The following is a 57198-nucleotide window of genomic DNA, read 5'->3' as shown; positions in this document are numbered from 1 at the left end:
CAATCCAATAGGAATCCAATCCAGTTTCACCAATCGCCACGCAGCGTGGGTGAAAGGCCATCTCCCGCAAACGCTCGCGCACCTTTTTTGTCACCGTCTGTGCCTTTGTGGGATGCACAGCACAAGCTGCCCACACACGATCATGAAACTCCGCGGCCTGCAGAGCCTTCTCTGTTTCCTCAATACCATCGCCTACCGTGCATACCCCGCGCACGCCAACTGCATAGGCGCGATCCATAAACTCCCCCACCAAGCGCTGGTGATCGTCCTCGCCGAACTCGCGAGCATCCGCATCCTCCCTGCGCTGGTTCTTCAATACCGTGGACCAGAGGTGAGTGTGCGCATCGAAAAGGGGCACAATCGGCTCGGGCGGAACAGGGGTGGGTCGCTTCTTTTTAGCCATACGCACCACCTTAGTACCCTGTGGCGGCTGGCTTTCCGCAACCGACTTCGGCTGTCAGCGATCGTCGACGAATACCCTCCGGCTAGCCACCAATCCCGCGCCCAGCAGGACGACATTGAATCCCACGAGAACACTCAGTCCGGTGGTCCAGGACGCAGTGGCGTCATAAAGAGCACCAAAACCAAAAGGCCCAATGCAGGCGACGGTGTACCCGATGCCCTGCGCGCCCGACGAGAGCACCGCGGCGGCCTTCGGCTCGCGAGTGCGAGTGGCGATCAGCATCAACCCGAGTGGGAAGGTCGAGCATCCCAGCGACACCAACGAAATCCACACCACCGGCAGGCGCATGGGGTCAGTAATCACCATCAGCAGCGCAACGAACATGCAGCTACAAGAGAGGATCGTCACCGCCGCCGCACCGCGTTCGAAGCGCGAGGTCATCCACGGCACCAAGAAGGATGACGCCGTGCCGACGATGGCGAACACTCCGCCGATAACCCCACCGAGCTGTGCCGAGCCACCGGACTCCACAATGATCTTTGGCGCCCAGGTGATAAAGCAGTAGGAAATCGAGGAGGTCATGGCGAACATGACCACAATCCCCCAGCTCACGGGGTTTTTCCAGATATGACTATAGGCGCCGCGGGACTCGTTGTTTTTGTTGTTTATGACGCCCATCAGCTTCCGTGGGTGCGCTTGTCGCAACATCTCGCCACCGCGTTGGCTGGCGGTTCCCGGAGTCACAGCGAACACAAGCACACCCCAGCACAGCAGCGCCAAAAGCGGCGGGATGGCCCACACTCCGATCGCCACACGCCAGCCCCCGAGTTCGGCGAGCGGCACGGCAGCAACAGAAGCAGTGGCCATGCTGACCTGCCCGACTGCCATGTAGGCAATGGACATGACCGTGAGCTTGAAAGGAAAATAGTCCTTAATCACGGCGGGTAAGAGGGTGTTGGTTATACCAACCCCAACCAGCCCGATCATGGTGCCGGCAAGGAACGGCAGCTCGTTGGATGCGATAGTTCTTAGTCCAAATCCGGCGGTAGCGAGCACCATTGCCGTGCTAATGACGGCCCGAAAAGACAACGCCTTGGCCATGGGACCAGAAAGGATCGCGGCAACGGCAAACATTGCGGTAGGGGCCATTCCCACTAAGCCGATGAATAGCCCGGAAGCCTCCAGCCCATCGGCGACCTGGTCCGCGATGGGCGGAAAAGTGCTCACAGGGCTGCGCAAGTTGGAGCTAGTCAGCAATACCGCCAGTGCCGCAATGAAAGCGACGGCGGAAGGGATGCGACGCGCTCCTTGTCGCACAGTCGGCATTTTGTTCACCCCCGGTTCGTTTTAGCTTCGCGTTGGCGCCACCTTCTGGCCATGCAGGCGAGGCACACTAGCTTTAAACCTACTAGTTCCCACCAGCTACTTCCCACACCACTGCAACTGCAAAGGAAAGCACTCTGACCATGGAACACTTCATCGTCTTCGACTTGGGTGGCGTACTGGTTCAGCGCCGCCACACTCTGCGCGAGCTCACCACTGTGATGATCCGCCACGCCAGCATCCAGTCCCGCGACAATACCGGCAGTCAGACTAGCGTTCCGACCATCATCACTGATCCGTTCAGCTTCGAGGCCGCCTATGGCCGCTACCGCGAAAGCTATAGTCTTTCGATGGGACCGAACGACTATTTCACCACGCTCTGCCGCGCAGCTGGGGTAAGCCCTACCCCGGAACTCCTCGCCGAGTTGCAGGAGACGGACACCCGACTGTGCTCCACCGTTAACACGTCTGTGCTCAACCTGCTGAACCACCTCAACGCTATTGATCAGCCATGGGGCATTTTCAGCAACGCGCCGCGACCGGTGATGGAGGCGGTGCTGAGCCAGGATTGGACCGATGGTGCAGCCGTCACCTGTTTCTCCCCCGACCTGCGGTTCACTAAGCCCCACCAGGGCGCGTTCCGTCGCTTCGAGCAGGCCGCGGCCGCAGCCGGCTACGAGGACGCTTCCCTGGTTTACTTTGACGATCGCCAGGCCAACTTGGATGCTGCTGAGCGCCGTGGCTGGGATGCGTACCCATGGCGCGGCGTGGAATCCGTCCACGAGGTGCTGATGCCGATTACGGGTTTACGCCGCGCGGACTAGCTCCGCGTTACTTCTGGACAGGAGCCCACTCGGGTCCGGTCTCTGCCAGCTCTGGGTCCAGCTTGGGGAACAGTGGTTTTGGCTTGTGCAGTACCGTTCCGGGCTGAATCTCTTGGCGTGCCCATGTCGCCTTTTGCTTTGTGTAGTCGCCCATGATGACGGGGTACGTACGTCCCTTTTCCGGTAGGCCGACGCCCATTGGCTCCCGCGGAGACTCATCAGTCACCTCAATAACCTCTGGCTGAGCTGCCCAAGTCCCTTCCCCGCCGAGAGTTTCATAAATCTTCTGCGCGGAGAACGGCAGGTAGGGGGTGAGCAAGGTGTTGACGTCCGAGACGACCTGCAGTGCGGTGTACAGAACCGTGGCGAGACGCTCGCGCTGCGATTCGTCCTTCGCCAGCTTCCATGGCTCCATTGCGGCGATGTACTGGTTGGCACGACCCGCAATGCGCATGGCTTCGGTAATGCCGGCCTTAAAGCGAGAGCGGCTGAGGTTGTCGCCGACCACGTCGAAAGCCTTGGCGGATTCGGCCAACAGTGCTTCGTCTTCTGCAGTGAGCGGTCCTGGGGTAGGCACTTCGCCAAAGTTCTTGTAGGCCATAGAGACCGTGCGGTTAACCAGGTTTCCCCACTCATTTGCGAGTTCGGAGTTAATGCGGCGCACAAACTCATCCCAGGTGAAATCGGTGTCAGTGGTCTCCGGGCCGGCGGTGGCGATGAAGTAACGCAGTGCGTCGGGACCGAACTCCTTGAGGAAGTCGCGGACGTAGATCACAACTCCCTTGGAAGAGGAGAACTTGGAACCCGACATTGTCAGGAACTCGGAGGACACAACCTCGGTCGGGAGGTTCAGCTCAGGCTCGGCCAACTCGCCGGCCTCTCCGCCCTTGGCTCCCTTGCCGCTGTATCCCAGCAGTTCGGCAGGCCAAATCTGGGAGTGGAAGGTGATGTTGTCCTTACCCATGAAGTAGTAGGACAGCGCTTCCGGTTCGTTCCACCACTTGCGCCATGCCTCAGGGTCACCGATGCGCCAGGCCCATTCGATGGACGCGGAGAGATAGCCCACGACGGCGTCGAACCACACGTAGAGCTTCTTCGCGTTGTTGTCCTGCCATCCCTCGACGGGGATCGGCACACCCCAGTCGATATCGCGGGACATAGCGCGCGGGCGAATATCCTCTAGCAAGTTGAGGGAGAACTTCAGGACGTTCGGTCGCCAATCGGTGCGGCCTTTGAGCCAGGTGCTCAGCGCGTCGGCTAGAGCGGGAAGGTCCAGCATGAAGTGCTCGGTATCGACGAATTCCGGGGTTTCGCCGTTGATTTTGGAGCGCGGGTCGATGAGATCCTCAGGATCCAGCTGGTTACCGCAGTTGTCACATTGGTCGCCACGGGCGTCCTTAGCGCCACAGATCGGACAGGTGCCTTCGATATAGCGATCCGGAAGGGTACGCCCCGTTGACGGGCTGATGGCTCCGCGAGTGGTTTGGGTGACCATGTAGCCGTTGTTGTAAAGGCCGGTGAAGAGCTCTTGCACTACGGCGTAGTGGTTGCGCGTGGTGGTGCGGGTGAATAAATCATAGGAAAGTCCGAGTCCCGCCAAATCTTCGACGATGATGCGGTTGTAACGATCCGCAAGTTCCTGAACGGTCGTGCCTTCTTTTTCCGCTTGCACCAGCAGCGGTGTGCCGTGCTCGTCGGTGCCCGAGATCATGAGCACCTCGTTGCCGACCATTCGCTGATAGCGTGCGAAAACATCCGAGGGCACACCGAACCCGGCGACGTGGCCGATGTGACGGGGGCCGTTGGCATAAGGCCATGCAACTGAGGTGAGAACTCGTTTAGACATAACCTTAAGATTAGGTGATCCGCTTATACGATGCGAAAGCAGCCCAGGTTACCTGGGCTGCTTTTCTATAGCGTCAGTTTATGCGTCTTGAGTTCCCTTGGCAGCTTCCTTGGCAGCTCCCTCGACGCGCCGGGATTTCTTTGCATTCGCAGCTTCTCGCTGCTTGTTGATGCGACGCTCGCGTGCCATGCGCAAAGCGTATTCTCGCTGCGCCTTCTGATCCAGGTAGAGAGGATCGTTGGACAAGGCCTTGAAGATGGCAAACATCAACGCAATGATCACCAGCAGGAAGGGGCTTGCCGCAATGATCGTGACGTTCTGCAAGTTGGTTAGTGCCTCGTCACCACCGGTGAGCAGCAGCATGAGAGCAATCACTGCAGTCAGGGCACCCCACAGAACCGTGACACCACGGTTAGCGACAAGCTTGCCGCGCTGCGACATTGAGCCCATGACCGTGGACGCAGAATCGGCGGACGTGATGAAGAAGGTCGCCAGCAGAATCATCGCAACGATACTTGCGACCTTGCCCATAGGCAGAGTGTGCAACAGGTTAAATAGCTGGCTGGTGGCCTCACCATCGCCCCAGATGGAGTTGCCCGTGTCCTCTGCGTGAACGGCAGAGCCACCGAAGATCGAAAACCAGATGATGGTGACCACAGTAGGCACCATGAGCACAACGGATACGAACTCGCGGATGGTACGACCGCGGGAGATACGTGCGACAAACATCCCGACGAATGGGGACCAGGAGACCCACCATGCCCAGTAGAAGATGGTCCAAGAGCCCAGCCACTCGCCCGCGCCCTCGCCCGAGTCGGCGGTACGGGCTGCCATGCTGAAGAACTGGGAAAAATAGTTGCCCAGCGAAGTCGGGATCAGATTCAAAATCACCACAGTTGGCCCGGCAATCAGGACAAATAGTGCAATAAGACCGGCCAGGATCATATTCGCATTAGAGAGGTACTGAATTCCCTTGCCTACGCCGGACGCAGCGGAAACCAGGAAACACAGACCCAGGATCACAATCGTGCCGACGATCACGGAAGTACCCGGGTTGGAAATAAGATCCGTTGCTTTCAGGCCAGACTGAATCTGCACAGCGCCCAAACCCAGAGACGCGGCGGTGCCAAAGACGGTGGCGAAAATAGCGGCGACATCAATGATCTTGCCGAGTGCTCCCTCGGCGCGTTTCTCTCCGATCAGTGGGATGAAGGCTGCGGAGAGGAGTTGCTTGCGCCCCAAGCGAAAGGTGCTGTAGGCGATAGCAAGCGCCACGATGGCATACAGAGACCACGGGTGCAGGCCCCAGTGGAAAAGTGTAGAAGCAAAGGAACTTGCCACGTCGTGATCCTTCGATCCTGGCACGCCGTTGCGGTAATAGGTCAGTGGCTCAGTGACGCCATAGAACATCAAGCCAATACCCATGCCCGCAGCGAACATCATCGCCACCCAGGACACACTGTTGAACTCTGGGGATTCGTTATCTTTCCCCAATCGGATGTGCCCGAACTTGCTGAACGCAATGAACAGAATGAAAACGACGAACACGGTTCCGGCCAGCACGTACAGCCAGCCCCAGTCGCCCACCACGTAACTCAGGGCAGTAGAAGCGAATGCGGCGAAGCTATCGCCACCGAACACGCCCCACAGTACGACTGCCAAAATCAAAGCCGCAGCACTGCCGGTTACCACCCAATCGATCGGTTGATCCTGCTCAGACTCATCCATGAGCTGGCCAGCATCCACCTCTTCAGTCTCTTTCGCTAACACTTCTTCTCTTGACACTGTCATTCTTTACATAGTGGGGGTTACGCTGGAACTTTTCAACCGCTTCATTCCCCGCGACCGCGCAGGACGGCCTCATAAAGCTCGCGCTTGCTCACTCCCTTGGCTTTCGCCACCTCTCCGGCTGCTGTCTTTAACCGGTCGCCCTGTGCAACCTTCTGCTCCACCAGTTCGACCAGAGAATCAACATCTGGTTCCTCTGTTTCTGCAGCGGCATCCACCACAACGCATATTTCCCCCTTCACACCTTCAGCCGCCCACTGAGCCAGCTCCCCCAATCCGCCAACCTTTACTTCTTCGAAAGTTTTTGTCAGTTCACGGCACACCGCTGCCTGGCGGTACTCCCCCAATTCGTCTGCTGCCACCTGCAGAGTCTTGGCCAGCCGGTGCGGAGATTCAAAGAAACAGACCGCGTAGGTGGCGTCACTAAAAGCTTGAAAGAATGACCTCCGGGCGCCGTCCTTGCGCGGCGCGAACCCCAGAAATGCAAAATGCCCCATGCCCAAGCCCGAGAGCGCCAGGGCAGTCGGCACGGCAGAAGGACCCGGCAGGCAGGTCACAGGAACCCCGGCGCGCCGAGCAGCAACGACCAACGGAAAACCGGGGTCGGAAACGGATGGCATGCCTGCATCAGTGACCACCAGCACACGACGCCCCTGCTCAGCCTGCTCGACAAAGAACTCGGCCCGCTCGGATTCGTTGTGGTCAAAGTTTGAATAGAGCCTGCCTGCGATCTCCACTCCCAGTGTGTCCGCGAGTGTGCGAGTACGCCGGGTATCCTCCGCGGCCACGATATCGGCACTCGCCAGGGCGTCGATAAGGCGTATAGACGCATCCAGTGGATTGCCCAAGGGCGTGGCCGCCAGGATAATCCCGCCCCGTGGCAAGGGACGGTTCTCGACTGCGCGGGCGACGAGCGCATTGGCATCAACGGTAGCTACGGCATCAACAGCATCATTCATAACCGCCAGTATGCCCGCCATTGCTCCCGCTTGTCCGGTGCTTCTACTAAGGTTGTCTTTCGTGCCGACCTCGTCAACGACCCCACCCACGCCGCCGACGACGCCTGTGAAAGCAGCTACCCCGAAAACCCCCGAAAGGGCACGGAAAAGCGCACGTCGGGCAACTATCGCTGCGCGGGCACGGTCATTCACACTGACCCGTTGGACTGGCATCATGCTCGCCCTCGGCGTGCTGGGCGCCCTGAGTCGCCTCATGATGCTGCAGCGGCCAACGGATGCGAGCACTCCCGTGTTCGACGAAAAACACTATGTGCCGCAGGCCTGGCAAATTTTTCAGAGCTGGTCTAATCCGCTGATTGGCGGCATCGAGGATAACCCGGGTTATGGATTGGTCGTCCACCCACCGCTCGGTAAACAAATCGAAGCTTTAGGCATGGCCCTTTTTGGCTATACGCCGTGGGGCTGGCGCATTATGTCCGCTCTGCTGGCTGTCGTTGTGATTCTGCTGATCGCCTCCATTGCTCGGCGCATTTCTAAGTCGGATTTGGTGGGTATGTTCGCCGGCACCATCGCCATTTGCGATGGCATTCTTTTCGTCACCGGGCGCTCGGCAATGTTGGACCATTTCCAGGTATTTCTTTTGTGCCTGGCCGCTTATTGCGCCGTCCGCGATGCTGAGCAGATGGAGGATCGCTTCCAGCGCGTCTGGGCTTCGGATCGCATCCAGGACTCGGTTTTTGGTCCCCGCATGGGTTATCGCTGGTGGCGCTTTACCGCCGGCGTCGCGCTGGGCCTGTCGCTGGCGGTCAAGTGGAATGGCCTCTACTACATGGCCTTTTTCGGCGTGACGATCGTTGCGGTTGATTATTTTCGACGCCGCCGTTTCGGCGTAGCCCGTCCCCTTCTCGGAACCGCCTTCTTCGACGCTGTACCCTCCTTCTTCTCCATCGTGATCGTGCCCGTAATCCTGTACGTCGTCAGTTGGCGCGCGTGGTTCGCCTCCGAAGCGGGAGTGTTCCGTCACGCAGTGGAATCCGGTGAGTTCGCTAGTACTACGGAGGGTTGGTTCTGGTCTTTCCTGCCAGACACCGTGCAGAATTTTATCTACTACCACGTGTCTGTCCTGCGTTTTCATACTGAGCTGACCAATTCCAATGGCCACCACCACAACTGGGAATCAAAGCCCTGGTCGTGGCTCGTTTCCAGCCGTTCGCTAATGTATTACAGTCCCTCCAACGATGAAGGTATCCATAAGGTGATCCTGCTGGTCGGCACTCCCGCTGTGTGGTGGGTATGCGTTCCAGTGATGTTGTGGGGTCTGTGGGGCCTCATCGTGCACAAGGATCGCCGTTGGGTGGTGCCGGTTCTTGGCTTCGCAGCTGGATTTGTTCCTTGGCTGTTTAACCTCGATCGCCAGATGTACTTGTTCTACGCTGCAAACCTGGTTCCATTCCTTGCCATCGCATTGGCTATGGCTCTGGGTCAGTTGGTGCGCTGGCAGCGCCCGGGCGTAGCCCAGCCGTATTCCTCCCCTCGAACATTCGTCAAGGCTCGCCCTGGACAGCTGCTGGTCGTCGTCTACTTGATGCTGGTGGTCTGGAATTTCCTGTATTTCTTGCCGATTTACACAGCCGCACCCCTCAGTGACGCTGCTTTCGATATGCGCATGTGGTTGCCTTCTTGGCGTTAGAAGTAGGCGACGGTATGGGTTATTCCCATCCGCGCGGGCGAGGTTGACCTACCTCGTACGTAGAGTGACGGCGCGCATCGCTGGGGCTAAAAGTGACAGGCTGAGCCATGAGCGCGCGCAAGGATTGCTTCAGAGGCATGAACACGTTTCGTCGCCCAGCCCACACGACAATCAAAGCCACTACTGCGAAAAGATGCACAAACAACAGCCATAGGGCGTTGAGGTTGCCGCTTTCCCCTATTAGCCCCAGCACGATTTCCCTGGTGGCAAAACCCAGGCCGAAAGCCCACATGGCCAAGTAGATCGGCAAGACTGCAGAGGCAACTTTGGGGCGCCAGGCCGCCCATAGCAATCCGCTAGCTAGGGCAAAGCGCATCGTCGCAGCGTCGGAAACGAGGTGGAGTTGGGACGAGTCGGCGTCGTCCCCAATCGGCCCTCCGAACAACAGCGACAGTCCCCATACGAGATAGACCAGGGCGACCCCTACCAGGGCAAAACGACCGAACGCGAAAGGCAGCTGGCGACGGCGGAGTCCCACACTGATCTGCGGATCGCTATCGGCTTGGGCAAGAACCTGCTCTAGCAGTGCGGCCTTTCGGTCGTCATGTTCAGCACCGGGGTTCGATTCCTCTTCAGCGGGCGCTGTGGTGAGATTCATGCGACGGCCCAGCGCGGTGATGGTGGCGTACCAGCGTTGGCAGTCCTCGCAGCCTGCGAGGTGCGCATCAATGAGCTCGTCGGACAGCTCCGCAGTCTCTCCGTCCAAGCGGGCCGACATGGAGGTTCTGACTTCCTGACAGTCCATGCGCTCATCCCGTCTCTTGCGTGTTTATTAACCTCAGCCGAAGCGCGACAGTGCCTTGTCCAAGCTCGCGCGTCCCGCACCGAAAACAACAATCATCATAAGGGAGACGACCAAGAGCAACATAAACTCCATGCCACCTTCGGTAACGAAGAAACCATTTGACCAGTGCACAAAGTAGAGCACCAGTGCGCTGTAGATCACGAACAGTCCGGCTACGGCTGTGGTCAGCAAGCCTGCGATGAGCATCGCTCCGCCCATCATCTCGCAAATGGCGGCCGCCCAGGCGCTTATTTTCGGCTGCGGAATATGCAATCTTTCGAAGGTGGCAATAGTTCCAGTTTTGCCATCCATGCCGTCGATAAAGACTTTCTGCCAGCCGTGGGCGATGAAAATCACTCCAATAACGAGGCGTACCAACAGCAGAGCCGCGTCACGCGTGGCGGGGTGGTTCAGCATGCGCGCGGATCGCTCCTATACCGCGCGGATGCCGGAGCGCGGGTCGAGGTATTCTTCGTCGCGATCGGCAATGCGGGGGTTAGTGAAGTTGGTGTTGGAGTTCGCCCCAGGATCCACGTGCGTTTCGGTGCCTGGCATGTCGAAGAAGTCGGCGCCGTCGGCGTATTCCAGATTGCTCAAGGCCGGATCGTTGTCATCCGTTTCCAAGATCACTGCACCCGGTCGCATGAGGCGATCCGGGACACCCAGCTCGTCGTCCTCAGTGTTGCGCACGCCCAGGCGAGCGCGGCGCATGCGCGCCAGGCGACGGTGCCGCAGTTCACGTTCTTCAACGGCCTGTCGGCGCAGCATAACTAGATAGAACGCAGTGAATGCAACCATTGCGATAAAGGTCAGCCACACTGCGCCGCCCAGCGCGAGGCTCGTACCGAAAGTTAGTGCGCACAGCGCGAGCAGAACCAGCAGAACCCTCTTGCGACGATTCTGCCGCTGGCGAGCCAGCTCCGCGGAAGCCACGGGGTCATATACGCCGCGGCCACGGCGAGCAGCGAGGTACTTCAGGTCGGCCTCGCTCAGCTCGTCGGAATCCTCGAGGATATCCACAGCCTTACCTGCCGGAGCTGCGTCGACTTCATCGACCAAGCCCGGTGACGCCTTCACGTCCCCGCCGCGCACGTACTGGGTAGGAACTGTGGCGTACGCAGCTTGGCGAGCGGTGTTTTCTTCAGTGTTTTCTTGGGTGTCTTCTTCAGCGTTTTCTTCGGCAACTTCGGCACCACCGGTGCTGTCGGAACTCGCGGCAAAGGCGGCGCTATCAGCACCTTCCGCGTCTGCCTCACCGTTCATCTCTGCCTTCTTCACCGGGGAAAACTCTCCAGTGTCCATCTCATCCTGAGCGGTGTAGCGCACAGCAGCACCCGACACATTGGCGGTCGCCGAGGGAGCCTTCACGTCAGAAGAAACGACCTTTTCGGCAACGTCGCCGGTGTCTTCTACGTCGTCATCGATGGTCTCCACAACCTCACCATCAATCACCTCGGCGGCCCTCTCGGCTTCCTCATCCGCAGAGCTCTTAGAAGTCATCAGATCTCGCAGCCCACGCGACGCGCCCTTCTTCTTGTTCGCGTTGGAATCCTCGTCTTCCAGCAAGACGTACTCCGGCTCCGCGTCTACCAGCTCCAGCTCCTCGTCATCGGAGATCATGTACAGCCCCTTTGCGGGCTTGAGCTTGCGCTTTGCATTAAGCTCGCTTCCCCCTCGGTGCAGCACCCTCGTTTCACTCAGTGCCTGAGCAGTCCGTCGCACGGGTTTTTGGTTGCGCAGCAAAAGTGGCGCCAACAGCACCAGCCATACGGCGGCGATGAGCAAAAGGGAGCCGGACACGAGTATCAGTTCTCCTCGGGTTCTTTATGCGGGCAGCGTGAGTGGTCAAGTGCTTGCCACGCTACCCGTGCAGTGGGCTAATCTGCGGTGCCACGCCGAGGCTATTGGCGGTTCACAGCCAGCCCCAAGAGTCCTCGATTCACCAACCTGCGAACCAGCCCCTCAGGCAGCACTTCTTCCTGCGTCTGTGCCACCAGATAGTGATCCCGCCATTGGCCGTTAATGTGCAGGTTTCGACGCAGGTGCCCCTCGGTACGGAAGCCGGTTTTCTCAAGGACTCTTCGTGACGCCACGTTCTCCGCCATGACCGTTGCCTCTATCCTGTGCAGCCCCACCTCTTGCATCCCCAGATCCACGCCCAAAGCGACAGCGGCGGTGGCCACTCCCCTACCTTGGAATCGCGAGTGAACCCAATAACCAATCCAGGCACTTGAGATAGTTCCGTATTGAATGTTTCCAATCGTCAATTGGCCGGCGAACTCCCCGTCGACGTCGATGACCATTGGCACGATAAGGCGATCAGCAGCTAGAACTTGCAGATTGTGGAAGTTCTTGCGCCACGCCTCCGGGCTGTGTGCGTCGTCCCACCCCACGGCTGTGGTTGGTTCAAATGGCTGCAGCAAGTGTTGATCTTCGATGCGCGCAGCTCTCCACTGAGAGCCATCGCTTGCGCGAATGGGACGCAGAGAGACTGGCAGGCCGGGAGTGAAGGCGTCATCAGTGTCTTCGGCAGTCCCATAAAGATGACCGCGGCTGAGGACGGTACGCGTTCGCAGTTCCGACGCACGGGTTTCGAGCGCTGCGGAGGAAAGAGCAGCGCGGAGGCGGTGCAACACGAGCGGACTATTCCTTGTTGCTGAGGAATAGCACGTCAACGACCTGCCCCGGCGCCACGTCGGTGACGTCGGAAGGAACTACGATCAGGCAGTTTGCCTGTCCGTGGCTGCCTAACAGGTGGGTCGGCTCGCCGCCGTTGACCGCACCGAGTGGATCCACCAGGAACTCCCGGGTTTCGCGGTCACGCATCAGCTGACCGCGGATAAATCCACGCCGACCAGGGGCAGAGGCGATGGCTGCAATCGTGCGGGCGGACACCACCCGGCGAGTGGCCTGACGACGTCCGCGAATCAGCTGCACTAGTGGACGCACCATAACCTCGAAAGCCACTAACGCCGCCGAGGGGTTAGAGGGCAGCAGGAACGTTGGCACCTTGTCTTGTCCCAGGGTGCCGAATCCCATTACGGAGCCAGGGTGCATAGCGATGCGCTGAATATCCATCTCTCCCATTTCAGAGAGAATCTCGCGCAGCTCATCGCTGGCGGCTCCGCCTATCGCACCAGAGATGACGACTACCTCGGAGCGGAGTAGCTGGCTTTCGATAACCTCTCGCATCTTGCGCGGTTCACCGCTCAAGATGCCGACGCGGTGGACGTCCGCGCCTGCTTCCCGTGCAGCAGCAGCCAGCGCATAGGAGTTCACATCATAAACCTGTCCCACGGCCGGGTCACGGTCGATATCCAATAGTTCGCGTCCGAAGGAGAGCACCGACAGGCGCGGGCGCGGGTACACCAGCACTTTGGAGCGTCCCACTGCCGCCAAAAGTCCTACTTGAGCTGCCCCAATGACGGCACCTTCTTCGACGACCACGTCTCCGGGCTGAACATCAGAGCCTTTGCGGTGGACGAACTCGCCGGACGCGATGGCTTCCAGCGGGCGGATTTTACGGCCTTCCTTTTCCACCCAGTCCAGCGGCAGCACAGAATCGGCAAGGGTCGGCAGCGGAGCTCCCATTTCAACGCGCACAGCTTGGCGCGGTTGTAGGCGAATTGGCCTTAGAGAACCAGCCGTAACATCGCCAACGATCGGCAGGGTTTCCTTCACTCCGCTGAGGTTCTCAGCCGCTTTACCGCCCTCTGACGTATCACCGTGATCCCCGCCTCGCGCGAGGGTAAGTGCCTGGCGGATGTCGACGCTTCTCACGGCATAACCGTCAATCGCTGCCTGATCGAAGCCCGGCAAAGGTTCGGAACCTTCGACCCTTTCTGCACAGCGCAGGCCCAGGGTCTCGGTGATGGCGATGCGCACTGGCTCAGGCGTCACCGCCGCAGAGGTGATGATTGCCAGCTGTTCTTCAACCGATCGCATGAGAGGTTCCCTTCAGCTTAAAAAGCTTGTTAGTTCTCTATGATCCCAAGTTCTCTTGTGCCAGGCGCTCTTGCAGCCAAGTCTTCAAGCTGGGGCCATAAGTCTCATTCTGCAACGCGAAATCGACGCAAGCTCGAATGTACCCACCGGGGTTACCTAGATCATGGCGCAGACCATGGTGGACAATAATGTGTACTGGGTGACCTTCGGTGATCATCAACTCGATGGCATCGGTGATCTGAATTTCGCCGCCCTTACCAGGCTTGGTGCGACGCAGCGCGTCAAATACCTGACGGTCCAGCAGATAGCGACCCGTTGCAACGAAGTTCGACGGAGCATCCTCCACCGCCGGCTTCTCAACCATGCCCTTGACGACTTTGACATCGGCGTGGTCAGCCTCGTCGATCTCAAAAACGCCGTAGTTACTTACTTCCTCACGTGGCACCTCGAAGGCACACAAGACCGACCCACCATACTGCTTACGTACGGCCAGCATCTTCTCCATCACGCCCATCGGCAGCACCAGGTCATCCGGCAGCATGACGGCGAAGCAATCCTCGTCATCATCCAGCGTCTCCTCGGCCAGCCCAATAGCGTGCCCCAGCCCCAAAGGCTTTTCCTGCTCCACAGCGACCACATCGATCAATCCATCGGTGGCTCGAACCTTTGCCAATTGTTCGGTCTTGTTTCGCTGTTCCAGCGTGCTTTCCAGCTCAGCGTCGGTATCGAAGTGACCGAGCACACCTCCCTTTTTCGGGGCTGTCACAATAGCGAGGCGACCAGCCCCCGCGTCAGCAGCTTCCTTGGCGATTAGCTCGATACCGGGAGTGTCTACAACTGGAAGCAGCTCCTTCGGAACAGTCTTAGTAGCAGGCAAGAAACGGGTTCCAAGTCCGGCAGCTGGCACCACAACGGTATGCAGGTTAGCTTGCTCGGACGTGGAGATCGTAGGGCTAGAAGTCATGCCGGAATAGTAGCGCTTCTATGAACCGATTTGTGCTCTACACACCGCCTATGCACAGTTTTCTTTCCCAGATCAAGCATTTTGCCCTCTGCAGTAGGCTCGAAGGCGATGAAAGATCTTTCTACCAGCAAAAAACTTGCCCGCGCCGCAGTCCGTGCCGCTCGCACCGCCCGAACTGATCAGCGCCCAGCGCGCGACCGCGCAATCCAGTCCCATCTTCTTAAAGCCCTCACGAAATTGCCTGCAGCACCCTCAACTCTCACTATCGCCAGCTATGTCCCCTTACCTGGCGAGCCCGGAGGCGCTGATCTCCCTGACGTTATTGCTAGTACTGGCGCGCGAGTTCTTCTCCCAAGGGTGTCCCGAAACAATGCCTCAGCTTCAAACGGCTCCCCCAGCGACGGCACCGTTGAAGGATCTACTCACGTCCCTGTCCTCGAATGGGTCGAGTTTCACCCCGAAAACCCGAACCTGGTTGCTGGAACTTGGGGGATTCTTGAGCCGGAAGGTAATGCGATTCACACTTTTCCAACATGCGCGGATGTAATTATTACACCTGCGCTGGCGATTGATTATCATGGGATACGGCTCGGGCAAGGTGGTGGCTTCTACGACCGGGCACTGGCCGACCGCCCCTCACACATCAATGTGTGGGCAGTGGTGGACCACGAAGAGTTCACACGCATCGTCCCTAGCCGGGAGCACGACTTGGTCGTCGACGCTGTGATCAACGACCTCGGTTTCTTTCCCGTCATGTAGTTGCTTGTACTGACCGCGCATGCGTCGCGGACAAGAAAGGTCTTTCAGCACAATGCTCGAAGGTTTTAAGAAGTTCATCATGCGCGGCAACGTTATTGAGCTTGCCGTTGCCGTTATCATCGGCGGTGCGTTTACCGCAATCGTTACTGCTTTCACCAGTGGCATCATCGAACCGCTGCTCGCAGCCGTTGGTGGATCCCCTGAGTTTGGCCTTGGCTTCCACCTGCGTGAGGGTAACCCCGCCACTTTCGTCAATATCGGTGGCATCCTGACCGCAATCTTCAACTTCTTGATCATCGCTGGCGTTATCTACTTCCTGATGATCATGCCGATGAACAAGCTGGCAGAGATCAACGCTCGCCGTAAGGGCATTGAGCCGGAGGAGGCTACTGCAACCGAGACTGAGCTGCTAGCCGAGATCCGAGACCTGCTCATCGAGCAACGCGGTGGCGAGGCTGAGCCGACCGGCAAGCACGCCAACTAAAGTCCACCGGACTAACCCCAATGCGGTGGACGCTGCTCCTCTAGGTAGCGGCGTTCCAATTCCGCAGAAGGCAGCTCATCACCCCACTCATCCTGAACAAGGTCTGAGTGGGGTTTCGTCGTTTTGGAGGCGATGGCGTCAAGAAAAGAAGTCCCCGGGTTCTGCGCCTGGCCGACCTTGCCGAAGAACCTGCGGCGACGACCAGAAACGGGTTGTGGAACCTCTAGGTCATAGCGATTGCGGTAACCGGGTTGGTTCGAACCCGAGTGCCGTCGGGCCATGCTAAGCCCGGTTATTCATATCGTCGACAACGTGACGAACCAGCGGCCCCAAAGTGGCCATACCGTCGCGAATCGCTCCGCGAGAACCGGCGATGTTCACCACCACGGTGGAACCGGAGATGCCCGCAACACCGCGGGAAAGGCCCGCATCCAAAGAGTTCGCCGCCAAGCCCGAGGATCGAAGCGCTTCAGCAATGCCCGGAATCTTGCGATCCAACTCCGCGCGTGTAGCCTCCGGCGTCTTATCCCGCGGACCGGTTCCGGTTCCGCCGATGGTGACAACAAGATCCGCGCCTCCGACAACGGCGGTTTGAATAGCCTTGCGGATCGCCCCCTTTCGGGACTCAACGCTGAGAACGGCGTCGACCAAGAAACCTTCCTCGACCAGCAGCTCTGCAACCAGTTCCCCGTTCTTCGCTTTTTCCTCAGGGAAATCGGTTACGAGAACAACCATGGCGTGCAGGGGCGGATCATCGAGAAGCTGCTCGCGGGTTCGCTCCTTGGCGTCCAAGGAGTGAAACAGTGCGTCATCCGGCTCGGGGATCTCCTCTGCCAGTCGCTCCACCTGTGCGTGATCCACGGACTTCATGACCGCGACTTCATTAATGTCCGCAGACTCTGGGTTAGCCTTCCGAACGGCCACTGCGATCCTCCTGAATAAATAAACGAACGTAACTAATAAAATATCCCGTCCGCCTACTGCTGTACAGGCGAACGGGGATGCCGGACTACTCGGCGGTAGTTAGAGTGAGCTCAACCTCACGTTCTTCTCCATCGCGACCTTCTTTAACCTTGAGCTTTACAGTGTCTCCCACTGCGTGCGATCGGATAGCCGCAATCAAAGCAACGCCGGAATCCACACGTCGCTCGTCGACGTGAGTAACCAGGTCGCCCTTCTTCAAACCAGCCTTATCCGCAGGACTGTCTTTGTTGACGTCGACGACGACGGCGCCCACTTCATTGGATCGAGTATTGACCTTCGCGCCGATAATCGGGTGCTCCGCTTTACCCTTATCGATCAGCTGCTTTGAGATGCGTTCGGCCTGGTTAATCGGAATGGCAAAGCCCAAGCCAATAGAGCCCGCTGACTCACCACCAGTGGAGGCGATAACAGAGGGGATGCCAATGAGCTTGCCTTGCATATCCACCAGTGCACCACCGGAGTTGCCGGGGTTAATGGAAGCATCCGTCTGGATCGCATCAATCAGAGAAGCTTCGCCACCATCTTCGCCAGATGCCTGTACAGGACGATTCTTAGCAGAAACAATGCCCGTCGTCACCGTGGCCGATAGCCCAAGGGGGGAACCAATCGCCATCACGTCTTCGCCCACGTTCACAGCATTCGAATCACCGAACTCAATGGGCTTAAGGTCCGTGACGTTCTTTGCCTTAATCACCGCGATATCCGTCTGCGGATCGGTGGCTACGACCTCCGCCTCGAGAGTACGACCGTCGTTGAGAGCCACTTCCATTTTCGCCTTTCCGCCTTCAGCGGCAGAGACAACGTGGTTATTCGTCAAAATGAGACCATCAGAGGAAATGATCGAGCCAGATCCCTCGTCACCGCCTTGAGACGTGGTGACGCGAATTGACACGACTGAAGGTAGAACCTTGTTAGCCACATCGGAGGTGCTTCCCGGCTCTACCGGGTTAGAAGCCTCTTTTTCCTTTGCGGACTTATTGGTGGTGTTAGAGCTGTCGAAAGACGTTGTGGCATTGTTGCTGGACTTGTTCTCATTCAAGGCATCCATGCCCACGTAAGTCACCGCGGAGGCCACCACGGCACCGGTCAGCAACAACGCAGCAACCGCTGGTGTCGACCAACGCTTCTTCTCCCGTGGCTGCGGCGCCATCGGATCCTGTGGCACTAGCGGATCCTGGAACGGTTGGCTCTGCGCCTGCTGGGGCTGCATCTGCTGGGGTTGAATGTGCTGAGCCTGGATCTGTTGAGTCTGATTATCCTCCAGACCCGTTGGCCACGCTCCCGGTTGCACCGGCGAGCCAGCGTGCGTTGCCGGATACTGTGGCGTACCTTGCTCGCCATTCCAATGAATATGCTCGCGCCCTATCTTGCGAGCCTCTGTGCCACCACCGACGTTACCGTTTGCATTAGCGTCCGCGTTGGCGCCGCTAGCGCCTGCACTAGCTCCAGGATTCTGAGCTGCTTCCCGTCCCCCATCGGAAAAGTCCGGTTCGCCCGGCATTCGCTGCCCATTCCCCGAAGTGTTCTCACCCATATCGTGTTCCCTTTCGTTCATGGACACCAGTATGTCTGTCATATATGTAGGTCAGCGCTACGAACGCTGTAACTTTTCTGCCAGTTTAAGAAAAATCAGCGGACAAATGTTCCCGACCCACGTCACTCCTGCGATTCCCCAGGCAGTCCAGGAAGAACGGCACGCATGAGAGCACCGCCGTCATCGGACTCGTCAACCACGATCACACCGTGGTGGCGCTCAATAACTTGCTTCACGATCGCCAACCCCAAACCGGATCCTGGCATTGATCGAGCCTTTATTGACCGATAGAAGCGGTCGAATACAAGTTCTCGATCCTCCTGCGGAATGCCCGGCCCCGAATCTGCCACACGAATCTCCACCTCTTGCAATGCTGAATCTTCTAGATGGGAAGCTGCGGCGTCACATCCCTCACCAGCGATTGGCTGCATCCAGACCCGCACCACACCGCCTTCGGGCGACCATTTGGCCGCATTATCCAGCAAATTAAGCAGCGCACGCGACAGGGCGAAAGAATCTCCCTGCAGGTTCCACTCAATGAGGTGGGTATCGAAGGTCACGTCGGGACGACGCCTTTGCACGCGTGTAATGCCTTGCGCGATGAGCTCGGAAATCTCGACAGTGCTCAAGACCTCTGGGTCGGAGTCCTCACGGGCTAGGTCAACAAGATCGCCGATCAGACCGCTCATTTCGTCGATCTGCGCAATGACGTCTCGCTCTATGTCTTTGCGGTCTTCATCACTTATGCCGGGACCGTCACCGTCTTTTCTTTGCGACGCCAACATCAGCAGCTCCACGTTTGTACGCAGCGACGTCAGAGGTGTCTTCAGCTCGTGTGAGGCATCCGCAACCAGATTCTTCTGTTTCGTCTGGGCCTCTTGCAGCGCATTCATCATGTTGTTGAACGACACGGTCAGCGCCCCTAGCTCGTCCTGAGAGTAGACGGGGATCTGCCGCAGCTCACCGGTACGGGAGACTTCATCAGCAGCCCGGCGCAGCCGGGTGATCGGCTGAGCACCGGAGTTCGCCACCGCTATGCCCACGATAATCGAGGCAATAAAACCTGTCGTGGCAATGAGAATCAACACTAGCCACAGAGATTCCAGGGTTTGATTGGTAAAGGAAATATCCAGACGCAGCACGATGACACGACCGTCTAGCGCAGCAATGGCGAAACTGCGGGTATCGCCGTTGCTTTCGAAAACGTATGGGTCATCGCCCACCAACACACCGACTTCGTCGGCGCTGAGAATACCCTCGAACTTCGATAAATCTGCCTGCCGTCCCGCCTGCTCAGCGGGGACGACGAGCACACTCATGTTGTTGTCGGAGTCAAAGAAGCGAGGGCGGTAATTCTCCCCTTCGCCGGTTTCACTGGTTGGAAACTCGAATCCAGAATCGATATAAGCCTGTGCCTGAGTCTGCAGCGTCTTATCCATCTCTTGCGATAGCACCTGCTTGACAGTGGCATAGGAAGCTACGGTGATAATCGCGATACACAGCATCACTACGATGGCTGTGAGCCCAGCCAAGCGGACACGCAGAGATAATCCGCGCAGAGAAAAACGCACCGACTTTACTAGTCGGCCGCTTCTGCTTTCGCTAGAGCCACCGTCTTTCTCGGCCTGGGTGTAATCCGTTCCGGGCTCGACCGCAAGATTCTCCTCCGGGAGCCTACGCAGGATCACGGTGCAGTCTCACGCAGCGCGTAGCCCACTCCCCGCACAGTGTGAATCAAACGGCTTTCGCCATTGGCCTCGGTCTTGCGTCGGAGGTAACCGATGTACACCTCCAGAGCATTGCCGGAGGTTGGGAAGTCGTACCCCCAAACCTCTTCCAGGATCGTGTTGCGAGAAAGAACCTTTCGCGGGTTGCTCATCAGCAGCTCCAGGAGGGCGAACTCCGTGCGGGTCAGGCTGATCTGGCGGTCGCCGCGGTACACGTCGCGAGTCTCCGGGTTGAGGGTTAGATCCTCGAAACGCAGCGGTTCGTGGGACTCACCCTCCTGAATCGCCGGGCGGGCAGCGCGACGGAACAGTGAGCGGGTACGCGCCAGCAGCTCCTCCAACGCAAAGGGCTTCGGCAAGTAGTCGTCTGCACCAGCATCGAGACCGGCAACGCGCTCTTCCACGGAGTCGCGGGCAGTGAGTAGAAGGATAGGCAGATCATCGCCATGGCTGCGCAGTTCGCGGCAGACATCCAGCCCATCCTTTTTCGGCATCATCACGTCAAGGATGGCAAGGTCTGGTCGCTCATTGGTGATGGATTCCAGAGCTTCTTCACCATCCGTCGCCAGTACGACAGTGTAGCCGTTAAAGATCAGGGAACGGCGTAGGGATTCACGCACTGCCTGGTCGTCATCTACAACAAGAATCTTCATACGAACCATTGTGCCTTCGAATCTGTGGCCATGCTCGTGCGCAACAACTTTTTTAATGAACACACAGCTTTTCTTATATGTCTTAACAAGGCAAAATCCCCACCACACTGTGTGTGCGGTGGGGATCGATACGCTACGAACGTAGCTTTAAAATCGCTATGGAATCAGACCTAGTCCAGATCGATGAGACCCAGCTGAGCGGCCTTTACCAGACGGCGAGGAATCTGAACTTCCTGGCCCTGGACCTTAACGTTCTGCAGAGCAACGTTGTCGGCCTTCCACTGGGAACGGCGGGAGTGCGTGTTTGCACGAGACATACGGCGCTTCGGTACTGCCATTGTCTTCTACCTCCTTATTAAAGGTGTGAAATAGATTTCTTGGGATCTGTTTAGTGAGAAGAGTTCTTACTTCTTCTTGCGGCGGGTCATGTTGCCGTAGCGACGCTGGAACTTCTCCACGCGGCCGGCGGTGTCCATAACGCGCTGAGCGCCGGTCCAGAAGGGGTGGGACTCACTGGTCACGTCAACGACGATGAGCGGGTACTCGTTGCCGTCTTCCCATTCAACGGTGCGGTCGGAGGTAGCGGTGGAGCGAGTGATGAACTGGTGTCCGGTGCTCGCATCCTTGAAGACTACGGGGTGGTAGTCGGGGTGGATATCCTTCTTCATGGTTTCCTCTTATTCCCTTAGGTGTGTGTACATCAGGTCGGTCCTGCGAATCTGTTACGCAGGTCGTGCCTGAGTCGGGTCATAAAAAGCAGCGCGCCTTCTCTGCCTTCTTTATTGACGCCCTTCAGGCCACTCGGTTACCGAGGGGCTATTAAGGCGCGACAAAGTTAGTCGCACAACGAGGGACTATGATAGCGAACAAACACCTCATTAATAAAATCGCGTTTGCCGTGCTGGGACGGTGTCACAGCAGGGCGCGATGAGAGCATAGGGCGTCACAAAGAGCGATTAGGTTATAGCGCACCCGTGGGGTAAAGTTAGCTCCCGCTGTTGTCTATGTAAACGTCATCGCCGGACGGATTTAAGGCTAAAAACAGCGCCCCACCACGTAAAACTCAAGGCCCGTCTAACCATGGGTTTTAGATGTGCGCGGCGCTGGCACCTTTGATCTCCGGCGGAAGGAGAAAACCCATGTCGGCATATTGCCAGGTCACGGGACGCAAGCCGAGCTTCGGCAAGTCTGTGTCCCACTCGCACCGCCGCACGAACCGTCGCTGGAACCCGAACATCCAGCGTCGTACGTTCTACTTGCCCTCTGAGGGCCGTTCCATCACGCTGAACGTGTCCACTAAGGGTCTGAAGACCATTGACCGTGACGGCATCGAGTCTGTCGTTGCCAAGATCCGCGCCCGTGGGGAGAAGATCTAACTATGGCACGTAACGATATCCGCCCAATCATCAAGCTGAAGTCTACGGCTGGCACCGGTTACACCTACGTCACCCGTAAGAACAAGCGCAACAACCCGGATCGCATCACCCTGAAGAAGTTCGATCCGATCGCCCGCAAGCACGTCGAATTCCGCGAGGAGCGATAATTTATGGCTAAGAAGTCCATGATCGCGAAGAACGAGCAGCGCAAGGAAATCGTCGCCCGCTACGCGGAGCGTCGCGCTGAGCTCAAGAAGATCATCAAGAACCCGAACAGCACCGACGAGGAGCGCCTGGATGCACAGTGGGAGCTGAACCGTCAGCCCCGCGACGCTTCCCCGGTTCGCGTCCGTAACCGCGACGCAGCCGATGGCCGCCCGCGCGGCTACCTGCGTAAGTTCGGCCTGTCCCGTGTACGTGTCCGCAACATGGCTCACCGCGGTGAGCTGCCGGGCGTACGCAAGTCCAGCTGGTAAGGGGGAGCTTTAACAATGAAGCGCACCAACATGAAGAAGGCGCGGATGGAACAGTCCCGCCGCCCGAAGAAGAACCCGCTCAAGGCCGAGGGCATTGAGACGGTTGACTACAAGAACTACGACCTGCTGCGTAAGTTCATCTCCGAGCGTGGCAAGATTCGCTCTCGTCGCGTAACGGGCCTGACCCCGCAGCAGCAGCGCCAGGTTGCCACCGCCGTGAAGAACGCGCGCGAGATGGCACTCCTGCCCTTCCACAGCCGCTAAATAGCCGTCTCCTTTGCAAAAAGGGGATGCGCAGTGGCTGCGCAGCAGGGCTGCGCGCTTAAAGCGTCGCTGCCCGCAGACGTTTAACAGACACGATTAAAGACCCAACGCCCTTGTGCTCTAAAGCACGAGCCCGGCGGTGGGTCTTTTTCGTACCCTCCGCCAGCAAAGAAAAATGTCGGCTATGCTGGCACAGTAAACCAATTCGAGCACACTCGTGCACGTACTGAGAAACAGTGAGGATGTCTGCCGTTGAGCAACAACTACCCCAATAACTCCAACCCGAATGGCGATCTGCCGAACTTCAACGATTACCCCGGAGGCAATGCCGGCGAGTCGAATCCCTTCAATCAGGGAAATCCCTACGAGCAAGCCGGCTCCTATGATCAGAGTGTTGGCAACGGCTACGGCGGAAATTATTACGGCGCAGTAAATAACAATCAATACGGTGCCCCTGCCTTCCCTAACGCTCCGGCCTTCAACGATGCTCCGGGGAACGCCCCGCTTCTTGGCAATGGTCGTCCCGGCGCTTGGAAGCGTTTCCTGGGGCTATTCCTCGACAGCTTGCTGATTCTGATCCCTGCTATCATCTTGGTGCTTGTCATTGGCGGCCAGGACTTTATGGATTGGGTCGAGGCGAGTTCCTCAGCTAACCCCGGTGAAACGCCAAGCGTCCCCTACCCCACTGCGAAGATGGCAATCGCTAATGTGCTCACGGCAATCCTTTGGTTTGTTTACCGTGTCTTCATGGAGTCCAAGAAGGGTGGCACTCTCGGCAAGATGGCTATCGGAGCCCGCGTGGTCTCTGCCAATGGTCAGAACATCACCCCAATTGACTCGATGAAGCGGAACTCCTGGTACTTCCTCACCGTGATTTTCAACTTCATTCCTACTGTTGGCTCCTTCCTATTGCTCGCCGTCTACATCGCCGTCGGCGTCAGCATCGGTACCAATTCTCAGAAGCAGTCGTTCACCGACAAACTTGCTAATGCCTACGTAGTGAACAAGTAGCTTCTAGCCAGTCCACTCCCGTATCTAAAACGAATGCTCAACGTCCTCTCCGGCTTTGCCGTCGTCATCTTCGTCATCGCGATCGGCTTCGGAGTAGGGCGTCTTCGTCTTTTAGGCCCCAATGCGGTCTACACCCTCAACATGTTCGTGTTCTGGATCGCGCTGCCCTGCACGCTGATCACGTTCATGTCCAAAACGGACATCGCCCAGCTTTTCGGGCCGAATTTGTTGGTTGTGGCGCTGTCCACCCTCACCACGGGCTTTATGGCCTTCTTGGGCTATCGTTGGCTCACTAGGCGTTCCACCGAGGATTCCATCATCGCGATGCTCGCCTGCACCTACTGCAACGGCTCAAACCTCGGCATCCCCCTGGCTGCCCACTTGATGGACGATCCCACCCTTACCCTCCCCGTCATCCTCTTCCAGGTCGGATTCTACGGCCCGCTGAGCGTGCTTGCGCTGGACATGCGCACGGGCAAGCAGACCACCAGCTTCGTCCGCTCCACTGTGCTGACGATCCTGAAGAACCCACTCATCATCGGCGCCGTAATCGGAATCGTCATCTCGCTGCTGCAGCACAACACGGGCTTCATTCTGCCCGGCATCATCGCCGACCCAATGGGAATCATTGCAGACGCGACTGTCGGCTGTGCCCTCATTGCCTTTGGCATGTCGATGGCGGAGGTTCGCGTACTCCAACCTGGTCTATCGCCCCGTTGTTCTGTGTGGGCGGCGTCGCTGGTCAAAACTGTCGTGCACCCCGCCATCGCCACGTTCTACGGCGTTTTTCTTTGTGACGCCTCGTCTCAGTTGCTTCTGGCCATGGTGCTCCTGGCCGCCCTCCCGACCGGACAGAACGTCTTTACCTATGCGCAGCGCTTCGGCGTCAATAAAGTACTAGCGCGAGACACCGCGGTGGTTTCCACGGGTCTCGCGCTACCGGTGATGGCGCTCATAATGATGTTGCTAAGAGTCTAGATGTCGCTAAGGCTGAGTCCTAGAAAACCCGCAAAGATAACGAAGTAGACGATGAAACCCACGGCGAAGACGCATGCTGATGCGAGAGCCAGGTTTCTCGCAGTGTCGGAGGCACTTTGTGCGCCTGCATAGTCCCCACGGAGCCAGCGGCTTTCCACTTGGGAGGAAAAGTAGATTCCAACTGCCCCCAACGGTAGGCAGCAAATGATAGTGGCCAAAATCGTTGCCCACATCCAGTTATCGGGTGGAGTTCGTCCCACTCCCGGCTGGTATGCCTGCCCCAGTTGCGCTCCATAACCAGCTGACTGGTTCTGGTAGCCGCTGTACCCGCCATTCTGGTAACCACTGTTCTGGTAACCGCCATAGCTGGAAGATTGGTCAGGGGAGGGAGTCTGGTTATACCCACTGTTGTACGGATAAACCTGCTTGTCCTCTAGTCCAAACGGGTCTTCATTGGAAGGCCCCTGGTCATAGGGATTGGTCATTGGTGTCCTTAGTTTTTCGCACTTTGGGTTCTCAAGTGACGCTATCTTCCTAGCACACCCATACTACGAGCAAAGCCTAAAGGCTGTAGGAACCTACACTCGAAGTTCCAAAAATGGCGAAAACGGCAGTATGCGAGCTATAAACCACAGCCCTATCACCACCCCTACGACCAGAGGTGCGTGTCGATAGTGTTCCCAATTGGGTATGTGCTTCCCCCAGGCTCGCCCGATCCAGACTAACCAGCTCCACACGAGGAGGAATAGTCCGAGTACCCCAACGGCGTTATAGCGCAGCGCCGCGCCGAAGTCTCCCTGTACCAGCGCCTGGATCATGCGCATCGAGCCGCAGCCCGGGCAGTTGAATCCGAAAAGCGCTTTCGTGGGGCATTCCGGGATGAACCCGCCCGGGGTCTGCGGGTCAGCTGAGGCAATGGCGCAGCACGCGCAGACGGCTGCCGCACCAACTGCTAGGGGCAGCAGCTTGGAGAAAGCCCCGCCGCTCTTAAGCCGACTTAGCGCCACAGCAGCAGAGCGTCACCTTGGCCGCCACCGCCACACAGAGAAACGGCGGCCTTGCCGGAGCCGCGGCGCTTCAGCTCGTGCGCTGCGTGTACCACCAGGCGTGCGCCGGAGGCACCGATGGGGTGCCCCAGGGAAATGCCGCCGCCGTGGATGTTGGTCTTGTCCAGCGGGTAGTCCAGGTCCTTGATGGACTGTGCAACCACGGAGGCGAATGCCTCATTGATCTCCAGGAAGTCCAGGTCGCCAGCCTCCCAGCCGGCCTTCTGCAGCGCTGCAGCGGTGGCCTGCGACGGTTGGGAGTGCAGCTTAGTGTCCGGGCCGGCAGTCTGTCCGTACTCCCCCAGGGTGGCCAGGATCTCCAGCCCCTTGGTCTCAGCGTTTTCGCGGGTGGTCAGCACCACGGCCGCAGCACCATCGGAAATCTGGGAGGCAGAAGCAGCGGTGATCGTACCGTCCTTCACGAAGGCCGGGCGCAGCTTCGCTAGCCCCTCGGCTGTGGTGCCGGGGCGGATGCCCTCATCGGCGGTAACGGTTACGGTTTCCTTGCGGCCCTTCACCTCGATCGGAACGATCTCCTCGGCAAAGACGCCCTCGTTGGTGGCAGCCTCGGCGAGCTGGTGAGAGCGGGCTGCAATCTCGTCCTGCTCCTCGCGGGTGATGCCACGCTCAGCGTTACCCTCGTCGGTCTCAAGGCCCATGGCCGTACCCTCGTTCGGGTCAGACAGACCATCGCGCTCCAGGGAATCCTGCAACGCCAGGGAGCCATAGCCCTTACCTGCTCGCACGCCTGCGGCGATGTGCGGGGCGTTGGTCATGGACTCCTGACCACCGGCGACGACGATGCTGGCATCGCCCAGGCGGATCAGACGGGAAGCATTAATAACGGCATCCAGGCCGGACAGGCACACCTTGTTCACAGTCATGGCCGGAACGTTCATCGGAATACCCGCCGCCACAGCGGACTGCTTCGCCGGGTTCTGCCCGGAACCTGCCTGTACGACCTGCCCCATCAGTACGTAATCCACGTCTCCCGCTGCCACACCGGAGCGCTCCAATACGGCCTTGATGGTCTCTGCACCCAGATCAACCGAGCTCTTCTTCGCCAGCGCACCGAGCATGCGTCCCTGCGGGGTTCGTGCTGCACCTACAACGACAATATCCTTAGGGTCTTCCTGCAAGGTCATCTGATAAATCCTAACTTTCGAAACTAGTGGCGTCATCGCTTAAAAAGCCTGCGTTGTGCCCTCAAGTATGGCACGAACGACCGCTCAGCGAAGCCGATTGGTTGGTCTAACTCAGGGCCGTTGTAAACGGAACTGCGGTCTTTTCTTCTACCTCTTCTGTGGTGACGCCAGGTGCCAGCTCCACGAGCTTCAAACCATCGTCGTCACGATCAAATACGGCCAGATCCGTAATGATCCGATCTACCACTCCAAGCCCGGTAGTGGGCAGAGTGAGTTCCTTGATGAGCTTCGGTTCGCCGGTTTTGGTGGTGTGGTCCATCAACACGATCACCCGGCGCGCACCAACGACCAGATCCATAGCACCACCCATGCCTTTGACCATTTTGCCGGGCACCATCCAATTGGCGATGTCGCCGCGGGCATTGACCTCCATGGCGCCCAGGATGGCGACGTCGATCTTGCCCGAGCGGATCATGCCAAAGCTTAAGGCAGAGTCGAAGTAGCTAGTGCCAGGCAAAGCTGTGACGGTTTCCTTACCTGCATTGATGAGATCCGGGTCAGCCTGACCGGCTTCCGGGTACGGGCCGATTCCCAGCATGCCGTTTTCCGATTGCAGAGATACAGTCACGCCTTCTGGCACATAGTTGGGTACGAGCGTGGGCATACCGATGCCCAGGTTTACGTACTGGCCGTCTTCGAGTTCTTGGGCGGCACGGGCGGCCATTTCCTGGCGGGTCCAGCCGGTCATCGTACGGTCTCCTTTTCGATCATCTTGTCGTCTGCCTGTTCTGGGGTCAGCTTCACAATGCGGTGGACGAAAACACCCGGCAGGTGGATATCGTCCGGGGCAAGTTCTCCGACTTCCACAACTTTTTCGGCCTCCACGATGCAGATCTTGCCGCTCATGGCGGCCAGGGGGTTGAAGTTGCGGGCGGTCTTGGAAAAGCGCAGATTGCCATCCTTATCTGCGATTGCGGCCCGAACCAGGCCGAAGTCGGCGCGGATAGCGGTTTCCAGCACATAGTCCTCGCCGTCGATGGTGCGGGTTTCCTTCGCAGGCGAGGCCACCTGCACCTTCGTCTTGTCGTTGGCGTCGTACTTCCATGGCATCCCACCGTCGGCAACAAGCGTGCCCACGCCGGTGCGGGTGAAGAAAGCTCCGATGCCCGAACCGCCGGCGCGTAGACGCTCCGCCAGGGTGCCCTGCGGAGTGAGCTCCACCTCTAGTTCGCCGTCCAAGTACTGGCGGGCGAACTCCTTGTTCTCCCCCACGTAGCTGGCCACAATGCGGCGCAACTGATGGTTAGCCAGCAGCAGACCCAGGCCTCGACCATCAAGGCCGGCGTTGTTGCTTACGGCCTCCAGGTCTTTCACATTGGATCGGCTTAGCTCTTCGAGAAGGACTTGCGGGATTCCGCATACTCCGAATCCGCCGACGGCCAGGGTGGCGCCGTCTGGGATATCAGCAATTGCCTCCGCGGCGGTACGCAGTTTTGAATGATGGGCCGCTGTAGTGCTCACGGTTGCTTCCTTTCTGTGTATCTGTGTGGATCTGTTGGTGGGACGGCTTACTTCTGGTAGATGCCGAGGATCTCGACAGCCTGTTCGCGCAGCTCAACCTTGCGAACCTTGCCCGACAGGGTCATGGGGAAGGAATCAACGCACTGGACGTACTTGGGGATCTTGTGCCGGGTCAGCTCACCGTCGCAGAACTCGCGGACAGCTTCCTTGTCCAGCGGTACGGTATCCTCCCGCATGATGATGAAGGCCATTAGTTCCTCGCCGTACTTCTCGTCTGGCACGCCCACGACCTGCACATCGGAGATATCCGGGTGGGTCATCAGAAACTCCTCGATTTCGCGCGGGTAAAGGTTTTCTCCGCCGCGAATCACCATGTCCTTCGCTCGACCCGTAATACGGGCATAGCCTTCCTCGTCCATCGTTCCGAGGTCACCAGAGTGCATCCAGCCGTCCTCATCAATCGCATCTGCAGTCTTACCGGGCATGTCCCAGTAACCCTGCATCACCAGGAAGCCACGGATCAGAATCTCGCCCTGTTCGCCGCGCTTAACGGTCTCCCCGGTCTCCGGGTCAACGATTTTCACTTCGATGTGCGGATTGGGGCGTCCAACAGTACCCACACGCTTTTCAATCGGGTCGTCTACCACTGTCTGGTGATTCACCGGGGAGGTCTCCGTCATGCCATAGGCGATGGTGATTTCATTGATATTCATGATGTCCATCACCTGCCGCATCGTGCGGGTAGGGCAGGCAGTTCCGGACATGATGCCGGTGCGCAGGCTAGATAGGTCGTAGGTCTTCCCCTTGGCCTTGGCGTGTTCAATCTCATCCAGCTCCGCCATAAACATCGTGGGAACGCCGAAAAGGCTGGTGGCCTTGCCGTGCTCCACTGCCTCCAACACGGATTGGGGGTTAAACACTGGGCCCGCGATGATGGTCGTCGCACCGTGTGTAATGGCACCGAGGTTGCCCATCACCATGCCGAAGCAGTGGAAGAAAGGTACGGGGATGACGACCTTGTCGCGGTCTGTGTACTGGAGGGTCTCCCCCACCAGGTAACCATTGTTCAGAATGTTGCGGTGGGTCAGCGTCGCACCCTTGGCCATACCTGTCGTGCCGGAGGTGTACTGGATATTAATGGGATCATCCGGGTGCAGCTGTTCACGAACTGGGTTGAGATCCAAGATGGCGTGGTTAGCTAGCTCGTCCCAACGTTCCGAACCAAAGAAGATCGTTTCCTTGTAATTGTGGCGGCTGAACTGGCTCTCTGCTGCATCAATCATCGCCCGGTAATTCGAGTCCTTGAAGCGACCGGCGGAGAACAGTCCTTTTACTCCCGACTGCCCCATGGCATAGACCAATTCCTTGTGACGGTAGGAGGGGTTAATGCACACCAGGATTGCGCCGATCTCAGCGGTGGCGAACTGCACCAGAGTCCATTCCCAGCGGTTGGGAGCCCAAATGCCGATACGATCGCCCTTGCGGTAACCAGCTGCGTGCAGCCCAGAGGCCAGACGTTGAACCTTGCGATAGAACTCCGTGTAGGTCAGATGCACATCACCGTAGAAGTCAATGACCGCATCGTGCTCTGGATACTCGGCCACAATGCGGGCTAGACACTGCCCAATGGTCTCGTCCAGCAGATCGACGTCAGTGCGGCCAACCTGGTGTGACAGTGTGGGGTCTAGATCCGCCGGATCGGAAATCACAATCGGACGGTCGTTGCGAATCGGAAGTGTCATGGATATCAACCTTTTCGTGCGAAAGGAATCTCGCTGAAGAGTTGTGAGAAGGGGAATTGAGAAAACTGGCGATGGAAACTAGCGGATTCTGGCGGCGATGATTTCCGCTTGGCGGAGCAAAGGTGCGTCGATCATCTGGCCATCCAGAGCGAAAGCCCCGGTGTTCTTGGCCGCGCCTTCAATGACGCGGCGCGCCCACGTGGCCTGTTCCTCGGTTGGGGCATAGGCCTCGCGAATAACGGGCACCAGGCCAGGGTGAATGGACACGGTGGCGGTAAAGCCGCTGGCAGCTGCGTCGATGGCTTCGGCGCTGGCACCTTTAGTGTCCGTCGTATCTGCGTGAATCGAATCCAGCGCGACGATGCCAGCCGCCGCCGCGTGCGTGAGCACCAGCGCACGGGTGAGGCGCGGTACTTCGCGGTAACCACCTGGATGGCCTGATGGGCCACCTCCCGGGGTGGGAACCTCGTCGGCACTGTAGCGCGAGCTTGTCCCGCCCAGTGCAGCAGTCAGATCCTCGGCACCCCAAAACAGAGCCACGACCTGCGGGTCTGCCGCGATTTCCGGGAGGTTCACCACTCCCCTGGGGGTTTCGATCAACGCAATCACTCGAAAGTCAGCAGGCAGCGGACGATCGTTGGAGTTGGCGTCACCAAGAGAGAAACCGCACTCTACCTTCGGCACCATCACGGTTCGATACGGCGAATCGACGACGGCGGCGAGGTCCTCGGCGAAATCCGGCGAGTCCACTGCGTTGATGCGAACGATCGTGCGTTCCGGGTCGAGGTCTGCATGTTGGACGTTCTTCCTGGCTTCTGCTCGGTTCTCGGCGCGACAACCGTCTTCGAGGTCGAGAATCACCATGTCTGAACGATCCGCGGCCTTTGCAAAACGCTCGGGTCGGTCGGCAGGGGCGAACAAAAGCGCAGGCCCCTTTGGCAGCCAAGAGTTCGGCTGGGGAGTTCTCGAACTAACCATTGCTGGGCTCCTCCCCACCCGGTGCGCATTGCATCAGTGTCTTGCGTGTGGCTTTGCAGACGATGGTGCCGTCCTGGTTGCGCCCGATGTGTTCGAGTTCCACGATGCCCTGCCCGGGTCGTGACTTCGAAAGCCGTTTGCCCACGCAGCGCGTTTCGGCGTAGAGAGTGTCTCCGTGGAACATGGGGGCCGGGAAGGAAATCTCGCTGAATCCCAGGTTGGCCACAATCGTGCCGAGGGAAAGTTGGCTCACTGATAGCCCCACTACCGCCGACAAGGTGAACATGGAGTTCACCAGTCGCTCGCCGCGGAAGCCGTCCTGGGCGGCAGCCCACGCTGCGTCGATGTGCAGCGGCTGGGTATTCATGGTCATGGTGGTGAACAGCGTGTTATCCGCCTCGGTGACGGTGCGTCCGGGTTGGTGCCGGTACACCACGCCCTCGGCGAACTCCTCGAACCACAGGCCGCGCTGCACAACCTCTTTTTCTTCGCTCATTGTTACAGGTCTCCTTAGTTTTCTTTGTGACGCCTCGTCGGTATCCGACGTGCTTAGGGGGGGTGAAGCGCGGCCTATACGCCGAGAGCGCGGGCGATAAGCATTTGCTGTACCTCGGTGGTTCCCTCGCCTACCTCGAGGATCTTGGAATCGCGGTAGTGGCGAGCAACGCGATATTCGTTCATGAATCCATAGCCGCCGTGGATCTGAGTGGCATCACGGGCGTTATCCATGGCTGCCTCAGAAGCAACCATTTTCGCGATGGAGGCTTCCTTACTGAAGTTCAGGCCTGCGGCCATCTTCGCCGCCGCGGCATACCAGGCTTGCCGGGCAGTCCAGGCGCGAGCCTCCATGCGGGCAATCTTGAAGCTGATGGCTTGGTACTCGGAGATGGGCTTGCCAAAGCTGGTGCGCTCCTTCGCATAGCGCACGCATTCATCCACACAGCCCTGCGCAGCACCGGTGGCCAGGGCGGCGATGGCGATGCGGCCTTCGTTGAGGATGGAGAGGAAGTAGGCGAATCCGCGGCCACGCTCGCCGACCAGGTTCTCCTCGGGTACGCGGACATTATCGAAGGTAAGCGGATGAGTATCGGAGGCATTCCAGCCGACCTTGTTGTACGAGGGCTCGGCGGTGAAGCCCGGTGTGCCGGTCGGTACGATGATGGCGGAGATTTCCTTCTTGCCGTTGTCACGCTGGCCGGTCACACAGGTGGCCGTGACCAGGGAGGTGATGTCCGTGCCGGAGTTGGTGATGAACTGCTTCGATCCGTTGATCACCCACTCGTTGCCGTCAAGCTTGGCGGTCGTTTTGGTTCCACCGGCATCGGAACCAGCCTCAGGTTCGGTCAAGCCGAAGCCTGCCAGGTTCTTGCCCGCCACCAGGTTCGGCAGGAAGGTCTGTTTTTGCTCGTCGCTGCCGAAGCGGTAGATGGGCATAATGCCCAGAGAAACACCGGCCTCGAGGGTGATGGCGACGGACTGATCCACACGAGCCAGCTCCTCCAATGCCACGCCGAGGGCCATGTAGTCACCGCCCATGCCTCCGTATTCCTCGGAGATTGGCAGGCCGAAGAGACCCATCTCGCCCATCTGGCGGACGACATCATAGGGGAAGGTGTGGTCGCGGTCGTGCTGGGCGGCCACGGGGTCGACTACGGAGTTGGCGAAATCCTCCACGCTGGCGCGCAGTTCGTGCAGTTCGTCGGAGAGGTAGGGATTGCGGTCCTTGGTGCTTTGGCTCATTGTTCTTCTCTTTCTGTGGGTTATTGGTGTGCTTGTGTTTTGTGAACTGTTGAATGTGCTTAGCTGCTGGCTAATCGGAAGCGTCGTTCGCAGAAATGACTTCCGCCAGGACTTCTCCGGTGCCGACCTTCTGGCCAACTTCAGCGCTGACCTTGACTTTTCCGCCGCGAGGCGCTGCCAGAGTGTGCTCCATCTTCATGGCCTCAATCACGATTACGGGTTGGCCTTCGGTGACCTCATCGCCATCAGCGACTTCCACTGCGATAACGGTGCCGGGCATGGGGCTGAGGATGTCCGGCGAATCCTGAGTGCTGGCCTCTGCGTCGTGCGCCGTGCCGGAGAACACCTCCACCACGTGGGTTCCGTTCGGTCCAGTGATGCTGCCGTGTCTTCCGGCACTCCATTTCTCAGCAGGCGCGCCGTCGATGGACAGCCGCCATTCGTTGCGCGTGGCCTGCGGGTCGGCAACGATCTTGATACGGCGGGTTTCCGAAGCTGACGCTTCGTCTTCCCCCTCATCGCTGACCAATGGAGTGAGCCGTATCGTCCACGCGTCGTCTTCATATTCGGCACGAGCCTCAACCGGCGCGCTTACCCCGCCTGGATCGGCAAGCACCAAGCGCAAAGGTGCTCGCTTCCCAGCGCCGCGCCACCCGTCGCACGCGGTCCAGGCACTGCCGAGGGTGGGTTCCGAGGTCGTTCTTTGTGACGCCCCCTCGCCTCCGCCCCCTAGCGCGCCCGCCAGGTGGAGCACGGCAACGGCGAGAGTGTCCACGGGGACTGCGCGAGGTTGGAAGTCCTCGACGATGGAATCCAGTAAGCCGGTGTGCAGGTCTCCAGCGATAACCTCCGGGCGGGTGACCAGGAAGCGGTTGAAGTCAATATTGGTCGTCAGACCTTCAATGCGGGTGTGGGCCAGCGCCTGGTCGAGGCGTTGAAGGGCAGCCTCACGCGTCTCAGCGTGGGAAATGATTTTCGCCAACATTGGGTCGTAGTCAGAACTGACCTCTTGGCCTTCGACTACACCGGCGTCCACACGTACCCCGTCCCCACCCGGCCAAGACAGTCCCGTGATCATTCCGCCGGTGGGCAGGAACCCAGCGGCTGCGTCCTCAGCATAAACACGCGCTTCTACGGAATGGCCGTTGAGCTGCACGTCGTCCTGTGAGATGGGCAGAGCGTCCCCGCGCGCCACACGGATCTGCCATTCCACCAGGTCGCGACCAGTGACCATTTCGGTGACCGGGTGCTCGACCTGAAGGCGGGTGTTCATCTCCATAAAGAAGAAGCGCTCTGGTTGTTTGGCCGAGACGATGAACTCCACCGTGCCCGCACCGCAGTAACCGCAGGCTCGGGCGGCATCGCAGGCAGCCTCGCCGATCTCCTGCCGAGTTTTTTCGTCCAGCAGTGCAGAGGGGGCTTCCTCAATGACCTTTTGATGGCGACGCTGTAGAGAGCATTCGCGTTCACCCAGGTGAATCACGTTACCGTGGGAGTCGGCGACTATCTGCACCTCGATGTGGCGCGGAGTATCTACGAAATGCTCCAAGAACAACGTGTCGTCGCCGAAGGAGCTTGCAGCCTCGCGGCGGGCGGAGACCAGCGCGCTGGCCAGCGTCTCAGGTTCCTCCACCAAGTGCATTCCCTTGCCGCCACCACCAGCGGAGGGTTTGATGAGCACGGGGAAGCCAACGGATTCAGAAGCGTCGATGATCTCCTGGTCCGTTAGATTTGGCCGGGAGATTCCGGGAACGGTGGGCACGTCGCGGGATTCGACGGTCGCGCGGGCGGTGATTTTGTCACCCATTGTCTCGATAGCGCTGGCCGGGGGACCAATGAAGATGATTCCCTCATCTTCACAGCGCTTGGCGAAAGCCGCGTTTTCCGAGAGGAATCCGTAACCGGGGTGGATAGCGCCAGCGCCGGCCGCCTTCGCGGCGTCAATAACCTTGTCTATGTTGAGGTAGGACTCGGCAGCGGCGGCAGGGCCTAGACGCACAGCCTTGTCTGCAGCGTGGACGTGTGGTGCTGCGGAGTCGGCATCGGAGTAGACGGCCACGGCCTTAAGCCCCATGCGGTGCACGGTGCGGATCACGCGCAGGGCGATCTCACCGCGGTTGGCGACCAGCACCGTATCGAACGGGCCGGTGGTAGCAGTTGTTTTACTCACGGCAGTTTCTCTTTTCTGTGGGTGCGTTGCGTTGGTGGGCTGCGTTGAAAGGATTTGAACGCCTTACATGCGGAAAACGCCGAAACCGGTTTCCTCGCGCGGAGCTTGAGCGCAGATATCGAGGGCCATGGCGAGCGTGCGGCGTGTGTCCGCAGGATCGATCACTCCGTCATCCCACAGTCGTGCTGTGGAGTACCAGCAGGTGGATTTCTCGTCGAACATCTCGCGAATTGGCGCTTCGAAGGCCTCTTGTGCCTCGGCAGACCACTCCTCGCCCCGGCGCTCAATCTGCGCACGTCGGACGGTAGAAAGTGTCATGGCCGCCTGTGGTCCGCCCATCACTGCGATACGCGCATTCGGCCACATCCACAGGAATCGCGGCGAATACGCTCGGCCGCACATGGAGTAATTGCCAGCGCCGAAAGCCGCACCAGTGACAACGGTGAGCTTGGGCACCGATGCGGTAGCCACGGCGTTAACCATCTTCGCCCCGTGCTTGGCGATGCCGCCTTCTTCGTATTGACGCCCCACCATAAAGCCGGTGGTGTTTTGCAAGAAGATGATGGGAATGTTGCGCTGCTCGCAAAGTTCGATGAAGTGTGCGCCCTTCATGGCGGCCTCGGCAAAGATGATGCCGTTATTGGCGATCACTCCGACCTGGTGGCCTTCCAGCCGCGCAAAGGTCGTGATGATGCTGTTGCCATATTCGCTTTTGAACTCCGAGAGGCTGCCCTCGTCGCACAGCGTTTCGATGACCTCATGCGCGTCATAGGGAATCTTCGGATCGGTGGGCACGATGTCGTAAAGATCCTCCTGCGGGCGCGGAGCCGGCACGGGGGCACTGCGCTTCCAGGGAGTCGGCTTGGATTCTGGCAGAGTTTCGACGATCCCACGCATGATCCGCAGTGCGTCTTCATCATTGGCGGCCAGGTGATCCGTCACCCCGGAAATACGGGAATGCATTGCTCCACCACCGAGTTCTTCCGGGGTGACATCCTCGCCGGTCGCAGCCTTCACCAGTGGAGGGCCAGCCAAGAAGATCGTGCCCTGGTTTTCCACGATGATCGTCTCGTCACTCATAGCAGGAACATAGGCACCGCCTGCGGTACAGGAACCCATCACAGCAGATAGTTGTGGAATCCCTTTCGCTGACAGGTTCGCCTGGTTGAAGAAGATACGGCCAAAGTGATTGCGGTCCGGGAATACATCGTCTTGCTGCAACAACATCGCGCCACCGGAATCAACGAGGTAGATACATGGCAGGTGGTTTTGCTCTGCGATCTCCTGGGCGCGGAGGTGCTTCTTGACCGTCATCGGGTAGTAGGTACCGCCGGAGACGGTGGCGTCATTAGCGGCGATAAGGCACAGGCGACCGTGTACAAGCCCGACTCCCGCGATGATGCCCGCGGCTGGGGCTTTGCCGTCGTACATCTCCTCGGCGGCAAGCGGCGCGATTTCCAGGAAGGGACTGCCGGGATCCAGAAGTAAGCGAATGCGCTCGCGTGGCAGTAGCTTGCCACGATCCGTGTGGCGCTTGCGAGCTCTCTCCCCTCCGCCGGCTTGGGCACGAGCTAGGCGCTCACGCAGTTCGTTGACAAGTTCGCGGTGGCTCGGGATTCCGCGTGGCTCGGTCAGATCTGCGGCTGCCGGGGCGGTTGAGTTGGCAGTAGTGGTTTCCACGTGTGCAGCTCCTTGAAAGGTGGCGGGATTGTGATGAGAGCGCTTGTCCACACTCCCCACATTCAGTTACAAGCGATTAACTAACTTGTTGACGCCACTGTATGTGAGCTACAACACTTTGGCTAGGGAATCTAAAAAGTTTCTGCCAGTGAACTACCCCCGTATGGTGGGGTTTATTCCAACCCGACTGCCGCGCGAGCCGCAGCTAGCATCTGTCGCCGCGCCAGCGCGGTAGACGCCCATCCGCGAATAACCTCAGAAGAATTAATCATGCCCACCACCAACTGCGCCGTGATGCGCCCCGCCTCTCCCCGATAATGCGAGTCCATCTTCGCCAAGGCCTCCGCAAAGAGCTTGAGATAGCTTCCCTGGACTGAGCGCACACGCCCTCGTCCCGCTTCTCCCATACGAAAAAGTTCGCGGTTATGCAGGCGAATTAGCTCTGGTTGCGACAGCGCGAAGTCCACCTGAAAGTCGATTAGCACCGCCAAGCGCTCCCGCGGATCAGTCAAGCCATCAACAATTTTCTGCGCCTCCGAGAGCATGTGTTCCGAGATGCCTGTCATTAGCTCGGTCAGGATCTCCTCTTTACCCGAAAAATGCCGGTACACAGCCGGCCCGGAGATCCCGACCGCTTCCCCCACCTCTTCCAGGCTCGTGCCATGAAAGCCCTTGTTCGCCATGATCCTCGCAGCAGCACGCAGAAGCTCCACTCGGCGACGTTCCTTCGCCGCTGCGCGTGCAGATAAGCCTTCGGTGTTAGGTTCGGCAAGATAATGAGAGCTCATAACCCCGACCTTACTGGTTAAGAAACATTAACCGAAAGAATTGGTTTTTCTATACCGCCTAGCATGCCGCTGCCGGCAGATCATCCACCCTCGATTGCAGAAACTCCGCCGCTGCTGTCAGCTCGGCTTGCCCCGCCTCGTAGCTCCCGTCCGGGCTTTCCACCGCAATCGCTACGGCCACGTATCCCTTGCCGTCAGACTTTGGAATCAAGCCAAACTGGCGCACCCCATAGCCGCTGGATGAGGACGGCCCCCAGCCTCCCTTGAAAATCGCCCCAGGGATCGTCCCCAGGCCGTATCCACCACCGTTAACAATATTCCCCATGGCGGCAACCACTGGTTCTGCTCCCCGAATGCAGCGCAGATGAGAAGCGAATTCAGCCTGGTCACTCAACGACCAATCACTCTGTCCAAATGAGCTGAACCCCGGGCGCACGACCTGTGACTCCACCCGCGCGGTGCTACTCCCCTCCTTAATCACGCCTGAGGTTGCTGCAGCCGCCTGCTCCGGCGTACCTAGCGCACCCCAGAGTTCTTCCGCCGCCGCATTATCGGAGTTCTGAATAGCCTGCTTCGCAGTAGCTTCCATTCCTGGAGAGCGCCGAAGAGCCGCAATTGCAATCGGCACTTTCATGGTTGACCATGGTGCAACTGCGGTCTGTCCCGCCCCTTTCACCCCAGCAACGGCTATCCCCGCACTGCCGTCATAGCTCAGCTCCCCACCTGGGTTCTTCTGCGAATTTTTAGGCTCGTCAGGTTTGGGTTTATCTTCAGATACCGTCGGCCGTGGCGAACGCTCCGCCGTCGATTCGTCCTGATTGTCTGAAGTGCTGGCGGCGGACGACGTGGCGTCATCGCTCTCTACATCACCAATCGTGCAACCAGCAACCGCCGTGCCGACAAAAGCCAGTGCAACGGCGAGCAGTGAGGAGCGAGACTTCCGGAATGGCTCCCTCATACGGAACCTATGCAATGTAGACGATGGCATCATTGCCCCCGGTGCATGTCACATACTGGCCGTTATCCTTACAGCTCATGGTGTAAGTCTCGCCGGTCACCGTCGAGTACGCCTTTACTGTGCCGTTGGTTTCATCCGTATCCAGGTAGTGCTCAACGAATGCATCGCGAACCGCACGTGCGAAGGGCTTAGACGTAATGTCGCTACCGGTGTAGACGTTATTGAAGTCCCCGCCTGGCTTGTCCTGCTCGGCGGACTGGTTGGCCGGAACTGCGCCGGAAGGCAGCTTCGGACGGGTGGGCCGGGAGTCCTCGCTCTCCGACTCCGAGGTCTCATCCTGCGAGGAGCTTTCCTCCTCTGCAGTGTCAGAATTGTCGCTGCTGGTGTTTTCGCTATTGCCGTTGGTACTGGTACTTCCGCCGTCGGCGTTCTGCGACTGGGAGGTGCCTCCGCCGGAACCTCCGTTACCCTTCCCATTGTCATCGCCGAACCAGCCGAAGTAGTAGGCGGCCCCTAGGATCAATGCAATGGCCAGGATTGCAGCCAGAATGATCCCCAGGATGGGCAGGAATTTACTGTCGCCGTCGGAGTCCTCATAGGAGTACTCCGAGTAGGCGGGCTGCTGCTGTGGGTTCTGCCACTGCTGCCACTGATTCTGTCCTTGCGCACCCATATTGCGGTGATACTGCGGTGGCTCCGGCCGGGACGGATAGTCGCCGCTGCCAGGATGTGTGGGGTGCTCATTAGACATAGGTTCGTAAACTCCTGCGCTCAAGCGTGTTTTCTAGTGCGCGAAGTGACGCTCACCGGTGAGGTACATGGTGACGCCCGCCTTCTCCGCTGCCTCGATAACCTCAGCGTCCCGAACCGAGCCGCCGGGCTGTACGACTGCACGCACGCCCGCCTCAGCCAGCACTTCAAAACCGTCGGCGAAGGGGAAGAAAGCATCCGAGGCTGCGACCGCACCCTCAGCGCGCTTCTCGTCGCCAGCCAGGGAGTTAGCGCGCTCGACAGCCAGCTTGGCTGCGTCGACGCGGTTCACCTGGCCCATACCCACGCCCACGGTGGCATCATCCTTGGCCAGCAGGATCGCGTTCGACTTCACCGCGCGCACGGTGCGCCAAGCGAACTCCAGCTCGCGCAGAGTTTCCTCATCGGCTGCCTCGCCAGCGGCCAGAGTCCAGTTGCTCGGGTCGTCTCCCTTTGCATCGATCGCATCAACCTGCTGAACCAGCAAGCCGCCGGAGATCTCACGGCCCTGCAGCTCCGGCTCCTCGTTCGGTGCCTCGGCCTGCAGGATGCGGATGTTCTTCTTCTGCGAGAGGATCTCCACAGCACCGTCTTCGTAGCCCGGCGCGATGATGACCTCGGTGAAGATCTCGGCCACCTGCTGAGCCATTTCAACGCTCACCTCACGGTTCACTGCGATCACGCCGCCAAAGGCGGACATTGGGTCGCATGCGTGTGCCTTCTTGTGCGCATCGGCGATGGATTCATCGGATACGGCGATACCACACGGATTGGCATGCTTGATGATGGCTACGGTCGGACGCTTGTGATCCCACGCTGCACGCCAGGCGGCATCCGCATCGGTGTAGTTGTTGTAGCTCATCTCCTTGCCGTGGAACTGCTTGGCGCCAGCCAGACCGGTGCCGTCGGAGTACAGCGCGGCTGCCTGGTGCGGGTTCTCGCCATAGCGCAGCACATTGGCACGCTTGTAGGAAGCGCCGATCCACTCGGAGAACTGCTCGCCGTCGGCGGTCTGCTCCCCCATCCACGACGCCACGGCCACGTCATAAGCGGCAGTGTGGCGGAACGCATCCACGGCCAGGTCGGTACGCTGCGCGCGGGTAAATCCGCCGGCGTTGGCAGCGGCCACGACATCCTCGTAACGGGAAGGATCTACCACCACGGCCACGGACGGGTGGTTCTTCGCAGCGGCACGCACCATAGACGGGCCGCCGATGTCGATCTGCTCCACGCAATCATCGAAGCCCGCCCCGGAGGCTACGGTCTCGGTGAACGGGTACAGGTTTACAACTACGAGCTGGAAAGCCTCGATACCTAGATCTTCAAGTTGCTTAAGGTGATCGTCCTTGCGGGTATCGGCCAGGATGCCAGCGTGCACGCGCGGGTGCAGGGTCTTGACCCGCCCTTCCAGCACCTCCGGGAAGCCGGTGAGGGTTTCTACCTCGGTCACTGGCACGCCAGCGTCGGCGATCTTCTTCGCAGTCGAGCCAGTGGAGACGATGTCGACTCCCGCGGCGTGCAGTCCCTTGGCCAGCTCTTCGAGACCGGTCTTGTCGTACACACTGATCAGTGCACGACGGATTTCCTTTTTATCGCTGCCGTTGGTTGCTGCAGTGCCGTCACTCATTGTTTTCGTTCCTGGCCTTTCGTCCCTCATGTGAAATCTCGTGCAGCACCTCTACTAAGAGTGCGCGCTCCACCTTTTTAATTCTTTCATGCAAGCTGTCGACTGTGTCGTCGCGCGCGACCTCCACCGCCTTTTGAGCGATGATCGGACCCGTGTCCACTCCACTATCTACTACATGAACTGTAGACCCGGTGACTCGAACACCATAACTTAATGCGTCCTCCACCGCGTGCGCTCCGGGGAAAGCCGGCAGAAGCGCCGGATGTGTATTGATGATCTTCCCTGTGAAGCGCTCCACCACCTGTGGACCAAGGATGCGCATGAAACCCGCGCTCACCACGAGGTCTGATTCATAGCTGAAAATCTTGTCGGCCAGATCTTCGTTCCATTGTTCGCGATCAGTCTGCTTCGGCACGTACTCGACCAGGAAATGCTCGATTCCTGCGCGCTCGGCACGGTCGAGAGCCTCGCACTGCCGGTCACTGCCCACCGCGAGGATTTCTACCTTGTCGCGATCGACGTTATCGATCACGCTCTGCAGAAGTGTCCCCGTCCCGCTCGCCAGAATCACTATCTTCATCTGCTTCGTCATCCTCTGTATCCGTATCCTCGTCCGCTTCTTCGTCCGTTTTGTCTTCTTGCTCTTTTACTTGATCTTCTTGTTGGTCTTCCTGCTTTTTCTTCGTGACGCCCCCATCATTCCCGTTTTCCGGTTCCTCCGTAGGGGCGTCGTCCTCAGCAGCTTCAGCGTCCTCGGCTTCCTCGGCTTCCTCGGCAGTTTCGACTTCTTGAGCATCTTCAGACTCTGCGGAAGACACCATCTCCGCCTCCGGAATGTCCTCAATAACGGTCGCACCTCGGCGCGCCATAAAGAACATCATCACAGCCGCGGGCACCAACAACCAGGCTGCGAGTTCCACAGCAAAGAGCCACTCAACAGCTCCCGCCCGCCCATACACGCCGAGCTCACCACCGGCTAGCCAGGAAACGCAGAAGCCAATCAACCCGGAAAATGCACCCGCCCCGACTGCTTGGAGCAACGGAGCCTCGACATAGCTTCGCCCGCGCAAGAAGTTGTAGACACATCCCACAGCTACACAAGCAGGCACAGCCAGCAGCATTGGACCAAACGGAATCTGATCATTTGGGATAGCCGCGAGGATCGGCAGCGGGGGAAGGTTGACATTGTTCGCGGTAAACAAGCTCACCGCGCCGTTTCCTACATGAAACTCTCCACCGAGTAGGACCGCAATCGCGCCGATCACGACGTTGGGTACATACAAAAGGGCAACAAAGCTAAGGCCAATAACACCCATCGTGGATGAGGTGATGTCATACGCCTCGCTGAAAGCCTTCAAGTTCGTCAGAAGGTATATCAGCGCCACAGCCAGCCCCGCGGCGCTCATCCACTTGAGGAACTTCTGTGCCAGCAGCATTGATTCCACTGGCCAAGTAGACCAGCCACGGCGAAGCAGCAGTGCTCGCCATACGCGTGCCCGCATACCTATAACAATGGCTGCGCCATTGACAAGAGCAGTAGAGATCAATGCAACCAGCAGATTTGGCGGAGTTACATCGAATACGCGCGAGGCATCCCACAGCATTAACCATGCGATGCAGGTAAGCACGAGGGGAATCAACAAGCTTAAGGTTGTGAATACGCGAAGCCCGCGAACGCTAATGGAATTTCCAAGCACCGTTGTCGCGCGTTTCGCATGCCCCCACACCAACAACAGTGCAGGAAGCAGCGGCACAAATCCCAACTTCGCACCCGCCATTTCCACCGGCGCGAGATTAAACGCCATCCACATCGAGGCAATACTTGCCGGAACTTTGGCAAAGCCGGTACCGATGCCGATGAGAATGGCAATAATGACGATGACACCCAGAGTCACAGCATGATTAATCAGCAGCTGAGGTCCAAAACGTTTGACGTGGGGCTTCCATTTCGACCACCAGCTCCCCAGAGCGGCTTTAACGCCACCACGCGACGTGGAGGCAGAGCTAGAGGAAGAAGTAGAGGTAGCCTTCGCAACCTTGCTTCTCGCGGTAGGCCGACCATCTACCGGGGTTCCCTTTGCTTGGTCAGCAGCAACGAAGCGCTCATGACCCGTGTTACTGGAACCTCCCTGGGTTCCTTTGATCCTGGCTGCGTCACTACCGGACGAAGTTCGCCGGGTACGGCTCACACCTGGGCGTCGCGAAGACGATGATCGTCGGGATCCGGGGCGTTGGGCAGCAGAATCTTTACTCACCCGTCCCATTGTGCCTAAGAGGAATAGGTATCTGGCGGACTGACCCACCCGTTAGCCGTCGCTTCTTCTCTTCACCCACGCCATGCCTAATCTTCTACTTGAGGGTTTGGAGGTAGCGTGCGGAAGATCACTAACATCGAAGAACACGTGAAGAAGCGCCAGAAAAACGTCTGGAACAGGGGGAATGAATCATCGATCAATATCACTTCAGATCGCACCACCCCCGCAATGTAACCAAAGCGTTATTTTTCGTGAATTTAGTTGCCGCAACGTTGCTCAACCGATAATGTTACGTTCCGTTGATAACAAAGTGGTTACAAAATGCTTGCGCGAAGGCATCGAGGATCCGCCGAGGATCCGCTAGACAACGCCATAGCCCAGCAGACAGAGCCGCATTTGACAGTTGCTAAGAAACACCGAATAAGTCGAAGGGTTACAAGGACAGTGCAAAACACTACCGAGGCGAACCGTACCGGTGCCCACCGCAAGCAGGATCACAGCGCGAAGCGTCGCTTTGCGCTCGTAGCAGTCGCGACGACGGCCGTCACGACCGCTGGCGCTGCTGGTGCCACCGCTGGTGCTTCCCAGAGCTCTGACGACGACATCGCACTGGCTTCTGAGAACACCACTCTTCTCGCCCAGGGTGAAGGGGCCGGCACCCAGGGCTCTGCAGCCACCGCCGACGGTGCAGACGCAACGGCTGCCGAAGCCCCGCAGATCCTCGAGGTTCCGCAGGCCAAGCCGGTCTCCGACCTCTCCCAGCAGCTTAATTCCGCCCTGCGCTTTGCCAAGGAGCGCACGGAGGCTGACCTGGCTGCCCGTATGCCTGAGTTCGCAAAGCCAGCCGAGGGCACTTTCACTTCCGGCTTCGGCCCACGCTGGGGTTCCTTCCATCAGGGCATCGATATCGCTAACGCTGTCGGCACCCCCATCCGCGCTGTCCACGACGGCACCGTTATCGACTCCGGCCCGGCATCCGGCTTCGGTAACTGGATTCGCATTAAGCACGATGACGGCACCATCACCGTTTACGGCCACATGGCCACTTTGGACGTCAAGGTTGGCGACCGTGTAACCAGCGGTCAGAAGATTGCTGGCATGGGTTCCCTGGGCTTCTCCACTGGCTCCCACCTACACTTCGAGGTTCACCCGAACGGTGGCGACGCCGTTGACCCGAAGCCATGGCTGGCTGAGCGCGGTATTCAGCTTTAAACCACCGAGGGCCTCCTAAAGGCTCTAGCGTTAAAGCCTTCAAAAAGGGCCTGACGCCGATACCACATCGGAGTCAGGCCCTTAAGTTATTTAATTGGTCCCCCGGGTTGCTTTCCCGGGGTGCTCCCCTTGAGGTGTTGAGGTGTCCCCTAGGAGAGGTACAGCTTATTGCAGAGCAGCGCCGATCTGCTTCGCCGCGTTGGTCACACCATCATTGGACATGTGCAGGGTCAGGTTGTAGCGCGGAGTCTGGTTGTCGAAGACGCCAGCAACCCATGCCTTTCCACCTGGCTGGCAGGTGTCGTGGCCACGCGTGGAGCGGTGCAGATCAACGAATACGCCACCGTTACGCTTTGCCGCGTCGTGCGCCTGACGCCAAAGCTGGCGCTCAGCTTCCTTCACGATCGGGAACGGGGCTTCAATCGGTGGCAAACCGTGGGGACGGATGAGGCAGAGACCAGCACGGTCGTTCGTCAGGTGTGGGTAGCTAACGAACTGGATGCGGGCGCCGGGAGCAACGCGCTTGATCTTCCTAGCGATGCGATCGTAGGAACGAGCCGCTGCGCGATTGTCGATCGGGGAAAGGGTGCGGTAGGTGTCGTTGGCGCCGACCATGATCGGCACGTTGCGCGTATTGCGGTTCAGCTTGCCATCTCGAATAGCTTGATCCACGCGAGCCTCCAGTGGCTCACGCCCCAAGTACAGTTCCTTGCCGTTGCAGGAGTAGTCGTCAATATGCGCTCCTGTCAGACGTTGCAGCTCGGTGGCAACGCGGAACTTACCGTGGATACACTTGCGCTTCCCGCTTCGCTTAGCGTCCAAGATCTGGTTGAGGGTCGTGTTGGCAAAGTAGGAATCACCGATCAAAACGGTGTTGCCCGGTGCAGCCTGCGCAGCAGGGGCAAGCCCCATGACGGATCCAGCCGCGACAACTGCCGCAGTCAGAATACGTGCAATCTTCTTCATCATGTTCTCCAGTGAGTGTTTAAAGGCCGTGTCTAGCCTATCGATATTGGTTCAAAAATGTTAGGTGTTAGGAAGCATTGCTGGCATGACCTTACCAGTTGGGTTGCGAGGAAGCTCATCCAGGAAGGTTACTTCTCGGGGAACGGAATGCTCCGCAAGATTATCCCTGACCCATTCCTGCACAGACTCCTTGGTCAGCTCCTCACCTTCCGGGTTGTCGTCACGCACAATCCAGACGGCCATGCGCTTAAAACTCTCCTCGTCGTCTACCCCCTTGGCAAAGAGATCCTTCACGCCGGGCATCGGCGCCAGTACTTCTTCCACACTGCGTGGGTAGACATTTTCACCGCCGACGATGATCATGTCATCAGCTCGGCCGAGGACAAACAAGCGCCCCTCGTCATCGAGGTACCCGCGGTCGCCGATCTCCAACAAGCCATGCTTGATCTTCATTTGATCGCGGGTGTGCGCGTAGCGACGCATAGTCATGGTTCCACGGGCATAGATTCGTCCCGGAGTGTTCGGAGGCAACACATTGCCTTCATCATCCAGAATCTTTATGCGCACGCCACGCACCGGTCGCCCAGCCAAGGCTGGGTTTTCCGCAAGTTCTTCCTTCTTAGCGATGGCAACGACGCTGTTCTCTGTAGAGCCGTAGAAGTTACACACCACCGGCCCGAATTGCTTGTGCAGGCCACGGAGCAGATCTTCATGCATGGCATTTCCGGAAGACACGATGAACTCCAACGATGAGGCATCGTAGTTACCGTTCTGCGCGACCTTTAGCTGCTCCTTGATGAAGATAGGCGAGGTGATAATGCCGTTAACCCCGTAACGCTCAACATCCTCCATAGCCTGAACAGGATCGAATACTCGGCGGAAAACCACCGTCGCACGGTGAGCGAAGATCAGGTTAAGGTTCGCCCAGCCCCACGAGTGGAACATAGAAGCAGTCTGTTGAATCATCATTTCCGCACGCCACGGAATCCACGTCACAAGGTCCGCCAGGGGTGTCGGAATAGGCGGTTCCCGGTGCACAACAGCCTTAGGTGTGCCCGAAGTGCCGGAGCTCATAATGGTGATAAAGCCACGTTTCGGGATGGTAGGAAGTTTTTCCTCGGCTTCAGAAGGCGCGCGGTCGATGACCTGCTGAAAGGTCTCCCATTCCGGGTTTGGCGCCTGCGGATTTTGCAGGTCTTCCGCGTACCCAATAATCACCTTTGCACGGGAATAATCTGCAGGCAGCCGGTCTGCGAATTCCTCATCGATGATGATGGTGTGAACATTCAGTTCTTCCATGCTCTTTTGCAGCTGGACCGAGCTAGAAGCAGGATTAAGCAGGCAAATATCTGCCCCAATAAAGCCCTTTGCAACTAGCGCGTAGACAACTACGCGGGAATTGCGTGCCATCACTGCAATGTTTTTCCCCGGCCCCAACCCCATGCGCTGCAGCGCGCGGGCGAAAGCAAGCGCCTCAGTTCGAACTTCCGCATAGGTGCGCTCACCAATGTCATCGATGATGGCCGTTCGCTCCGGGGCCGCTTCTGCTGCATACCACGCCTGACGCGCAGCGGTGAAGCCATAACGGGCGATACTTTCCACCAGCTTTGCTTTACCTTTAACTCCGCCGCCCCTAACGACCACGCCCGATCGCAGCGCGGTCCCCAGGCCAGTGGCAATCGCATGAGTCTCAGCCCATGCAGCCTCGCCGAAATGCTTAAGGTTGTGCAATTTTGAGGTGATCGATTGGTTTTCTGACATACATACCCTTCTTTGTTTCCGCTAAATCCAACGAGGAGACGCATAGTTACGTTACATAACAAAAATATTCGTCGCGAAACTTTTGTCACAAAAGTCTCTTTTTTTAACGCTGCTGTGGCGTCCATCAACCTCACCGCACGACCTCTACCGACGCAAAACCGGGCGGCGTCAGAAAAACCCCCGGGAATAACCCCGGGGCCGCTACTTCGCTAGAGCTTTTCCATCGGCACACCGCCGAACAACATCAGGCGCACCGTACCCTGGCTGCCGAAGTCAATCATGCAGGTAGTGTGTGATCCGCTGCCGTCGACGCTCTTCACAGTCCCCAAGCCGTACTTGTCGTGGTTGACCTTGTCCCCGACCGCCAAGTCCAAATCTTGGTTCTTCTTTGCGCCGGCTCCAAAGGCGGGCTTCGTTTTCCTTGCAGGCTTGCGATAGGACTGGCTACCCCAGCTCCCAGAGTCAGAGCTCCATCCACCCGAGCCGCCGAAGCTCGTACCGTCGGCGTATCCTCCGCCACCCCAGGCTGAATCCACTCCGCTGCCGAAACGCGCGGGTTCCTCGCGGATCCATTCCATCAGGTTCTCCGGCACCTCAGACAAGAAGCGCGACGGTGGGTTGTTTACAGGTGCACCCCAACCACTGCGGGTAATCGCCCGAGTCAGGAACAACCGCTGCTTGGCGCGCGTAATGCCCACATAGGCCAGACGGCGCTCCTCGGCCAACTCTGTGGGGTCGCCCAGTGCGCGCATGTGCGGGAACTGGCCATCCTCCCACCCGGTCAAAAACACGACGGGGAACTCCAGCCCCTTGGCAGTGTGCAGCGTCATGAGTGTCACCATGTCCTGCTCGTCTGCCGGAATCTGGTCGGCATCAGCGACCAAGCTCACGCGCTCTAGAAAAGCCTGCAGGCTACCCAGTGGCGCCTCCCCCTCAGCCAGCATCGCCTCAGCAGCCTCATCTGCGTCAGCACTGTCTTCACCAGCGCTCCCTGCGCTACCACCAGGCATCTCCTCATAAGCTTTCAAATTCGCCGACTCCTGCGAGAACTCATGCCCCACGCTCACCAGCTCATTCAAGTTATCCAGGCGCGCCCCATCCTGCGGATCGTTGGACTTCTCCAGCAGCTCCTTATACCCAGTCACATCCAGCACCGCGGAAATCACCCGCCCCAAGTCGGGCAACCCCAGCCCAGAACCGTCGGAGGCGGTCATCTCCATCGTCTCTGTCTCCGCCCGCAGCGCGTCCATCATTTCCAGGAACTTGCCAATGGAATTGCGGCCGCGAGCGGAAAGGCCGGCGACCTTGCCCGCGGCGGCGTCACCAAGAGCAGCCGAAAAACCTATCCCCTGGCCTTCGGCGTGCACCGTAACCTGCGCGATGGCCTTATCTCCAATACCGCGGCGCGGGGTGTTGATGATGCGCCGCAATGCCACCGTGTCATCCGCATTATCCAGCACCTTTAGGTATGCAACGATGTCACGGATCTCGCGGCGCTCATAGAAACGCGTGCCGCCGACAACCTTGTACGGCAACCCTGAGCGCACCAATACATCCTCGATCGCGCGGGAGGCATTGTTGGTGCGGTACATGATCGAAATATCGCCGTAGGAGTAACCCTCGTTATCCACGAGGTCGTCGATCTGCTGGACGATGAAATTCGCCTCGTCGTGTTCGTTATCCGCAACATAGCCGCCGATCAGCTCTCCATCGCCCAGATCCGTCCACAGTTTCTTTGGCCGGCGGCCCTGGTTACGGTCGATCACAGCATTGGCAGCGGTGAGAATCCGCTGCGTGGAACGGTAGTTCTGCTCCAAAAGGATTGTGTGAGCATCCGGATAGTCGCGCTCGAACTCCTCAATATTGCGGATCGTCGCCCCACGGAAGGCGTAGATCGACTGGTCAGCATCGCCCACTACGCACAGCTCGGATTCCGCCTTGCCCTTGCCGGCGAGTGCCGCGACCAGCTCGTATTGCGCATGGTTTGTGTCCTGGTACTCGTCGACCATGATGTGGCGGAAGCGACGGCGGTAATGTTCGCGCACGTCCGGATTGTTATTGAGGATCCCCACAACCTCGCCGATCAGGTCGTCAAAGTCCACTGCGTTCGCCGCCCGGAGACGCTGCTGGTAGGTCTTGTACAGCGTGGCGATCTGCGCGGTGTGAGGATTCGAATCGCGCTGCGCCTCCTCTAATGCACCTTGCGGGCTAACCAGCTCGTTTTTCCAATTGGAGATCACGTGCAGCACCCCGCGCGGCGAGAACTCCTTCAAATCCAGCGAGGCGTCCTTGATAATCATGGACATTAAGCGCTTGGAATCATCCGAGTCGTAGATGCTGAAGTTCGTGTTCAGCCCTGGCGCGAGGTGTGCATTGGCACGCAGCACACGCACGCAAAAGGAGTGGAAGGTAGAGACCCACATCCGCTCCGCTTGTGGACCGACCATATCCATCACGCGCTCGCGCATCTCCGCCGCGGCCTTGTTGGTAAAGGTGATTGCAAGGATCTGCCACGGCGCCACACCGTTGGCCAGCAGGTAGGCAATGCGGCGCGTCAACACACTCGTCTTACCCGACCCGGCACCCGCCACGATCAGCAGCGGGCTACCCATGTGCTCGACCGCCTGCCGCTGCTGTGGGTTAAGTCCGTTCAGCAGTTCTTCTTTTTGACGCCCAGTTTCAGCGCCCGGCTGTCCAGTCGCGCGCTGCGGCTGCGGTTCTGGGCGAGGTGTGGTGTGCAGGCTAGCCAGGACGTTTTCATACCCCTCCGGAGGCAGATCCTCCTCTGGTGGAGGCACCTCTTCGTCAAACAGTGTCGGTTCTTCGGGCAGCGGCAGGTCGGCGAATGGATCGTGCTGGTTGTGCATGTTTTCCCTTTGTGCTCCCTAGAAACTCTTTGTGAAACTCTCCGGCCAACTAGCGGTAGACTACAGCGCATGAGCGACAACGAAGACTCGCAGCCTGCTGAGTTCACCGTCCGTATGCCTTCCGGCACGGACGATCCTTTATCGGATTCAGAAATTCAATCCTACCGCGAGGAAATCAACCGCCTCGACCGCGCCATCATCGATGCAATCCACCGCCGTAGCGAGGTCTCAAAGGCCATCGGCAAAACACGTCTAGGTTCGGGTGGCACGAAGCTCGTCTATACGCGCGAGGTCGCGATCATTAATCAATTCCGCGAGGAGTTCGGCACAGAGGGCGTAGAAATAGCGAAGGCCCTGCTGCAGCTAGGCAGAGGGCGCTTGGGCTAAAGAGCGTGGCGTTAGGGGTTTATGCCAGGCGGAAACCGGCTCCTACTCCCCCAGCCGCGTTGAGGTCAGCAGCAATAACATTCCATGCTGCACCGGCCGTCGGCGCGTGGAAAGGTCCTTGCAGTGGGGTAGTGCAGGAAGGCAGGTTGGCTACGCCACCGTTGATAATGCCGATGAGGCGGTTGCCGACGTAGATCGGGGCACCCGAATCGCCAACGGAGCCGCACAGGTGCGAGACAAGGAAGGGGCCGGAGATCGCCAGCATTGGGCCGCAAGAGGTGCCCGTGGCCACTCCGGTCTTGCACATCTGCTGCAGGCTACCTGGGGTCGGCCCGCCCAGTGCGTTGAGGTGTACGTTGTTGTAGCTGTGGGTCAGGCGCACCTTGTTGTTGAACTTGATGACGGCGTAGTCCGGGTAGCTGTTACGAACGACGGTGCCGATTTGCCCCGCACGCTCGCTATCCATGGAAGTGACCGGAGCGCCGGGCTTACCGCAGTGTCCAGCGGTGATGCCCACTTTGTTCCCTGCTTTGTCATAGCCGACGACGGCCAGAGTGCAGATGTTGTTGCCTACGTAGATCGGCATGGACGGGCCTGCCAGCACGTTTGGTGCGGCGGCTCGCTGTGCTTGCGGAATGCCGGGGGATGTGAAGTAGTGGCCGGGAATGCGGTGTGGTCCGGGCTGGCCGGTGGCCTTGAGGAAGGCATCGGCGGATCCTGCTGGAGCCGCGGAGGCCTCCGGCGCATTAAAGGTCGCACCAAATGTGGCGGAGATGGCCAGTGCCGCGCCCGCGATCAAAGCTGCGAAGCGACGGGTAGTGCGAGTGGGGACGAGTGAGGCTGTCAAGGACCGGGAGCGCATACTTTCCTTCGTTTTTGTTGGCAATGGAACTAACCCTATCGCACGAAACAGGATTCACATGCGCCACAGTGGTAACAGTTTGCTAAAGGTTACCCCTGCCTCCCAGCTACGCGGTTCTAACGCAGAACGGTGACGCTTCCGTTGCCGTTGACCTTGACCTTTGCCGCGAACGCAGCAGCCATGTTCAGGCGCTGCCAAGAACCACGTGGCCCCTGATCGTCCAGCGGAGAGCCAGACGGAATTGCCGTCTGACGCAGAATGGACGCACGCTGCTTGTAGCTCAACTTCGGGAACTTCGCCAGCAGCAGATCCGGCGCAGCCTGAGGCACAATCATCGGCGCGTCCTTGCGGTAGATCTTCGGGAAGCCATAGGACATGCGGTCGGTGTACTCGCGCACAGCTTGATCGGTGGAACGGTAGGCCTTGTCGCTCTTCACAACCTCGGCGATCGGGCGACCTGCGCGCCACTCCAGCTCTGCCCGCAGCTCCTTGCCCGCCTGCTGGATTGCGTCGCGCATCTTCGGGTCATTCCAACGGTCAGCTGCCGCTGCGGTACCGGACATGCGGCCACCCATGACGTCCAGCGGGTAGTGCACACCCATCACAATGCGGTTATTACCAGCCTCAGACCCACGAGCCAGGATCTGCGGAGCCAGCTCCGGCAGGGTCAGCGCCAGCAAAGTGGTGGACCAGACAGCCTGGTTGGTGTGACCAGATGGGTAGGACTTCGAGGTGCCGTAGAAATTACGCGAACCGCCGTCCTGGTACTTCTTAATGCGGTTCGGAGCCTTAACGAATGGACGGTCGTAACCGAAAACCATCTTTTCCACGAAGGTGGAGGAAGCCAGTCCGCCAGCACGAGCCAGGTAGCCGCCGCCCAGCAGGAACTTGGTCTTGGGCAGGCGATTCTCCCGCAGCGCATCACGGAAGTGACCACCCAGCTCCGCACCCAGAGCGTCCGAGAATGCCGTGAGCACGCCATCCTGGTCAGCCCGCGCATCCTGCTGCGCTCGCTTAATTACAGCCTGGTTCCCAGCTGCAGCGTTGTTGGTTTTTACAACCTTGTCCAGGTTCTGCTTCATGATCTCCGGGTGGTTGGCGCGGACATCATTGAAACCATCCACAACGTCTAGGTACACGCCATAGCCGTGGGAGCTGATGTCGGAAATGTAGCCACCCAGGTACTCCGGACCGAAAGGCTGCGGGTTTGGTGCACCCTTGTGCGGCACCGGGTGCGGGTAGTTCGGTAGCCCCTGCGAACCAGCGATAGCTGGCATGCTCACTGGAGCAGCTGCGGCTTGACCTACGTTTACTGCGGAAAGGGACATCGTCGCGGCCATCACGGTCGCCGTCGTGATCTTCAGGCCCTTCTTGTTGGTCACTGTTTTCCTCATCCTTGAAATGTCGACTGTGTCTTCTTTGTGAACGCCAGGCCTGCGAGCCCGCCCGGCGCGAATTCACATAGTTTTATAAACTCTCCGGAATACTAACCCAAGTAGCTGAACTAAAGGTTAAGTTCAGGTTAGATGCGGGTGACGCGCGAGAGGGCGTCACACAATAAAACCTTGCCAGCGCGCCGCCTGCAGTGAGTCGTCATTGCTATCCCGGGAGAAAGGAAAGTTCTTCAAAACCTGGTTGGTAAAGCTATCCACCCGCCGGTTAGCGTTGCGCAAGTCGTAATACGTCCTCATTTCCGCGTCGTAATCTGCCAAGTCGGCGGTCAAGTTCTCCCTGGTCTGGTAGCTGTTCTCCATGACGCGGAAAGCACGTGGCATGCGGGGCTTTAGCTGCGGATCCTGATTCGGCCAACCGAGGGTGAGCCCTACGACGGGGAAGGTAAATTGCGGCAGGTTCAGCAATTCGATAACCCCGGCAGTGTCGTTATGAATATTGCCTAGGTAGTTCGCGCCAAGGCCAAAGGATTCGGCGGCGTTCACCACGTTCTGCGCCATCAGGCAGGCATCTGTGAAAGCTTCCACAAACGCCTTCGTGCGCCCCGCAGCGCGTGGATCGCCGCCGTTTTCCCGCAGGATTTGAGCATTGCGCGCAGTGTCGGCCAGGAACAACAGGTACACAGGGGCCCGGCGAACGTACTCCTGATTTCCGATCTCCGCCAGGCGCTCCCGCAGCTGTTTATCCGTCACGCGAATTATGCTCGCCTGCTGCATTCCACGGGAGGACGCAGTACGCATAGCGACGTCATAGATCGTTTCCAGGGTTTGCTCGTCCACCGGCTGATCGGTGAACTCCCTGATTGTGCGATGGGAAAGCTGGTGGTCGACCATGGGATTTGGACTAGTTGACATGGAATCCACCTTAACGACTGTGGTGCCCCCCTTAAGCTCTGGAACACCTTATCGAGAGCACAGACACAAATTGCCTTATCCTGCGCCGGGAACAAAGGTTGGCGATAATACATTTCAAGACTGGTGGTTGGTGCGAAGTTTCCTATACCCCTAAATGGCCACTTCGCACCCCATTTCACATATAGATACGTTCAAAGGTTCCAAGGAAAATACTGACATGATCATTGCAATTATCGCCATCGTTATCCTCGTCCTACTCGTCATCATCTGGTTCGCCATGTACAACGGCCTCGTCAAAAAGCGAAACACGGTCAACGAAGCATATGCACAGATCGATACCCAGCTGCAGCGTCGCGGCGACTTGATCCCCAACCTTGTATCCACGGTCAAGGGATATGCTAACCACGAGGCGAAGGTGTTCCACGATATCGCTGAGCTGCGCAGCGCAACTGACCGCGCCCGCGCCACCGGCACTGTGCAGGATGCATCCCAGGCAGAAGCAGTGTTCGGTCGCACCATGGCCACCCTGCGTGCAACCGCAGAGGCCTACCCAGAGCTGCAGGCGTCCCGCAATTTCCAACAGCTGCAGGAAGAGCTAGCCGCCACCGAAAACAAGGTCGGCTTTGCGCGCCAGTACTACAACTCTTCGACGAACAACTACAACACCGCTATCCAGTCCGTGCCGACCAACATCGTGGCCTCCGTGCACGGCTTCCGCCCCTTCGAATACTTCCAGGTGGAGGAGTCCAAGCGCCAGGCTCCCGACGTGTCCTTCTAATCTCCTCCCCGTCACCTTCATTTTTGTAGGGACTGTACTAACCGCGCCCCGCAGTCGAGGTGATTTCACGACCGAAAAGGAGGAACCATGGGCCACCAACCGACGACCTTCAACGAATCGCTGTCTCAGCTACGTCGGGGCATCGCCGTCGCATGGCTCGCAAACGTGCTGGTCTTGCAGCTGTCCATCGTGGCATGTGCCTGCGCCGCCTATGTCGGTACCAAGGGCAGCAATATTGACCTCAACACCCTAGGCATGGTCATTTTGATCTCCGCTGGTGTTGCCATTCCGGTAGCGATGCTGATCATTCTGTATTCCTACTTCTTTTCCACCCGGACCGTGCTGTCCGCGATCGGCGGGCAAAAGCGCCTGGTGGAGCAGGGCATGATCTACAACATTGTAGAAGAAATGGCGATCGCCGCCGGTATGCCTTCTCCGCCGAAGGTTTATGTGCTCATCGGAACCGGAGTACCCAATGCTTATGCGCTGGGTGGCAAGCGAAAGAAGCCGCAGACTGGCACGATCATTGTCACCGAAGAGCTCGGCTACCTGCTTAATCGCGAACAGCTGCAGGCCGTGATCTCCCATGAAATGAGCCACCTTACCGCCGAGGACAACCGGGTCATGACCCAGCTGGTGGCCATTGCGTCTGTCATCTCCATCCTGCAGTCCGCGTTTATCTACGGAAGTTTGAGTTCCAATAACCGCAATCGGTCTAACTCAAACTCCAGCGGTGGTGGCCATGCGGTTGTCGCACTCGTCATTTTCTTGGTCTCCTTCTGCGTCATCCTGGCAGCCCCTGCGCTGTCCAACATTGCGAGGGCCTATATGTCGCGCTATCGCGAGCAGCAGGCCGATAGCCATGGCGTTTCGCTCTGCCGCAACCCCACTGCCCTGGCACAAGCCCTCATCACGATCCGTGCATTTCACCAGGCCAACCCCCACACGGTGGATAACTCCATGTACGGTAGCCCCGGTTCCTTGGCTCTATACGCACCGGAGAGGGACATCATCGAGAGTTTCCACAATTCCAACCAGAGCAAAAAGGGCGGCATGTTCGAGCGGGCAATGAATAAGCGGCGGAATTTCTCCGCCACCCACCCACCAATCTGGGAGCGCGTCGATGCATTGATCGCTATGGGGGCTTATGTGCAAGATTTTGTCCCTCATGTGCCACAGCATCAGCAGATCTCCGGGCATATCAAGTAGCCTGGTGCGTTCTATGAACCCTGAAGCGCCACGAGCTCCCCTCTCCTATACCTCGACCGTTGGCTTCCCAGAGCTGAATATGGCGCGGGTCATTAACGCAGACCTCGATACCGCCGCCGACCGTCTCTTCAGGTGGGGCGTGCAGCGCAGCGGACTATTCCGTGTGCACCCCACGCATGAAGTCGTGGAACTCAATGCGGAAGTTGCCTTGGGATTTGGGCCGTGGACCTTCCGCTGCCGGGTGGTTGATGTGTTCGCCGAGCCGGGGCGTTGCGGCTTTACCTACGGCACTCTCCCCGGCCACCTCGAGCGCGGCGAGGAGACCTTTACCCTCGAGCGGTTGCACGATGGCCGGGTTCTTTTTCTTGTTGACGCCAAATCTCAGCCCGCTCGCTTCCCCGCTTTACGTCGACTTATCGACCTGCCTCGGCGTGCTTTGATTCGCCGCTTCTATCTGCGCGCGTTGGACGACTAGCACGACAAACGGCAAGACAGCGAGAGCTGCAATGCCACACGCAGGTCTTATAAGCAGTCCCAGGCAAATTCGACCCGATCGAAGTTGCGCGCAGCGAGGTCATCGGGATGGATATAAAAGTTTCCAACTCCGGTGTCGCCCCATTCGCAAGGGAGGTCCTGGTCTATTCTCGCGAGCACTATTCGGGGATCAGACGGATGGAAGGGGTCGCGGTTCAGAAGAATTTCGTATCCACCGAGCGAGGATCCGTTTGCAGACGGATAGTCAATGGGTTCTAGGAACTCATCGGCATGGGGATAGACAGTGAAGCCCTCTTGTTCTGCGCGCCCGACAGCCGCGGCAAACGCATCTTTCCTCGATCCTTGACCATCACGGCTGGGCTTCTCGAAAGTCGTCTCCCCGCCGATTACCCAACGCGAAACAAGGCTTCCCCTAAACGTGTGAATATCCACGTAATCCTGGCCTCTTCTAAGCAGGGTGCGGGGACCTTTCGGATCAAAAATAGCCCGACCGTACTCGTGGGCGCTATAATCAACCTCCTGGTCGATTCGAACTCCATCGATCGTGACGGGATCGAGTGGCTCGGGAGCTGGATGCTCGCCTGAATGCAGGATCTCTTCCTCAGGCATCTCACCTACATGCGGTGCAGAAAGGTCTTCGAAATACCTGGCGAACGGGGTGGGTTCTTGGCGCGAATCCTGCTGGTTCGGCGCCATCAAAAAATCACCCCAAAAATCAGTATCAGGCACGAATAACTGAAGGAGCCCGGTCGTGGGGAACCCCGGAAGCTGCTCGAGCTCAGAGAAATTGAACTGGGCAATGAAGAACATGGGCCGACCGTCGTAATACGGGTAGGGTGCATGCTCCGGGAGGTAAGGGGTGCCACATACCTTCGAAGTGGTGGGCGAATCGGGGCGTGAGCTTTCTTTAAGCGCAAGAGCGGGGCGGGTGGGAATGCTATCGAAGGAGTACTTCAGGTCATACCTGATATCGGAGTAGGCCACTCCAACAACTGTGGGTTAAGTAAAGAAAAGTGTGTCCGCATGCCACCATAACCCCAGACCACACACCACAAATCACCAAAGAATAGCTCCCCGAAAGCTATTACCCACACCATCCCGCACCTCCGGCCACATTTGTGCT

The 57198-nt window shown here is 58.6% G+C and carries 57 protein-coding genes (1 of these 57 only partly in view); 15 read left to right on the top strand and 42 right to left on the bottom strand.

Annotated elements, in window-relative coordinates:
* Together AC05K6_RS08805 and AC05K6_RS08800 are read right to left on the bottom strand one after the other, a co-directional pair.
* A protein-coding gene (locus AC05K6_RS08805) for a TatD family hydrolase (RefSeq protein WP_476728339.1) crosses the window boundary here: on the bottom strand, positions 1–403 show its beginning. Its footprint begins 497 nt before the window's first position; the window shows 403 of its 900 coding nt (coding positions 1–403); it begins with the start codon at positions 401–403; the stop codon falls past the left edge of the window.
* Positions 404–457: 54 nt separating this feature from the next.
* On the bottom strand, positions 458–1720 hold the full coding sequence (locus AC05K6_RS08800; RefSeq protein WP_476728338.1) for an MFS transporter: 1263 nt from the start codon (positions 1718–1720) through the stop codon (positions 458–460).
* Between the two features lie 149 nt (positions 1721–1869).
* Here AC05K6_RS08800 and AC05K6_RS08795 point away from each other — a divergent pair, with 149 nt between their 5' ends.
* A complete protein-coding gene (locus AC05K6_RS08795) occupies positions 1870–2550 on the top strand; it encodes an HAD family hydrolase (RefSeq protein ID WP_293790979.1) in 681 nt (226 codons plus the stop codon).
* A gap of 7 nt (positions 2551–2557) precedes the next feature.
* Here the strand turns inward: AC05K6_RS08795 and metG are convergent, their stop codons facing one another.
* The 3 genes from metG to rsmI form a co-directional block, all read right to left on the bottom strand.
* A complete protein-coding gene (gene metG / locus AC05K6_RS08790) occupies positions 2558–4396 on the bottom strand; it encodes a methionine--tRNA ligase (RefSeq protein WP_293790978.1) in 1839 nt (612 codons plus the stop codon).
* A gap of 78 nt (positions 4397–4474) precedes the next feature.
* A complete protein-coding gene (locus AC05K6_RS08785; RefSeq protein ID WP_448308375.1) occupies positions 4475–6187 on the bottom strand; it encodes a BCCT family transporter in 1713 nt (570 codons plus the stop codon).
* A 41-nt stretch (positions 6188–6228) separates the two neighbouring features.
* The gene (gene rsmI, locus AC05K6_RS08780) at positions 6229–7143 is read right to left on the bottom strand and encodes a 16S rRNA (cytidine(1402)-2'-O)-methyltransferase (RefSeq protein WP_476728352.1); all 915 of its coding nucleotides are present in this window, start codon (positions 7141–7143) and stop codon (positions 6229–6231) included.
* A 214-nt stretch (positions 7144–7357) separates the two neighbouring features.
* On the opposite strand from rsmI, the gene AC05K6_RS08775 reads away from it, so the two are divergent.
* On the top strand, positions 7358–8833 hold the full coding sequence (locus AC05K6_RS08775; RefSeq protein ID WP_476728337.1) for a dolichyl-phosphate-mannose--protein mannosyltransferase: 1476 nt from the start codon (positions 7358–7360) through the stop codon (positions 8831–8833).
* Positions 8834–8852: 19 nt separating this feature from the next.
* Here AC05K6_RS08775 and AC05K6_RS08770 read toward each other — a convergent pair whose 3' ends face one another.
* From AC05K6_RS08770 to AC05K6_RS08745, 6 genes are all read right to left on the bottom strand, one after another.
* A complete protein-coding gene (locus AC05K6_RS08770) occupies positions 8853–9611 on the bottom strand; it encodes a zf-HC2 domain-containing protein (protein WP_476728336.1) in 759 nt (252 codons plus the stop codon).
* Positions 9612–9671: 60 nt separating this feature from the next.
* The gene (locus tag AC05K6_RS08765) at positions 9672–10094 is read right to left on the bottom strand and encodes a DoxX family protein (protein WP_476728335.1); all 423 of its coding nucleotides are present in this window, start codon (positions 10092–10094) and stop codon (positions 9672–9674) included.
* Between the two features lie 15 nt (positions 10095–10109).
* Complete coding sequence (sepX, locus tag AC05K6_RS08760; RefSeq protein ID WP_476728334.1) at positions 10110–11477, bottom strand: divisome protein SepX/GlpR; 1368 nt, start codon at positions 11475–11477, stop codon at positions 10110–10112.
* Between the two features lie 101 nt (positions 11478–11578).
* Positions 11579–12313 carry a GNAT family N-acetyltransferase gene (locus AC05K6_RS08755; RefSeq protein ID WP_448308371.1) on the bottom strand — a complete coding sequence of 245 codons (735 nt, stop codon included), beginning with the start codon at positions 12311–12313 and terminating at the stop codon, positions 11579–11581.
* A 7-nt stretch (positions 12314–12320) separates the two neighbouring features.
* Positions 12321–13622: a molybdotransferase-like divisome protein Glp gene (gene glp / locus AC05K6_RS08750; RefSeq protein ID WP_473963751.1), complete on the bottom strand. Its 1302-nt coding sequence runs from the start codon at positions 13620–13622 to the stop codon at positions 12321–12323.
* Between the two features lie 37 nt (positions 13623–13659).
* Positions 13660–14586, bottom strand: coding sequence for a UTP--glucose-1-phosphate uridylyltransferase (locus AC05K6_RS08745; RefSeq protein ID WP_293790971.1), 927 nt, complete (start codon positions 14584–14586; stop codon positions 13660–13662).
* A gap of 108 nt (positions 14587–14694) precedes the next feature.
* On the opposite strand from AC05K6_RS08745, the gene AC05K6_RS08740 reads away from it, so the two are divergent.
* Together AC05K6_RS08740 and mscL are read left to right on the top strand one after the other, a co-directional pair.
* Positions 14695–15345, top strand: a complete 651-nt coding sequence (locus AC05K6_RS08740; RefSeq protein ID WP_293790970.1) for a 5-formyltetrahydrofolate cyclo-ligase — start codon at positions 14695–14697, stop codon at positions 15343–15345.
* A 52-nt stretch (positions 15346–15397) separates the two neighbouring features.
* Positions 15398–15829 carry a large conductance mechanosensitive channel protein MscL gene (gene mscL / locus AC05K6_RS08735; protein ID WP_293790969.1) on the top strand — a complete coding sequence of 144 codons (432 nt, stop codon included), beginning with the start codon at positions 15398–15400 and terminating at the stop codon, positions 15827–15829.
* Between the two features lie 11 nt (positions 15830–15840).
* On the opposite strand, the gene AC05K6_RS08730 is transcribed toward mscL, so the two are convergent.
* The 7 genes from AC05K6_RS08730 to AC05K6_RS08700 form a co-directional block, all read right to left on the bottom strand.
* Positions 15841–16110 (bottom strand): hypothetical protein, encoded by a 270-nt coding sequence (locus AC05K6_RS08730; protein WP_476728333.1) that lies wholly within the window; start codon positions 16108–16110, stop codon positions 15841–15843.
* Position 16111: 1 nt separating this feature from the next.
* Entirely contained in the window at positions 16112–16699 is a 588-nt protein-coding gene (locus AC05K6_RS08725; protein WP_448308393.1) for a MogA/MoaB family molybdenum cofactor biosynthesis protein, read from the bottom strand.
* A 139-nt stretch (positions 16700–16838) separates the two neighbouring features.
* Positions 16839–18347, bottom strand: coding sequence for a S1C family serine protease (locus AC05K6_RS08720; RefSeq protein WP_476728332.1), 1509 nt, complete (start codon positions 18345–18347; stop codon positions 16839–16841).
* A 122-nt stretch (positions 18348–18469) separates the two neighbouring features.
* Positions 18470–20035 carry a sensor histidine kinase gene (locus AC05K6_RS08715; RefSeq protein ID WP_476728331.1) on the bottom strand — a complete coding sequence of 522 codons (1566 nt, stop codon included), beginning with the start codon at positions 20033–20035 and terminating at the stop codon, positions 18470–18472.
* Positions 20032–20727 (bottom strand): response regulator transcription factor, encoded by a 696-nt coding sequence (locus AC05K6_RS08710; RefSeq protein ID WP_293790964.1) that lies wholly within the window; start codon positions 20725–20727, stop codon positions 20032–20034. The genes AC05K6_RS08715 and AC05K6_RS08710 overlap by 4 nt, the downstream gene beginning before the upstream one ends.
* A 170-nt stretch (positions 20728–20897) precedes the next feature.
* Positions 20898–21065, bottom strand: a complete 168-nt coding sequence (gene rpmF, locus AC05K6_RS08705; RefSeq protein WP_293790963.1) for a 50S ribosomal protein L32 — start codon at positions 21063–21065, stop codon at positions 20898–20900.
* Positions 21066–21131: 66 nt separating this feature from the next.
* Positions 21132–21395: a type B 50S ribosomal protein L31 gene (locus AC05K6_RS08700; protein WP_005293662.1), complete on the bottom strand. Its 264-nt coding sequence runs from the start codon at positions 21393–21395 to the stop codon at positions 21132–21134.
* Positions 21396–21866: 471 nt separating this feature from the next.
* Between AC05K6_RS08700 and rpmB the strand changes: the two genes are divergently transcribed.
* From rpmB to AC05K6_RS08670, 6 genes are all read left to right on the top strand, one after another.
* Positions 21867–22103: a 50S ribosomal protein L28 gene (gene rpmB, locus AC05K6_RS08695; protein ID WP_005293665.1), complete on the top strand. Its 237-nt coding sequence runs from the start codon at positions 21867–21869 to the stop codon at positions 22101–22103.
* A 2-nt stretch (positions 22104–22105) separates the two neighbouring features.
* Positions 22106–22270 carry a 50S ribosomal protein L33 gene (gene rpmG / locus AC05K6_RS08690; RefSeq protein ID WP_005279910.1) on the top strand — a complete coding sequence of 55 codons (165 nt, stop codon included), beginning with the start codon at positions 22106–22108 and terminating at the stop codon, positions 22268–22270.
* A gap of 3 nt (positions 22271–22273) precedes the next feature.
* Positions 22274–22579 carry a 30S ribosomal protein S14 gene (gene rpsN, locus AC05K6_RS08685; RefSeq protein WP_005293669.1) on the top strand — a complete coding sequence of 102 codons (306 nt, stop codon included), beginning with the start codon at positions 22274–22276 and terminating at the stop codon, positions 22577–22579.
* 15 nt (positions 22580–22594) lie between these two features.
* Positions 22595–22843 carry a 30S ribosomal protein S18 gene (gene rpsR / locus AC05K6_RS08680; protein WP_005293672.1) on the top strand — a complete coding sequence of 83 codons (249 nt, stop codon included), beginning with the start codon at positions 22595–22597 and terminating at the stop codon, positions 22841–22843.
* 252 nt (positions 22844–23095) lie between these two features.
* On the top strand, positions 23096–23854 hold the full coding sequence (locus AC05K6_RS08675; RefSeq protein ID WP_476728330.1) for an RDD family protein: 759 nt from the start codon (positions 23096–23098) through the stop codon (positions 23852–23854).
* A 33-nt stretch (positions 23855–23887) separates the two neighbouring features.
* Positions 23888–24832 carry an AEC family transporter gene (locus tag AC05K6_RS08670; RefSeq protein ID WP_293790961.1) on the top strand — a complete coding sequence of 315 codons (945 nt, stop codon included), beginning with the start codon at positions 23888–23890 and terminating at the stop codon, positions 24830–24832.
* Here the strand turns inward: AC05K6_RS08670 and AC05K6_RS08665 are convergent.
* From AC05K6_RS08665 to AC05K6_RS08585, 17 genes are all read right to left on the bottom strand, one after another.
* Positions 24829–25317 carry a CD225/dispanin family protein gene (locus AC05K6_RS08665; protein ID WP_293790960.1) on the bottom strand — a complete coding sequence of 163 codons (489 nt, stop codon included), beginning with the start codon at positions 25315–25317 and terminating at the stop codon, positions 24829–24831. The two genes, AC05K6_RS08670 and AC05K6_RS08665, sit on opposite strands and share 4 nt — an antisense overlap.
* A 93-nt stretch (positions 25318–25410) precedes the next feature.
* Positions 25411–25839, bottom strand: coding sequence for a DUF2752 domain-containing protein (locus AC05K6_RS08660; RefSeq protein WP_293790959.1), 429 nt, complete (start codon positions 25837–25839; stop codon positions 25411–25413).
* Entirely contained in the window at positions 25830–27023 is a 1194-nt protein-coding gene (locus AC05K6_RS08655; RefSeq protein WP_293790958.1) for an acetyl-CoA C-acetyltransferase, read from the bottom strand. The genes AC05K6_RS08660 and AC05K6_RS08655 overlap by 10 nt, the downstream gene beginning before the upstream one ends.
* A gap of 106 nt (positions 27024–27129) precedes the next feature.
* Entirely contained in the window at positions 27130–27771 is a 642-nt protein-coding gene (locus AC05K6_RS08650) for a CoA transferase subunit B (RefSeq protein ID WP_473963746.1), read from the bottom strand.
* Positions 27768–28544: a CoA transferase subunit A gene (locus tag AC05K6_RS08645; RefSeq protein ID WP_448308433.1), complete on the bottom strand. Its 777-nt coding sequence runs from the start codon at positions 28542–28544 to the stop codon at positions 27768–27770. The genes AC05K6_RS08650 and AC05K6_RS08645 overlap by 4 nt, the downstream gene beginning before the upstream one ends.
* 47 nt (positions 28545–28591) lie before the next feature.
* A complete protein-coding gene (locus AC05K6_RS08640) occupies positions 28592–30286 on the bottom strand; it encodes an AMP-binding protein (protein ID WP_448308432.1) in 1695 nt (564 codons plus the stop codon).
* 78 nt (positions 30287–30364) lie between these two features.
* Entirely contained in the window at positions 30365–31264 is a 900-nt protein-coding gene (locus tag AC05K6_RS08635) for an HpcH/HpaI aldolase/citrate lyase family protein (protein ID WP_473963743.1), read from the bottom strand.
* Positions 31257–31760: a MaoC family dehydratase gene (locus tag AC05K6_RS08630; RefSeq protein ID WP_476728329.1), complete on the bottom strand. Its 504-nt coding sequence runs from the start codon at positions 31758–31760 to the stop codon at positions 31257–31259. The genes AC05K6_RS08635 and AC05K6_RS08630 overlap by 8 nt, the downstream gene beginning before the upstream one ends.
* 74 nt (positions 31761–31834) lie before the next feature.
* Positions 31835–33004, bottom strand: coding sequence for an acyl-CoA dehydrogenase family protein (locus tag AC05K6_RS08625; RefSeq protein WP_476728328.1), 1170 nt, complete (start codon positions 33002–33004; stop codon positions 31835–31837).
* A 70-nt stretch (positions 33005–33074) separates the two neighbouring features.
* Entirely contained in the window at positions 33075–35174 is a 2100-nt protein-coding gene (locus AC05K6_RS08620) for an acetyl/propionyl/methylcrotonyl-CoA carboxylase subunit alpha (RefSeq protein ID WP_476728327.1), read from the bottom strand.
* Positions 35175–35237: 63 nt separating this feature from the next.
* Positions 35238–36809: an acyl-CoA carboxylase subunit beta gene (locus AC05K6_RS08615; protein WP_473963775.1), complete on the bottom strand. Its 1572-nt coding sequence runs from the start codon at positions 36807–36809 to the stop codon at positions 35238–35240.
* A gap of 218 nt (positions 36810–37027) precedes the next feature.
* Positions 37028–37642: a TetR/AcrR family transcriptional regulator gene (locus AC05K6_RS08610; RefSeq protein WP_434828424.1), complete on the bottom strand. Its 615-nt coding sequence runs from the start codon at positions 37640–37642 to the stop codon at positions 37028–37030.
* Positions 37643–37700: 58 nt separating this feature from the next.
* A complete protein-coding gene (locus tag AC05K6_RS08605; protein ID WP_476728326.1) occupies positions 37701–38600 on the bottom strand; it encodes a hypothetical protein in 900 nt (299 codons plus the stop codon).
* Positions 38601–38607: 7 nt separating this feature from the next.
* Positions 38608–39351, bottom strand: coding sequence for a hypothetical protein (locus AC05K6_RS08600; protein ID WP_293790948.1), 744 nt, complete (start codon positions 39349–39351; stop codon positions 38608–38610).
* A 33-nt stretch (positions 39352–39384) separates the two neighbouring features.
* Positions 39385–40977 carry a bifunctional phosphoribosylaminoimidazolecarboxamide formyltransferase/IMP cyclohydrolase gene (gene purH / locus AC05K6_RS08595; protein ID WP_434816020.1) on the bottom strand — a complete coding sequence of 531 codons (1593 nt, stop codon included), beginning with the start codon at positions 40975–40977 and terminating at the stop codon, positions 39385–39387.
* On the bottom strand, positions 40970–41557 hold the full coding sequence (gene purN, locus AC05K6_RS08590; RefSeq protein ID WP_476728351.1) for a phosphoribosylglycinamide formyltransferase: 588 nt from the start codon (positions 41555–41557) through the stop codon (positions 40970–40972). The genes purH and purN overlap by 8 nt, the downstream gene beginning before the upstream one ends.
* On the bottom strand, positions 41499–43241 hold the full coding sequence (locus tag AC05K6_RS08585) for a cell division protein PerM (RefSeq protein ID WP_476728325.1): 1743 nt from the start codon (positions 43239–43241) through the stop codon (positions 41499–41501). Before AC05K6_RS08585 ends, purN begins: the two co-directional genes overlap by 59 nt.
* A 435-nt stretch (positions 43242–43676) precedes the next feature.
* Here AC05K6_RS08585 and AC05K6_RS08580 point away from each other — a divergent pair, with 435 nt between their 5' ends.
* Positions 43677–44444 carry a M23 family metallopeptidase gene (locus AC05K6_RS08580; RefSeq protein ID WP_473963737.1) on the top strand — a complete coding sequence of 256 codons (768 nt, stop codon included), beginning with the start codon at positions 43677–43679 and terminating at the stop codon, positions 44442–44444.
* Positions 44445–44609: 165 nt separating this feature from the next.
* Here AC05K6_RS08580 and AC05K6_RS08575 read toward each other — a convergent pair whose 3' ends face one another.
* The 3 genes from AC05K6_RS08575 to AC05K6_RS08565 all read right to left on the bottom strand — a co-directional run bounded on the left by AC05K6_RS08575 (position 44610) and on the right by AC05K6_RS08565 (position 50038).
* Positions 44610–45413, bottom strand: coding sequence for an SGNH/GDSL hydrolase family protein (locus AC05K6_RS08575; RefSeq protein WP_448308424.1), 804 nt, complete (start codon positions 45411–45413; stop codon positions 44610–44612).
* Between the two features lie 57 nt (positions 45414–45470).
* Positions 45471–47171 (bottom strand): AMP-binding protein, encoded by a 1701-nt coding sequence (locus tag AC05K6_RS08570; protein ID WP_476728324.1) that lies wholly within the window; start codon positions 47169–47171, stop codon positions 45471–45473.
* Positions 47172–47380: 209 nt separating this feature from the next.
* Positions 47381–50038: an ATP-dependent helicase gene (locus AC05K6_RS08565; RefSeq protein WP_476728323.1), complete on the bottom strand. Its 2658-nt coding sequence runs from the start codon at positions 50036–50038 to the stop codon at positions 47381–47383.
* 69 nt (positions 50039–50107) lie between these two features.
* On the opposite strand from AC05K6_RS08565, the gene AC05K6_RS08560 reads away from it, so the two are divergent.
* Positions 50108–50425, top strand: coding sequence for a chorismate mutase (locus AC05K6_RS08560; RefSeq protein WP_293790941.1), 318 nt, complete (start codon positions 50108–50110; stop codon positions 50423–50425).
* Positions 50426–50444: 19 nt separating this feature from the next.
* Here AC05K6_RS08560 and AC05K6_RS08555 read toward each other — a convergent pair whose 3' ends face one another.
* The 3 genes from AC05K6_RS08555 to AC05K6_RS08545 form a co-directional block, all read right to left on the bottom strand.
* Positions 50445–51272, bottom strand: a complete 828-nt coding sequence (locus tag AC05K6_RS08555; protein WP_476728322.1) for a S1 family peptidase — start codon at positions 51270–51272, stop codon at positions 50445–50447.
* Between the two features lie 131 nt (positions 51273–51403).
* Positions 51404–52669 (bottom strand): acid phosphatase, encoded by a 1266-nt coding sequence (locus AC05K6_RS08550; protein WP_476728321.1) that lies wholly within the window; start codon positions 52667–52669, stop codon positions 51404–51406.
* A gap of 168 nt (positions 52670–52837) precedes the next feature.
* Complete coding sequence (locus tag AC05K6_RS08545) at positions 52838–53593, bottom strand: NADPH-dependent oxidoreductase (RefSeq protein WP_476728320.1); 756 nt, start codon at positions 53591–53593, stop codon at positions 52838–52840.
* 217 nt (positions 53594–53810) lie between these two features.
* On the opposite strand from AC05K6_RS08545, the gene AC05K6_RS08540 reads away from it, so the two are divergent.
* From AC05K6_RS08540 to AC05K6_RS08530, 3 genes are all read left to right on the top strand, one after another.
* Positions 53811–54371, top strand: coding sequence for a LemA family protein (locus AC05K6_RS08540; protein WP_293790937.1), 561 nt, complete (start codon positions 53811–53813; stop codon positions 54369–54371).
* Between the two features lie 87 nt (positions 54372–54458).
* Complete coding sequence (locus tag AC05K6_RS08535; RefSeq protein ID WP_434815744.1) at positions 54459–55580, top strand: M48 family metalloprotease; 1122 nt, start codon at positions 54459–54461, stop codon at positions 55578–55580.
* 13 nt (positions 55581–55593) lie between these two features.
* Complete coding sequence (locus tag AC05K6_RS08530; protein ID WP_476728319.1) at positions 55594–56055, top strand: DUF1990 family protein; 462 nt, start codon at positions 55594–55596, stop codon at positions 56053–56055.
* Between the two features lie 47 nt (positions 56056–56102).
* Here the strand turns inward: AC05K6_RS08530 and AC05K6_RS08525 are convergent, their stop codons facing one another.
* Positions 56103–57059: a DUF1963 domain-containing protein gene (locus AC05K6_RS08525; protein WP_434815745.1), complete on the bottom strand. Its 957-nt coding sequence runs from the start codon at positions 57057–57059 to the stop codon at positions 56103–56105.
* Positions 57060–57198 lie beyond the last annotated feature (139 nt).

Source organism: Corynebacterium sp. TUM25020 (genome assembly GCF_056388495.1).
The sequence above is the reverse complement of the archived record's forward strand: the minus strand, read 5'-3'. Positions and strand labels throughout refer to the sequence as shown.

Coding starts and splice junctions, on each gene's coding strand:
- AC05K6_RS08795 (WP_293790979.1), top strand. CDS start 1,870: ATGGAACACTTCATCGTCTTCGACTTGGGTGGCGTACTGGTTCAGCGC.
- metG (WP_293790978.1), bottom strand. CDS start 4,396: ATGTCTAAACGAGTTCTCACCTCAGTTGCATGGCCTTATGCCAACGGC.
- AC05K6_RS08785 (WP_448308375.1), bottom strand. CDS start 6,187: ATGACAGTGTCAAGAGAAGAAGTGTTAGCGAAAGAGACTGAAGAGGTG.
- rsmI (WP_476728352.1), bottom strand. CDS start 7,143: ATGAATGATGCTGTTGATGCCGTAGCTACCGTTGATGCCAATGCGCTC.
- AC05K6_RS08775 (WP_476728337.1), top strand. CDS start 7,358: ATGCTCGCCCTCGGCGTGCTGGGCGCCCTGAGTCGCCTCATGATGCTG.
- AC05K6_RS08770 (WP_476728336.1), bottom strand. CDS start 9,611: ATGTCGGCCCGCTTGGACGGAGAGACTGCGGAGCTGTCCGACGAGCTC.
- AC05K6_RS08765 (WP_476728335.1), bottom strand. CDS start 10,094: ATGCTGAACCACCCCGCCACGCGTGACGCGGCTCTGCTGTTGGTACGC.
- glp (WP_473963751.1), bottom strand. CDS start 13,622: ATGCGATCGGTTGAAGAACAGCTGGCAATCATCACCTCTGCGGCGGTG.
- AC05K6_RS08745 (WP_293790971.1), bottom strand. CDS start 14,586: ATGACTTCTAGCCCTACGATCTCCACGTCCGAGCAAGCTAACCTGCAT.
- AC05K6_RS08740 (WP_293790970.1), top strand. CDS start 14,695: ATGAAAGATCTTTCTACCAGCAAAAAACTTGCCCGCGCCGCAGTCCGT.
- mscL (WP_293790969.1), top strand. CDS start 15,398: ATGCTCGAAGGTTTTAAGAAGTTCATCATGCGCGGCAACGTTATTGAG.
- AC05K6_RS08730 (WP_476728333.1), bottom strand. CDS start 16,110: ATGGCCCGACGGCACTCGGGTTCGAACCAACCCGGTTACCGCAATCGC.
- AC05K6_RS08725 (WP_448308393.1), bottom strand. CDS start 16,699: ATGAAGTCCGTGGATCACGCACAGGTGGAGCGACTGGCAGAGGAGATC.
- AC05K6_RS08720 (WP_476728332.1), bottom strand. CDS start 18,347: ATGGGTGAGAACACTTCGGGGAATGGGCAGCGAATGCCGGGCGAACCG.
- AC05K6_RS08710 (WP_293790964.1), bottom strand. CDS start 20,727: ATGAAGATTCTTGTTGTAGATGACGACCAGGCAGTGCGTGAATCCCTA.
- rpmF (WP_293790963.1), bottom strand. CDS start 21,065: ATGGCAGTACCGAAGCGCCGTATGTCTCGTGCAAACACGCACTCCCGC.
- AC05K6_RS08700 (WP_005293662.1), bottom strand. CDS start 21,395: ATGAAGAAGGATATCCACCCCGACTACCACCCCGTAGTCTTCAAGGAT.
- rpmB (WP_005293665.1), top strand. CDS start 21,867: ATGTCGGCATATTGCCAGGTCACGGGACGCAAGCCGAGCTTCGGCAAG.
- rpmG (WP_005279910.1), top strand. CDS start 22,106: ATGGCACGTAACGATATCCGCCCAATCATCAAGCTGAAGTCTACGGCT.
- rpsN (WP_005293669.1), top strand. CDS start 22,274: ATGGCTAAGAAGTCCATGATCGCGAAGAACGAGCAGCGCAAGGAAATC.
- rpsR (WP_005293672.1), top strand. CDS start 22,595: ATGAAGCGCACCAACATGAAGAAGGCGCGGATGGAACAGTCCCGCCGC.
- AC05K6_RS08670 (WP_293790961.1), top strand. CDS start 23,888: ATGCTCAACGTCCTCTCCGGCTTTGCCGTCGTCATCTTCGTCATCGCG.
- AC05K6_RS08665 (WP_293790960.1), bottom strand. CDS start 25,317: ATGACCAATCCCTATGACCAGGGGCCTTCCAATGAAGACCCGTTTGGA.
- AC05K6_RS08655 (WP_293790958.1), bottom strand. CDS start 27,023: ATGACCTTGCAGGAAGACCCTAAGGATATTGTCGTTGTAGGTGCAGCA.
- AC05K6_RS08650 (WP_473963746.1), bottom strand. CDS start 27,771: ATGACCGGCTGGACCCGCCAGGAAATGGCCGCCCGTGCCGCCCAAGAA.
- AC05K6_RS08640 (WP_448308432.1), bottom strand. CDS start 30,286: ATGACACTTCCGATTCGCAACGACCGTCCGATTGTGATTTCCGATCCG.
- AC05K6_RS08635 (WP_473963743.1), bottom strand. CDS start 31,264: ATGGTTAGTTCGAGAACTCCCCAGCCGAACTCTTGGCTGCCAAAGGGG.
- AC05K6_RS08630 (WP_476728329.1), bottom strand. CDS start 31,760: ATGAGCGAAGAAAAAGAGGTTGTGCAGCGCGGCCTGTGGTTCGAGGAG.
- AC05K6_RS08625 (WP_476728328.1), bottom strand. CDS start 33,004: ATGAGCCAAAGCACCAAGGACCGCAATCCCTACCTCTCCGACGAACTG.
- AC05K6_RS08610 (WP_434828424.1), bottom strand. CDS start 37,642: ATGAGCTCTCATTATCTTGCCGAACCTAACACCGAAGGCTTATCTGCA.
- AC05K6_RS08605 (WP_476728326.1), bottom strand. CDS start 38,600: ATGAGGGAGCCATTCCGGAAGTCTCGCTCCTCACTGCTCGCCGTTGCA.
- AC05K6_RS08600 (WP_293790948.1), bottom strand. CDS start 39,351: ATGTCTAATGAGCACCCCACACATCCTGGCAGCGGCGACTATCCGTCC.
- purH (WP_434816020.1), bottom strand. CDS start 40,977: ATGAGTGACGGCACTGCAGCAACCAACGGCAGCGATAAAAAGGAAATC.
- purN (WP_476728351.1), bottom strand. CDS start 41,557: ATGAAGATAGTGATTCTGGCGAGCGGGACGGGGACACTTCTGCAGAGC.
- AC05K6_RS08585 (WP_476728325.1), bottom strand. CDS start 43,241: ATGGGACGGGTGAGTAAAGATTCTGCTGCCCAACGCCCCGGATCCCGA.
- AC05K6_RS08575 (WP_448308424.1), bottom strand. CDS start 45,413: ATGATGAAGAAGATTGCACGTATTCTGACTGCGGCAGTTGTCGCGGCT.
- AC05K6_RS08570 (WP_476728324.1), bottom strand. CDS start 47,171: ATGTCAGAAAACCAATCGATCACCTCAAAATTGCACAACCTTAAGCAT.
- AC05K6_RS08565 (WP_476728323.1), bottom strand. CDS start 50,038: ATGCACAACCAGCACGATCCATTCGCCGACCTGCCGCTGCCCGAAGAA.
- AC05K6_RS08560 (WP_293790941.1), top strand. CDS start 50,108: ATGAGCGACAACGAAGACTCGCAGCCTGCTGAGTTCACCGTCCGTATG.
- AC05K6_RS08545 (WP_476728320.1), bottom strand. CDS start 53,593: ATGTCAACTAGTCCAAATCCCATGGTCGACCACCAGCTTTCCCATCGC.
- AC05K6_RS08540 (WP_293790937.1), top strand. CDS start 53,811: ATGATCATTGCAATTATCGCCATCGTTATCCTCGTCCTACTCGTCATC.
- AC05K6_RS08535 (WP_434815744.1), top strand. CDS start 54,459: ATGGGCCACCAACCGACGACCTTCAACGAATCGCTGTCTCAGCTACGT.
- AC05K6_RS08530 (WP_476728319.1), top strand. CDS start 55,594: ATGAACCCTGAAGCGCCACGAGCTCCCCTCTCCTATACCTCGACCGTT.